This is a genomic window from Rhizobium sp. 01N48 (assembly GCF_056399145.1).
This window is the reverse complement of sequence record NZ_JBFTQT010000001.1, coordinates 615,016-671,807: the sequence shown is the minus strand read 5'-3', so window position 1 is coordinate 671,807 and position 56,792 is coordinate 615,016. Positions and strand designations below refer to the sequence as shown.

57 protein-coding genes (2 of these 57 only partly in view) are annotated in these 56,792 nt (G+C 62.0%); 14 read left to right on the top strand and 43 right to left on the bottom strand.

What is annotated here, in order from left to right; translation table 11 throughout:
* From AC1DOG_RS03435 to AC1DOG_RS03400, 8 genes are all read right to left on the bottom strand, one after another.
* Nucleotides 1–649, bottom strand: partial view of an ABC transporter ATP-binding protein gene (locus AC1DOG_RS03435; protein ID WP_477926828.1) — the 5' portion only. 278 nt of this gene lie to the left of the window's left edge; only the first 649 of its 927 coding nucleotides appear in the window; the start codon lies at nt 647–649; the stop codon falls past the left edge of the window.
* A gap of 163 nt (nt 650–812) precedes the next feature.
* The gene (locus tag AC1DOG_RS03430; protein WP_018900603.1) at nt 813–1,061 is read right to left on the bottom strand and encodes a hypothetical protein; all 249 of its coding nucleotides are present in this window, start codon (nt 1,059–1,061) and stop codon (nt 813–815) included.
* A 77-nt stretch (nt 1,062–1,138) separates the two neighbouring features.
* Nucleotides 1,139–2,419: an extensin-like domain-containing protein gene (locus tag AC1DOG_RS03425; RefSeq protein WP_477926827.1), complete on the bottom strand. Its 1,281-nt coding sequence runs from the start codon at nt 2,417–2,419 to the stop codon at nt 1,139–1,141.
* A 287-nt stretch (nt 2,420–2,706) separates the two neighbouring features.
* On the bottom strand, nt 2,707–2,943 hold the full coding sequence (locus tag AC1DOG_RS03420; RefSeq protein WP_026283371.1) for a hypothetical protein: 237 nt from the start codon (nt 2,941–2,943) through the stop codon (nt 2,707–2,709).
* Nucleotides 2,944–3,113: 170 nt separating this feature from the next.
* Complete coding sequence (locus tag AC1DOG_RS03415) at nt 3,114–3,287, bottom strand: hypothetical protein (RefSeq protein ID WP_155947803.1); 174 nt, start codon at nt 3,285–3,287, stop codon at nt 3,114–3,116.
* A gap of 138 nt (nt 3,288–3,425) precedes the next feature.
* A complete protein-coding gene (locus AC1DOG_RS03410) occupies nt 3,426–5,084 on the bottom strand; it encodes an alpha/beta hydrolase (protein WP_477926826.1) in 1,659 nt (552 codons plus the stop codon).
* 73 nt (nt 5,085–5,157) lie between these two features.
* Complete coding sequence (locus AC1DOG_RS03405) at nt 5,158–6,186, bottom strand: linear amide C-N hydrolase (RefSeq protein WP_477926889.1); 1,029 nt, start codon at nt 6,184–6,186, stop codon at nt 5,158–5,160.
* An 88-nt stretch (nt 6,187–6,274) separates the two neighbouring features.
* Nucleotides 6,275–7,099 carry a hypothetical protein gene (locus AC1DOG_RS03400; protein ID WP_477926825.1) on the bottom strand — a complete coding sequence of 275 codons (825 nt, stop codon included), beginning with the start codon at nt 7,097–7,099 and terminating at the stop codon, nt 6,275–6,277.
* A gap of 233 nt (nt 7,100–7,332) precedes the next feature.
* On the opposite strand from AC1DOG_RS03400, the gene AC1DOG_RS03395 reads away from it, so the two are divergent.
* From AC1DOG_RS03395 to AC1DOG_RS03385, 3 genes are all read left to right on the top strand, one after another.
* The gene (locus AC1DOG_RS03395; RefSeq protein ID WP_026283372.1) at nt 7,333–7,719 is read left to right on the top strand and encodes an acyl-CoA thioesterase; all 387 of its coding nucleotides are present in this window, start codon (nt 7,333–7,335) and stop codon (nt 7,717–7,719) included.
* Nucleotides 7,720–7,800: 81 nt separating this feature from the next.
* A complete protein-coding gene (locus AC1DOG_RS03390) occupies nt 7,801–8,247 on the top strand; it encodes an SRPBCC family protein (protein ID WP_477926824.1) in 447 nt (148 codons plus the stop codon).
* A gap of 4 nt (nt 8,248–8,251) precedes the next feature.
* A complete protein-coding gene (locus tag AC1DOG_RS03385; RefSeq protein WP_477926888.1) occupies nt 8,252–8,590 on the top strand; it encodes an ArsR/SmtB family transcription factor in 339 nt (112 codons plus the stop codon).
* A gap of 24 nt (nt 8,591–8,614) precedes the next feature.
* Here the strand turns inward: AC1DOG_RS03385 and AC1DOG_RS03380 are convergent, their stop codons facing one another.
* From AC1DOG_RS03380 to AC1DOG_RS03370, 3 genes are all read right to left on the bottom strand, one after another.
* On the bottom strand, nt 8,615–9,787 hold the full coding sequence (locus AC1DOG_RS03380) for a DUF1501 domain-containing protein (protein WP_477926823.1): 1,173 nt from the start codon (nt 9,785–9,787) through the stop codon (nt 8,615–8,617).
* Nucleotides 9,788–9,797: 10 nt separating this feature from the next.
* On the bottom strand, nt 9,798–11,375 hold the full coding sequence (locus tag AC1DOG_RS03375; protein WP_477926822.1) for a DUF1800 domain-containing protein: 1,578 nt from the start codon (nt 11,373–11,375) through the stop codon (nt 9,798–9,800).
* A gap of 128 nt (nt 11,376–11,503) precedes the next feature.
* Nucleotides 11,504–11,857, bottom strand: a complete 354-nt coding sequence (locus AC1DOG_RS03370) for a DMT family protein (RefSeq protein WP_047512340.1) — start codon at nt 11,855–11,857, stop codon at nt 11,504–11,506.
* 225 nt (nt 11,858–12,082) lie between these two features.
* Here AC1DOG_RS03370 and AC1DOG_RS03365 point away from each other — a divergent pair, with 225 nt between their 5' ends.
* The gene (locus AC1DOG_RS03365; protein WP_477926821.1) at nt 12,083–13,342 is read left to right on the top strand and encodes an MFS transporter; all 1,260 of its coding nucleotides are present in this window, start codon (nt 12,083–12,085) and stop codon (nt 13,340–13,342) included.
* 3 nt (nt 13,343–13,345) lie between these two features.
* Here the strand turns inward: AC1DOG_RS03365 and AC1DOG_RS03360 are convergent, their stop codons facing one another.
* From AC1DOG_RS03360 to AC1DOG_RS03350, 3 genes are all read right to left on the bottom strand, one after another.
* Nucleotides 13,346–13,981, bottom strand: coding sequence for a DUF2272 domain-containing protein (locus AC1DOG_RS03360; RefSeq protein ID WP_477926820.1), 636 nt, complete (start codon nt 13,979–13,981; stop codon nt 13,346–13,348).
* Between the two features lie 185 nt (nt 13,982–14,166).
* The gene (locus AC1DOG_RS03355; protein ID WP_477926819.1) at nt 14,167–15,330 is read right to left on the bottom strand and encodes a GGDEF domain-containing protein; all 1,164 of its coding nucleotides are present in this window, start codon (nt 15,328–15,330) and stop codon (nt 14,167–14,169) included.
* Nucleotides 15,331–15,496: 166 nt separating this feature from the next.
* A complete protein-coding gene (locus AC1DOG_RS03350) occupies nt 15,497–16,747 on the bottom strand; it encodes an MFS transporter (protein WP_047512348.1) in 1,251 nt (416 codons plus the stop codon).
* 524 nt (nt 16,748–17,271) lie between these two features.
* Here AC1DOG_RS03350 and AC1DOG_RS03345 point away from each other — a divergent pair.
* Entirely contained in the window at nt 17,272–18,696 is a 1,425-nt protein-coding gene (locus AC1DOG_RS03345) for a Dyp-type peroxidase (RefSeq protein WP_477926818.1), read from the top strand.
* A 511-nt stretch (nt 18,697–19,207) separates the two neighbouring features.
* On the opposite strand, the gene dusA is transcribed toward AC1DOG_RS03345, so the two are convergent.
* Complete coding sequence (gene dusA / locus AC1DOG_RS03340) at nt 19,208–20,239, bottom strand: tRNA dihydrouridine(20/20a) synthase DusA (protein ID WP_477926817.1); 1,032 nt, start codon at nt 20,237–20,239, stop codon at nt 19,208–19,210.
* Between the two features lie 357 nt (nt 20,240–20,596).
* Here dusA and AC1DOG_RS03335 point away from each other — a divergent pair, with 357 nt between their 5' ends.
* Together AC1DOG_RS03335 and AC1DOG_RS03330 are read left to right on the top strand one after the other, a co-directional pair.
* On the top strand, nt 20,597–21,301 hold the full coding sequence (locus tag AC1DOG_RS03335) for a fumarylacetoacetate hydrolase family protein (protein ID WP_477926816.1): 705 nt from the start codon (nt 20,597–20,599) through the stop codon (nt 21,299–21,301).
* Between the two features lie 112 nt (nt 21,302–21,413).
* The gene (locus AC1DOG_RS03330) at nt 21,414–21,944 is read left to right on the top strand and encodes a gamma carbonic anhydrase family protein (protein WP_477926815.1); all 531 of its coding nucleotides are present in this window, start codon (nt 21,414–21,416) and stop codon (nt 21,942–21,944) included.
* Here the strand turns inward: AC1DOG_RS03330 and AC1DOG_RS03325 are convergent, their stop codons facing one another.
* Genes AC1DOG_RS03325 through AC1DOG_RS03315 form a run of 3 tightly spaced genes read right to left on the bottom strand, consistent with a single transcriptional unit; the run spans nt 21,945 to nt 24,113 of the window.
* Entirely contained in the window at nt 21,945–22,343 is a 399-nt protein-coding gene (locus tag AC1DOG_RS03325) for a Fur family transcriptional regulator (RefSeq protein ID WP_018900623.1), read from the bottom strand.
* Nucleotides 22,340–23,158: a metal ABC transporter permease gene (locus tag AC1DOG_RS03320; protein WP_477926814.1), complete on the bottom strand. Its 819-nt coding sequence runs from the start codon at nt 23,156–23,158 to the stop codon at nt 22,340–22,342. The genes AC1DOG_RS03325 and AC1DOG_RS03320 overlap by 4 nt, the downstream gene beginning before the upstream one ends.
* Entirely contained in the window at nt 23,151–24,113 is a 963-nt protein-coding gene (locus AC1DOG_RS03315) for an ATP-binding cassette domain-containing protein (protein ID WP_477926813.1), read from the bottom strand. Before AC1DOG_RS03315 ends, AC1DOG_RS03320 begins: the two co-directional genes overlap by 8 nt.
* Nucleotides 24,114–24,214: 101 nt before the next feature.
* Between AC1DOG_RS03315 and znuA the strand changes: the two genes are divergently transcribed.
* From znuA to AC1DOG_RS03300, 3 genes are all read left to right on the top strand, one after another.
* Nucleotides 24,215–25,264 carry a zinc ABC transporter substrate-binding protein ZnuA gene (gene znuA / locus AC1DOG_RS03310; protein ID WP_477926812.1) on the top strand — a complete coding sequence of 350 codons (1,050 nt, stop codon included), beginning with the start codon at nt 24,215–24,217 and terminating at the stop codon, nt 25,262–25,264.
* Nucleotides 25,265–25,356: 92 nt separating this feature from the next.
* Nucleotides 25,357–26,562 carry a GTP-binding protein gene (locus AC1DOG_RS03305; RefSeq protein WP_477926811.1) on the top strand — a complete coding sequence of 402 codons (1,206 nt, stop codon included), beginning with the start codon at nt 25,357–25,359 and terminating at the stop codon, nt 26,560–26,562.
* Nucleotides 26,559–26,732: a hypothetical protein gene (locus AC1DOG_RS03300; protein WP_477926810.1), complete on the top strand. Its 174-nt coding sequence runs from the start codon at nt 26,559–26,561 to the stop codon at nt 26,730–26,732. The genes AC1DOG_RS03305 and AC1DOG_RS03300 overlap by 4 nt, the downstream gene beginning before the upstream one ends.
* A gap of 47 nt (nt 26,733–26,779) precedes the next feature.
* Here the strand turns inward: AC1DOG_RS03300 and AC1DOG_RS03295 are convergent, their stop codons facing one another.
* The 10 genes from AC1DOG_RS03295 to AC1DOG_RS03250 form a co-directional block, all read right to left on the bottom strand.
* On the bottom strand, nt 26,780–27,097 hold the full coding sequence (locus AC1DOG_RS03295; protein WP_113199889.1) for an RcnB family protein: 318 nt from the start codon (nt 27,095–27,097) through the stop codon (nt 26,780–26,782).
* A 160-nt stretch (nt 27,098–27,257) separates the two neighbouring features.
* Entirely contained in the window at nt 27,258–28,871 is a 1,614-nt protein-coding gene (locus AC1DOG_RS03290) for a glycoside hydrolase family 43 protein (RefSeq protein ID WP_477926809.1), read from the bottom strand.
* Nucleotides 28,872–29,089: 218 nt separating this feature from the next.
* On the bottom strand, nt 29,090–30,121 hold the full coding sequence (gene mgrA, locus AC1DOG_RS03285) for an L-glyceraldehyde 3-phosphate reductase (RefSeq protein ID WP_477926808.1): 1,032 nt from the start codon (nt 30,119–30,121) through the stop codon (nt 29,090–29,092).
* 107 nt (nt 30,122–30,228) lie between these two features.
* Nucleotides 30,229–31,362 (bottom strand): Gfo/Idh/MocA family protein, encoded by a 1,134-nt coding sequence (locus AC1DOG_RS03280; protein ID WP_113199892.1) that lies wholly within the window; start codon nt 31,360–31,362, stop codon nt 30,229–30,231.
* An 8-nt stretch (nt 31,363–31,370) separates the two neighbouring features.
* Complete coding sequence (locus tag AC1DOG_RS03275) at nt 31,371–32,132, bottom strand: sugar phosphate isomerase/epimerase family protein (RefSeq protein WP_477926807.1); 762 nt, start codon at nt 32,130–32,132, stop codon at nt 31,371–31,373.
* A gap of 41 nt (nt 32,133–32,173) precedes the next feature.
* The gene (locus AC1DOG_RS03270) at nt 32,174–34,639 is read right to left on the bottom strand and encodes a beta-mannosidase (protein ID WP_477926806.1); all 2,466 of its coding nucleotides are present in this window, start codon (nt 34,637–34,639) and stop codon (nt 32,174–32,176) included.
* Between the two features lie 114 nt (nt 34,640–34,753).
* The gene (locus tag AC1DOG_RS03265; RefSeq protein ID WP_477926805.1) at nt 34,754–35,839 is read right to left on the bottom strand and encodes an ABC transporter ATP-binding protein; all 1,086 of its coding nucleotides are present in this window, start codon (nt 35,837–35,839) and stop codon (nt 34,754–34,756) included.
* 3 nt (nt 35,840–35,842) lie between these two features.
* Nucleotides 35,843–36,769, bottom strand: coding sequence for a carbohydrate ABC transporter permease (locus tag AC1DOG_RS03260; protein ID WP_047512438.1), 927 nt, complete (start codon nt 36,767–36,769; stop codon nt 35,843–35,845).
* A gap of 4 nt (nt 36,770–36,773) precedes the next feature.
* Nucleotides 36,774–37,679: a carbohydrate ABC transporter permease gene (locus AC1DOG_RS03255; RefSeq protein WP_477926804.1), complete on the bottom strand. Its 906-nt coding sequence runs from the start codon at nt 37,677–37,679 to the stop codon at nt 36,774–36,776.
* 219 nt (nt 37,680–37,898) lie between these two features.
* Nucleotides 37,899–39,134, bottom strand: coding sequence for an ABC transporter substrate-binding protein (locus AC1DOG_RS03250; RefSeq protein WP_113199897.1), 1,236 nt, complete (start codon nt 39,132–39,134; stop codon nt 37,899–37,901).
* Between the two features lie 453 nt (nt 39,135–39,587).
* On the opposite strand from AC1DOG_RS03250, the gene AC1DOG_RS03245 reads away from it, so the two are divergent.
* Together AC1DOG_RS03245 and AC1DOG_RS03240 are read left to right on the top strand one after the other, a co-directional pair.
* Nucleotides 39,588–40,619, top strand: a complete 1,032-nt coding sequence (locus AC1DOG_RS03245) for a LacI family transcriptional regulator (protein ID WP_477926803.1) — start codon at nt 39,588–39,590, stop codon at nt 40,617–40,619.
* 123 nt (nt 40,620–40,742) lie between these two features.
* Nucleotides 40,743–41,246 (top strand): P-loop nucleotide/nucleoside kinase family protein, encoded by a 504-nt coding sequence (locus AC1DOG_RS03240; protein ID WP_477926802.1) that lies wholly within the window; start codon nt 40,743–40,745, stop codon nt 41,244–41,246.
* Between the two features lie 112 nt (nt 41,247–41,358).
* Here the strand turns inward: AC1DOG_RS03240 and gndA are convergent, their stop codons facing one another.
* Nucleotides 41,359–42,789 carry an NADP-dependent phosphogluconate dehydrogenase gene (gndA, locus tag AC1DOG_RS03235; RefSeq protein WP_477926801.1) on the bottom strand — a complete coding sequence of 477 codons (1,431 nt, stop codon included), beginning with the start codon at nt 42,787–42,789 and terminating at the stop codon, nt 41,359–41,361.
* A 333-nt stretch (nt 42,790–43,122) separates the two neighbouring features.
* On the opposite strand from gndA, the gene AC1DOG_RS03230 reads away from it, so the two are divergent.
* Nucleotides 43,123–43,521, top strand: coding sequence for an SRPBCC family protein (locus AC1DOG_RS03230; RefSeq protein ID WP_477926800.1), 399 nt, complete (start codon nt 43,123–43,125; stop codon nt 43,519–43,521).
* Between the two features lie 11 nt (nt 43,522–43,532).
* Nucleotides 43,533–43,886: a VOC family protein gene (locus AC1DOG_RS03225; protein WP_477926799.1), complete on the top strand. Its 354-nt coding sequence runs from the start codon at nt 43,533–43,535 to the stop codon at nt 43,884–43,886.
* Here AC1DOG_RS03225 and AC1DOG_RS03220 read toward each other — a convergent pair whose 3' ends face one another.
* The 14 genes from AC1DOG_RS03220 to AC1DOG_RS03155 all read right to left on the bottom strand — a co-directional run.
* Nucleotides 43,887–44,633, bottom strand: coding sequence for a PAS domain-containing protein (locus AC1DOG_RS03220; RefSeq protein WP_113199901.1), 747 nt, complete (start codon nt 44,631–44,633; stop codon nt 43,887–43,889). It lies immediately after the preceding gene.
* 159 nt (nt 44,634–44,792) lie between these two features.
* Entirely contained in the window at nt 44,793–45,725 is a 933-nt protein-coding gene (locus AC1DOG_RS03215; RefSeq protein WP_477926798.1) for a lipid A biosynthesis lauroyl acyltransferase, read from the bottom strand.
* Between the two features lie 4 nt (nt 45,726–45,729).
* A complete protein-coding gene (locus AC1DOG_RS03210; RefSeq protein WP_477926797.1) occupies nt 45,730–46,758 on the bottom strand; it encodes a zinc-binding dehydrogenase in 1,029 nt (342 codons plus the stop codon).
* 186 nt (nt 46,759–46,944) lie between these two features.
* Nucleotides 46,945–48,231, bottom strand: coding sequence for a beta-ketoacyl-ACP synthase (locus AC1DOG_RS03205; RefSeq protein WP_047505454.1), 1,287 nt, complete (start codon nt 48,229–48,231; stop codon nt 46,945–46,947).
* A gap of 11 nt (nt 48,232–48,242) precedes the next feature.
* Entirely contained in the window at nt 48,243–49,439 is a 1,197-nt protein-coding gene (locus AC1DOG_RS03200) for a beta-ketoacyl-ACP synthase (protein WP_113199904.1), read from the bottom strand.
* Entirely contained in the window at nt 49,436–49,918 is a 483-nt protein-coding gene (locus AC1DOG_RS03195) for a 3-hydroxyacyl-ACP dehydratase FabZ family protein (protein WP_026283376.1), read from the bottom strand. Before AC1DOG_RS03195 ends, AC1DOG_RS03200 begins: the two co-directional genes overlap by 4 nt.
* Before the next feature lie 222 nt (nt 49,919–50,140).
* Nucleotides 50,141–50,419, bottom strand: coding sequence for an acyl carrier protein (locus AC1DOG_RS03190; protein ID WP_018900650.1), 279 nt, complete (start codon nt 50,417–50,419; stop codon nt 50,141–50,143).
* 162 nt (nt 50,420–50,581) lie between these two features.
* Nucleotides 50,582–51,010 carry a L,D-transpeptidase gene (locus tag AC1DOG_RS03185; protein WP_026283377.1) on the bottom strand — a complete coding sequence of 143 codons (429 nt, stop codon included), beginning with the start codon at nt 51,008–51,010 and terminating at the stop codon, nt 50,582–50,584.
* 108 nt (nt 51,011–51,118) lie between these two features.
* Entirely contained in the window at nt 51,119–52,099 is a 981-nt protein-coding gene (gene cbiB / locus AC1DOG_RS03180) for an adenosylcobinamide-phosphate synthase CbiB (RefSeq protein WP_477926796.1), read from the bottom strand.
* On the bottom strand, nt 52,096–53,097 hold the full coding sequence (cobD, locus tag AC1DOG_RS03175) for a threonine-phosphate decarboxylase CobD (protein ID WP_477926795.1): 1,002 nt from the start codon (nt 53,095–53,097) through the stop codon (nt 52,096–52,098). Before cobD ends, cbiB begins: the two co-directional genes overlap by 4 nt.
* Complete coding sequence (locus AC1DOG_RS03170) at nt 53,094–54,434, bottom strand: cobyrinate a,c-diamide synthase (RefSeq protein WP_477926794.1); 1,341 nt, start codon at nt 54,432–54,434, stop codon at nt 53,094–53,096. The genes cobD and AC1DOG_RS03170 overlap by 4 nt, the downstream gene beginning before the upstream one ends.
* Complete coding sequence (cobA, locus tag AC1DOG_RS03165) at nt 54,431–55,273, bottom strand: uroporphyrinogen-III C-methyltransferase (RefSeq protein ID WP_477926793.1); 843 nt, start codon at nt 55,271–55,273, stop codon at nt 54,431–54,433. Before cobA ends, AC1DOG_RS03170 begins: the two co-directional genes overlap by 4 nt.
* A 177-nt stretch (nt 55,274–55,450) precedes the next feature.
* On the bottom strand, nt 55,451–56,401 hold the full coding sequence (locus AC1DOG_RS03160) for a nucleoside hydrolase (protein WP_113199909.1): 951 nt from the start codon (nt 56,399–56,401) through the stop codon (nt 55,451–55,453).
* A gap of 74 nt (nt 56,402–56,475) precedes the next feature.
* Nucleotides 56,476–56,792 carry the 3' portion of a cobalamin biosynthesis protein gene (locus tag AC1DOG_RS03155; RefSeq protein WP_477926887.1) on the bottom strand. 118 nt of this gene lie beyond the right edge of the window, so 317 of the gene's 435 nt are visible here — the last part of the coding sequence; its start codon lies beyond the right edge, outside the window — the gene reads right to left on this strand; the stop codon is at nt 56,476–56,478.

Sequence of the window (56,792 nt, the reverse complement as noted above, 5' to 3'; positions counted from 1 at the left end):
CCTCGACGAGCAGCAGCTCGCCGCCATTGATCACGCCGACGCGGTCGGCGATCTCCTCGGCCTCTTCGATATAGTGCGTCGTCAGGATGATGGTGACGCCCGCCTCGCGCAGTTTCTCGACGACGTGCCACATGTCCTTGCGCAGCGCGACATCGACGCCGGCCGTCGGTTCGTCGAGGAACAGGATTTCAGGCTCGTGGCTCAGAGCCTTGGCGATCAGGACGCGCCGCTTCATGCCGCCGGAAAGCTGGCGCAGCGTATTGTCCTTCTTGTCCCACAGCGACAGGTCGCGCAGCACCTTTTCGATATGCGCGGGATCGGCCTTCTTGCCGTGCAGGCCGCGCGAGAAGCTGACTGTGTTCCACACCGTCTCGAACTGATCGGTGGTCAGCTCCTGTGGCACAAGCCCGATCATCGACCGTGTCGCCCGGAAGTCCTTGACCACGTCGTGGCCACCGACAAGCACGGTTCCCCCGCTCGGATTGGCAATGCCGCAGACGATCGAGATCATTGTCGTTTTCCCTGCGCCATTCGGGCCGAGAAGCGCGAGGATCTCGCCCTTCTCCACATCGAGATCGATGCCCTTTAGCGCCTGAAAGCCGTTACCGTAGATTTTCGTGAGATTGCGGATAGAAATGATGGGGGCCATGAAGGGCTCTTGAAGACGAAAGGAAGGATTTCGCCGCTATATAGCCGCTCCGCGACAGTTTTACATCCCATTGACTGCGAACAGAGTATTCATTTGCTCGAAAACGATGCAATTGAAAACACGGTTCCCCGATCATCAGGACTTCAAGACCCCCACGACCTTGCTACCAGGCGCCGTTCACGCTGCAGCCAGCCGGCGGCAACGTCTTGCCTTCGAAGCGCGCCTTCAGCATCTCGCAGCCTTTGACGCGAATGAAATCGGGCATCTTCATGTTGAGGCTGATCCCCACTTCATCGAACGGATCGCTCGCATAGGCCACATAGGCATACCAACGGCCGCCGAACACCGCGACGGCGGCGATCACGACGATCGCGATGAAAAACAGAATGTTCGGACGCTTCTTCTCGGCCACAACGATCTCCTCTTACTGATAGGGAGCCCGTTTAGAGCGATTCCCGCAGCCACGTCGATGCCGGGCCGGGAATGCCGTCAGTCGCAATAGACCTTGCCGCTCTTGCGCTCGCGCAGATCGAAATGGAAGTGGTTCCAGTGCTCCGGATTGCTGCCGGGGCCGAGCACCGTGTTGAAATACTTGCAGCTATCAGTCCGCACGGCCTTCAGCAGCTTGCCCTCGCGGAAGGAGAACAGCCCCTTCTTGCGCACGTCGATCTCGTGGCCACTCTTCAACACGAACTTGCCGACATCGATCGCGTTGCCGTGCGCATGTTCGGACATCGGATTGTAGCGCTGGCGACTGTTGTTCATCCGGCGGCAGCTATAGCCGCCAAGCGGCTGGATCGTCTTGATGCCGGACCAGTAGCGAAACCGTGCCGATGGCGCGAGCTCGTTCTTCACCCACTTGGCGAAGGCAAGCGTCACCTGGCAGTTCAAAGTCACAGCCGGGCGAACGCCGATATTGCCGGACAGACCCTGTAGCGAGATCGGGTAAGGCACCTGGCACGCCGGCCCGTTGGAGATCGGCGGCTTGTCGGTGAAGACGACGCCCATACGTTTCAGCTCGCGCCGGCAGGAGAGCTCCGAACTCGGCATGACGCCGGGCACCACCGGCGCCGGCTGGCTCATTTGGGGCTCGCTGTCCATCGGGTTGTTCGGCCGCAGCATCGCCACTTCCTGCGGCTCGCTCTCTTCAGGCACGCGCGCCGGCGCCACGACAGCGCTGCCGTCGCCCCAGACCTGCTGCTGTTGCCCCATCGCAGCCTGGCTCGCTGGCCGTGGCGCGCGCATGCGGTTCATCTGGGTTGGATTGTCCGTGCCGATGCCATCGACGACAGGCTGGTCCGATTGCCCCTCGGCGATCTGCTGCTGCTCTTCCTGCGCAAGACCGGTGACCGGCTCAGCCCCGAGCTCGGCATCCATGTTGACGCCCTCGGGCGGCACTGAAAGCGACTGCGTCCCGCCCCCGGTGGCCGGCTGACCGCTGAACTGACCGGCAGCACCGCGCGCACCGGCCGACGCCTGATCGTTGGTCATCGGAGGTGCCGCGCTCGCCTGTCCGCGCCCCGCAAGATTGGGCGTATTCATATAATCGACGGAGCCCTGGACGGGCTGACTGCCGGCGGGATAGGCCTGATCGATGGCGCTGGAGGGCATGTTGACCGGCGCCTGGCGCCGGGGCGGCGAAATGGAACCGACCTTCGTGCCGCTATCCACACTGCCGGGCGGAACGAGCGCATCCGTCGAGCACGTCGTCAGCGCTGTCGACAGCAGCACGGGCAGCACATAACGCCGCATGATGGAAACAAACGCCATACTCTCATCGCTTCCGAAGATCGGCAGTGACCAAAAAACTTCGGTCCAAATTTAATAAAAAGCGGTGAACGAAACCTTACCCCAAGCCCGAACAAGCCCGGACAAGGCCAGCGTGGCCGATCACGATTGCGGAAGCGTTTGAAACAAAAGCCCTAATCCGGACGAAAAATCCGGGATCGGCGCGCAATGATCACCGATCGGCGACGAGTGCGCAGGTTTGTCTGTCAGGCTGGAAAGAGGTGCTGCGAACAGCAAGACGGGAACTGCAGAGCGGACGAGCCGCAGCGTCAACTGACGTAACGCAGATCCTTGTCGTCGGACAAGTTGATCGCGGCGCGACGAACCGGGCGGCCGCTTCCATAGATCTCGTTCATGATCTTGGCGACCTCGACAGCATGGCCTTCGGTCAATCCGTTGAGGATCTGGCCGCCAAAGCATGCGGGCTCTTCTGCCTGATGGTCCCAGACCATCCACATGTCGAGCGGATCGCAAATTACATCGTAACGAGGTGTGGAGCTATTCATCGGGTAACGCCTTCAATACCCCACTCTCTTAGGTTGCCGTAAATTAATCGTTTACTTGCGCCACCCATGAAAACAAATGAGTGATTTATTGTAGTGGAGCCATATCCGGCAGAGTCAGTCTTGCTGAATTGGCAAAGCCGCCCAAAGCGGCTTCGCCGGATCGCAGAGAATTACCGCGCCGGCACACTTCCGGTGACGATGCGATCGGTCTTCGTCAGTTCCATCTGCGGCCAGTTGGACGCGGTCTCGGATGCAGGACGGCTGCCGATCGCAAGGATCGTGATCAGGCCGGCAACGACGGCGGAAAGAAGCAACCCGCTATAGGTCATCAGTTTGAACCTCAAAGATGTGGTTTCCCAGCCACTCCGGCGCAAACTGCTACGGGAGCCTAAACGAACCCATAATGAACGTGGTTAATCACGATCATATTCCCGCTTATGAACAGTCGAAACCGGACAGGCAATCATCGCAGGTGTGCTATTTCAGTCATTACCGCCTTGAGCGGCTGCTTGCGCGAAGCGTGTCTTCAGCGCCGCCACCTCGCCGGGATCGACCGTCAATCCGGCAACGGCGATCCAGGCGTCGACATAATGTTCGGGCGCGTAGACATGGCCATAGCCCATCGGCGACGTCGTGGCGATCATCAGATCGAACAGCAACTGGAACATCGTCAGCACGGGAAACCATCTGAGGCTCGGCGAAACATCCGGCCCGCGCGGCGCCTGCATCCACGCCGGCTCGCGATAGAAGGAGTGCGGATCGAAGAACGTCACCGCGTCGCTTGCATATTGCAGATAGACGATCCGCATCGGCCCCCATTGCGCCGCACCCGGAAGGTCGAGATGGTTCTCCTGGTTGGTGAAGCGGATCATCGAGCCGTCGCGGAATGTCGGCAGCCAGGCCGGCGATTGTGGATTGCGCCCTGCCGTCACCGCATTCCACATCCGGCTCTCGAAAGGCGGGCCGCTCCACAGAGCGCCCTGGAACGGATCGGCGATCACATCGAAGATATCGGCCGAGAGCTGCGAGTTCAGCGCGCCTAGGCTCAAGCCATGCAGGTAGAGCTTCGGCCGCTTGTCGTGCGGCAATGTCGTCCAGTAGCCGTAGACCTCGCGAAACAGCGCCTTGGCCGACTGCGCGCCATACTCGGATTCAACCAGCAGCGACAGCCAGCTCGAGAGATAGGAATATTGTAGCGCCACGCTCRCGACATCGCCTTGCTTCAGATATTCCAGCGTGTCCATCGCCGCAGGATCGACCCAGCCGGTGCCCGTCGGCGCGATAATCACGAGCATCGACCGCTCGAACGCACCGTCCCGCTTCAACTCCTCGAGCGCAAGCTTGGCGCGCGCCTCGATCGTGTCGGCATTGTTGAGGCCGACATAGACGCGAATGGGCTCGCGCGCCTCGCCCTTCCAGAAGCCGCCGATATCGGAAGCGCTCGGCCCCGACGCCACGAAATGCCGCCCCTGCCGCCCAAGCCCGTCCCAGGCGACCAGAGACGCCTTGCTTCCCGTCTTGGCCGGATCGGCGGGCATCGGCACATTATCCTCGATCAGCGCATCCAGCCGCTGCATCGAGGAATCGATCGCATGCAGCGCCCCGCGCATCAACACCCCTTCGGCCACCGACCAGAATAGCGCCACCGCGATCGCAAAGCCGATGACATTGGAAACGCGTCGCGGCACGAAGCGATCGAGCCACCGCGATATCCACCGGAAGGTCAGCAGGAACAGGCGTCCCAGCAGCACCGCAACGAGAAAGACGACGAAAGCAAGCGCTCCGAGCTTGAACGGCTCGGCGCTTTCGAGCGGCTCCATATGCCAGAGCTCGCGGATCGAATTCTGCCAGCCGGCCGCCTGCCAGAGGAAGACCACGGCCACGATCAACCCGCAGATCAGCACGGCTATCCTCTGCGACAGAAGCGGTCCACGATAAGGCAGTTCGAGATATTTCCACAGGCTGACGGCGGCAACCCCGATAAGATAACCGACGGCCGCGCAAATACCCGACAGCGCCCCCTGCACGATATAGGATCGCGGCATCAGCGTCGGCGTCAGCGACGCGGCGAAGAAGGCGAAGGCGAGCACCAGCCCGATCACCGACAGCGAGCGAAAAAGACCACCGAGCAGACGCCTCATGCAACTCCCCAACCTTTAGCCGCAACGACCGACGGCGATCTCAGACGAAGATAATCCCTGCGCTGCCCGCCTTCTACTCACCCAGGCCAAGAAAGACGAAGGGCTTGGCATCTTTGAATTCCGATGTCGCGTTTCCGGAATAGGTATGGTCCTGGCTCTCGCCGAGGTCGAGCCGTTTCACTTTGCCTGTATCCTTGGCGAAGTCGATCGTCTTCAGATCGACCCAGAAGGTGTTGGGTGTGAGCGCCGACTCGAAGAAGTAGAGCTTGCGCTTGTGATCGAACACGGTGCGCCAGCGCGTCGACGAGATATTGGGCTCCTCCGGCGTGTTGAGGCCATAGGGCACCGAGACATTGCGGATGACGCTGAAGACGCTTGCGAGCGCCCTATTGGGGCTCTCGTCCTTGGGGATCGCGTTGACATAGAAGGAGGCGCGCGCGAAGCGGTCGGCCGCCCGGTTGGTGCCCGGCAGCATGACGGTTCCGCCGATCTGCTGCCAATAGGAGTTCAAGGAGAGCTGCTGTTCGAAGATCGGCGAATTGGTCATCACCTGATATTTGCGATCGTGATGGATGACCTGCTTGCCGCCGATATATTCGACGATGGCGCTATCCCCTGTCGCATCCGACATCGACAGATGCAGCGTCGTCAGCCGGTTCTCGCCGGGCACATTGTCGGTGACGACGGTGAATGGCTCCTGGCTGAGCGCCGCCACCGCGTCATCGACCGTGGCGAAATTATCGAGCACATATTGCGCCCAGGCCGCGATGGTGAGGCCGGGCTTGCTCGACTTGTCGAAGGGCGGATATTCGGATTCGACCAGCCACAAGAGGTTGGCGTTCAGCCCCGCCTCGTTCACCCCATCGGTGGTCGACACATCATACCCGGTCGCGACGACGCTCCCGTATTTCGAGGTCCAGTGGATGGAGTTCGGCCCGGCCTTGCCGCTGCGCTCAGCGCCGCGTGGAAGGATATAGAGATTGGTGGTGATATCGCTCTTCCAGTCCATCGACCGTGCGGTGATGACGTTCGCATCCGGGCCGAGATAGACCAGGCGAGTGCAGGCATCGGCGACATCGGCGAAAAGCAGCGCGGACGCGATGACGGCGGTCGCGACCGTGCGAGCGCGTGAACGAGATGGACGGCGGTTCGAAGACACGGGGCTTCTCCAATATCGGTGATCGCGGAAGCTAGAAGCGCATGGAAAACCCGATCGCAGGGCCGTGCTGGCTGACGTCCCATTTGAACTTGTTCGCGCCGGTGAAATCGTCGTTTTCGTAATCCTGGTAGAGAAGCCTATACCCTGCCCTGAGCACGGTCGGATGACCGAGCATCATGGTGCGATAGCCGAGATAGGCCTGTGCGTTGACGCTCACCTTCGACCCCACGCCGAAGCCACCGACATCGGCCTCGGCAAACAGGTTCCAGCGCTCGTTGAGATCGGCATTCAGCCGCAGGCCGACGAAGGGATCGGTCCAGTCGGAACTCTTTGACGCGCGAAGGCCGAAAGCCTCGACATCGGCCTCGAGCTTCGTCCAGCGCACACCGGCGGTCGGCTCGATCGACAGCGTTCGCGGCTTGCCGAACACCGTGTCGCCGCCGAGAACCGCCTCATATGCCTTGAAGAAGGCACCCGCCGCCAGGGTGGTCGTGGTGATGTCGAGCCCGATCGTGTGCGCGAACACCTGCTCGTCCTGGCTGGTCTTTACATGCTGACCGTCGAAATAGACGCCCCATTGGCCATTGGTGATCTCGATATTGCCCATGAGAGCAAAATCGAGATGGTCGAAGATATCGGAGAAAGGAACGTCCACATCTGTATCGAAGCCGGCCAGCGATCCGCTGCCATTCAGCGATGCGGCCCACACGTAAGGGCTGACGGTCACCGCCCACTCGGGCTCCGGCGCGATCCGGCTGTTGTCGAAATCGGCAGCGACGGCCCGTCCTGAATTGAATGAGAGAGCGGAAAACAGCGCGAGGCCCACGGTCGCCACACCCATCGCCAAAAGCCGCATCGAAAGCCCCCATTTTCAATGTCCCACCGCGACCTTACTACCAGAGGGCGAAAACTCAAGCGAGATCAGCAGGATTGCTCGCTGACGGCGATCGAATGACGATTGCCGAACCGCGAGCCCCTTGCGGCAGTGGCACGCGCACACTTTGTCGATCAGCTCCGATTTCGGTTTCTCGGCCGATGCGCTAGGGTCCGCAGGAATCGACCAGAAAACCCGCATGCAAAGGAGCGCCAATGACCGAAGCCCCCAAGCCGAGAGGCACACTGACCCTGAGGACCATGGCGATGCCCGCCGATGCCAACCCGGCCGGTGACATCTTCGGCGGATGGGTCATGGCGCAGATGGACCTTGCATCGGGCATCTCGGCGGCCGAGCGCGCCAAGGGCCGCGTCGTGACCGCCGCCGTCAAGGAGATGGCTTTCGCCCTGCCCGTCAAGATCGGCGATACGCTGTCCATCTATACCGAGATCGAGCGCGTAGGCCGCACCTCGATCACCCTCTGTATCGAGGCCTGGGCGACCCGGGCCCGCTACAACAAGATGGAAAAAGTCACCGCCGGAACCTTCATCATGGTGGCGCTCGACGAGAACGGCCAGCCCAAGCCGGTTCCGGCCGAATAGACCAAAATCCGAGAAAGGCAACTTTTCGGTTGCCTTTCTCAACGAACCGAGCGATAAAAAGGCAACCAGGAGGTTGCCAATATGTCCGATCGCATCGAAAAGACCATTGAACTCAATGCCCCTGTTGCCCGCGTGTGGCAGGCCATCAGCGATTATCACGAATTCGGCGAATGGTTCCGCGTCAAGATCGACGCGCCCTTCGTCGCCGGAGAGGAAGCCACCGGCAAGATCCTCTATCCCGGCTACGAGCATCTCCGCTGGACGGTCACCGTCAAGCGCATCGAGGAACCAACGCTGTTTTCGTTCACCTGGCTCCCTTATGCGGTCGATCCGGATACAGACTATTCCGCCGAAATCCCGACGCTGGTCGAATTCCGTCTGGAGCCGATAGCCAAGGGCACCCGGCTGACCATTACCGAGTCCGGCTTCGACAAGGTGCCCGAATACCGCCGCGCCGAGGCCTTCCGCATGAACGACGGCGGATGGGCCGAGCAGATCAAGAACGTAAAGGCCCATGTCGAACGCTGAGCAAATGCCGAACCTTGGCGCCATCACGGCCGGACGAGACGCCGCCGCACTTTTCGCGGCGCTAGGCGACCCCACCCGCCTGTCCTTGCTGACCGCGCTGAGCGACGGCCGCCCGTCCTCGATCGCCGGCCTCTCCGGCGGCACGGAACTGACACGCCAGGCGGTCACCAAGCACCTGACTGTCCTTGAAAAAGCCGGCCTCGTCGAAAGCATCAAGGTCGGTCGCGAAAGCCACTACAGTTTCCGCCGTGACCGCATCGACATCATGCGCGCCTATCTCGACGGCGTCTCCCGGCAGTGGGACGACGCGCTGGAACGCCTGCGCGCCTTCGTCGAGCGTTGAGCCCGGCGAAACCAGCCAACCGGCTCAAGCCCGCAGGAACTGCGATCCCTTGTCGAAGGTGACACCCGGAAATATCTTGGCCGTCAGATCATCGACCGTCACGTCGAACTGCCGGTAAAGCATGGCTGCGGCAATCTCCCGCACATCGGCGGTCGGCGCCAGATCGCGCTCATCGAGAAGCTGCTGATCGCCAAGCCCCGGCCAGCGGCCGAGGATGCGACCGCCATTGATCGCGCCACCCGCCAGAACGGCACAGCCGCCTGTGCCATGGTCTGTCCCTCCGGACCCATTCTCCCGAACCGTCCGGCCGAATTCGGTCATCGCGAGCACCACGGTCTTCGACCAGATGTCCGGGCCCAGCGTCGACTTCAGCGTGGAGATCGCCTCCGTCAAATCCTGCACCGGACGCTTGAACTGTCCGATCTGGCCGACATGCGTATCCCAGCCGGTAATGGAGAAGCTGGCGATCCGGTAGTCGCCCTTCAGCATGTTGCCGGCAAGGGCCGCCACATCCGCCACCTTCTGTCCGTGCGGCCCGCCGGGCTCGGCCACCATGGAGGCGCTGTTGGCGCGCGTCGCCTCCTCCATCGCCTTCGCAAAGGCCGGGTCGCCGGCGTAAAGCCGCTGAAGGAACTGCGTCTCGTCGCGGGCCGGCCCGAGATTGGAATCCGACGCCCAGACATCGACATTGTTCGGCCCGGTCAGGATCAGCTCCGTCGAGGTATTCACATCGATCGCCTTGCGCGCATCCGATCGCGGGATGACGGCAAGCGCGCGATTGAGCCACCCTGTCTTTTCCTCCGAGACATGCTCGCCGCCCGATTCCAGCATGTCCTGGCCGTCGAAATGACTGCGCTGGTCCCGATAGGGCGTCGACACAGCATGCACGAAGGCGAGCTCGCGGCTTCGCCACAGCGGCATCAGATCGGCCGCCGAGGGATGCAGGCCGAAATGCCCGTCGAGATCGATGAGTCCGGTCTCAGGCGTCAGCGCCAGTGTCGGCCGGAACGCCGCGAAACCGGCATCGCCAAAAGGCTGCACCAGCGCCAGCCCATCCATCGCCCCGCGCAGCACGATGGTGACGAAGCGCTTGTCTCCTGGCATCGACGCGAAGGTGACGGGGGTAAGAATCGGGGCCGCAGCTAGACAGCAGGCGGAAGCAAGGAAGCCGCGGCGCGATAGCGTGAAATCGGTCATTTCGAAGCTCCTATCGACGGTTGAATTCGGGCGACGCAAGCGCAAGCATCAGGCCGGTTGTCTTGTTAGGTGCCTGGCTGACGACGCGGATCGTGTCGTCGCGCGCGGCATCGCCAAGCGTTGCCTTCAGGAATTCACGGGGATCGAGCCCCTGCCCGAACTGCGCGGTCGCCCGCCGCGCCCAGCCGAGCCGCTCGGCAAGCTGGCTGGCCGTGATCCAGGCCGAAAAGCTCTCCTCGAAACCGGCGGGGCTCGGCGGCAACCAGATCGGCTGCCCCATGCGCCTCAAGGCGCCCTGCCCGAGCGCCCTCGCCGTCTGCATCGCCTTGCGGCGCTTCACCCTGTCCTCGTCGCCGGGATCGATCATCGGCGGACCACCGCCAGCGGCGGTGTCTCCGCCCTTCATATCGCCCGTGGCGCCACCATTCATCGCGCCGCCCATATCAGGAGCGCCCGGAGCCATGGCTCCCTGCGCGCCCATGGCCTGCGCGTCATCATCCTGCTCGTTGTCGTTGAAGAAGGAAACAACCGTGCCATCGCCAGAACCCGCATTCAGCGCCCGGAGCCCTGCCACGACGAAATCGAAGGGCTGGCGCGCCTTCGCGCCCTCGTTCGCCCAGGCGGCGGGATGGTCGAGCATGGCGCCGTAGACGGCCTTGAGCTCGCCGTCGGTCTTTTTCCAGGTGCCGGTCATCGCGGCGATCAGCCCGTCATCCGGTTGATCGGAAACGAAATGCACCGCGAGCTTGCGACAGATATGCGCCGCTGTCTTCGGATTGGCGGCGAGATCGTCGAGCATGGCGAGATAATCGCCCGGTCGCCGCCTGTCGCCACCATAGCTGACACCGAGAACTTCGTGACGGCCGGGCTCGGCGATGTTTGGGCGAAACGCCATGTCCATCTCCTGCCGGTCGATGGTCAGCCCGGTCAAAACCATGGCGGCAGCCCGCACATCGGCCTGCGTATAGCCGCTGCCGGCCCCAAGCGTGTGCAGTTCCAGCAATTCGCGCCCGAGGTTCTCGTTGAGCCCCTTCTTCTGCCGCATGCCGCCCTTGGAATCCGGCCCGAGCGATTCCGCCTGATCGAGATAGATCAGCATCGCCGGATGCTCGGTGGCGCTGCGCAACAGGTCAGCGAAGCGCCCGCCGATACGCGGCCGGATCGCTTCTGCTTCGTAGAGCGGCACGAGCAGCCGCATCGGCAAGCTCTTGTTGGCGCTGGTGGAGAAATGATTGGTCCAGAAAGTTGAAAGCCGCTCGTAAAAGCCATCAGGCGACATCACCGCCTGCAGCAGCCGCGCATTCGCATCCTGCTGGAACGCCCGCTGCGCCTGCTTCTGCAACACCTTGCGCCGCTCGCGACGCGTCTGGTCATCGTCGCCGCTTTGCCTGAGATCGCGCAGGTTGGCCTGCAGGTCGGCGATCACCTGATGCCGCTGCTCGATACCGCCGACGGGAAACGCAACCGGTGCCCGCGCATCCGCGTTCACCTGTTTCAACAGGCCGTCCTTGTTTTGCGGCGCCGCTTCGCCCGGCCGAAAGCCATAGCCGAATCGGATCGCCGCCATCGTTGGAAAGGAAAGACTCATGACCTGTCACCTCCATATCCCTGAACGGTGACAGGCTGCGGTCAAAACCGTCGGAAATTGAGGCAGAGCCGTGACATGGACAATTTGTAATTCAAGGACTTACCCGGTCCCATCAGGCGGAATCGCTATCATCCGCGGAAGATGAAGGACGCGCCGACCGCGATCAGCGCAAATCCGATCGCATGGTTCCAGGTGAGGCTTTCGCCCAGCCAGAACACCGAGAAGCCGGAGAACACCAGAAGCGTGATCACCTCCTGCATGGTCTTCAGCTGCGCCGTCGAATAGACCGCCGAGCCGATACGGTTGGCCGGCACCGCCAGGCAGTATTCGAAGAAGGCGATCGCCCAGCTGACGATGATCGCGACGAAAATCGCCGTCCCCTTGTGCTTGAGATGCCCATACCAGGCAAATGTCATGAAGACGTTGGAGGCAAGCAGCATGACGATCGGCCAGATGGCCGCGGGGCTGAGGGCAAAGGGCATGTGTGATTCCCGAGAGTTGAAGTTGGCGGCAGCATGTACCGCTGAACCGAAAGGCTTCAAGAGGTCCGGCCGCCTCCGCGAAATATATCGTCGCCGCGGCGGCAGAACGCCACGCAAACCGGAACATTTCACCGGACAGGCCGTTTGAGGCAGCACCGGAAGCCAGGCAGCCCGAATGATGTCTCTGGCAATCGCGGTCCACAGGCCCTTTGGCGGAGACATGGCGTGAACTCAGTTTCGAACAGTGGTCTGTCCGGTCGCTCGCTGGTGGCGCTCGCGGTTCTGAATTTCTTCCTCGCCGACGCCCGCGATGGCCTCGGCCCCTTTCTCGATGGCTTCCTGGCGACCCACGGCTGGAGCCCGATGACATTGGGTATCGTGGCAACCCTTGGCGGCGTTCTCGGCCTGATCGCCACGCCGCTGTTCGGCGCCCTTGTCGATGCCTCGCCGCACAAGCGCCTGCTCATCGTGATCCCGGTTACGCTGGTCACGGCGGCGGCGCTTTGGACGCTGGCCAGCCCCGGAAATGCCTCGGTTTTCGGCGGCCAGTCGATGACCGCAATCGTCGGAGCGGTGATTGGCCCAGCGCTGATGGGACTGACGCTCGGCCTCGTCGGCGAAAGCGCCTTCTCTGCACAGGTCGCTCGCAACGAATTCTGGAACCATGCCGGCAACGTCTTCTCGCTCGCCTGCGTCTATGCCGCGACCATAGTCTGGGGGCTGAACGGCGTGATCGGCCTGATGCTCGTCACCGCGTTCGCCGCGATCATCGCGACGCTGGCGATCCGCCCTGATGACATCGACAACGACGTCGCCCGCGGCCTTACAGCGGATAAGAGCCCAGACGATGGATCGGCCGCAACAGCCCGCCCCTCCGGCTACTCTGTCCTCGCGAACTCGCGTGGCCTCGTCCTGCTCGCGCTGACCTTGCTGGTCTTCCACTTCGGCAACGCACCGATGAGCCGGCTCATCGCCCAGAACTTCTCCATCCAGCTCGGCACGCCCTTTCGCACCACCGCGATCGTCACCGGCGTGTCGCAGCTGTCGATGATCGCAATGGCGCTGCTCGCTCCCGTCCTCATCAGGCGCTTCGGCCTGGCATCGGTCTTCGTCATCGCGCTCTGCGCACTCCCCCTGCGCGGCGCTATCGCCGGCAGCGTGCCGAGCTTCGGCTCGATCTATCCGGTGCAGTTTCTCGATGGGGTCGGCGCCGGCCTGATCGGCATCGCAACGCCCATCGCGGCCGAACGAATTCTCGCCGGCACTGGCCGCTTCAACGTCGGCCTCGGCGCGGTGATGACCGTACAGGGCATCGGCGCATCGCTGAGCAATGTGGTCGCCGGATGGCTGACCGACCGGGGCGGCTATGGCCTCGCCTACTGGGTGCACGGCGGTGTCGCGCTCCTGGCATTGGCGCTTTTCATGCTTGGCCGAGAGGCAATCGCGCCGCGGGCATCGGCGACGCCCCACATCTCCGCTGCCTGACCGCTAGATCAAACATTCGAGAACCGCGATCCAGGGGATGTCCCGCCCGGAACTGTTCACGCGGTCCCTGAGAAAACCGTTGCTCGTCAGCTTCAACCGCTTCTGCGTGACGCTGTCGCTGACATTGCCTCCGATCGTCAGTGCGAAGTCATCGGTGATGGTGTGGATGATGTCCCCGTGCGACAGATAGAAGCTGTCGGCCTCATAGACCAGTTCGGCCTTGTCGTAATCGAAGGTCAGGGCATACTCCCGCCCGCCGACAGCGATGTCGCCGGGCTTCGGCTTGTAGTCTTCGGGCTTCCGCGCGCGATAGCCATAACCGCTGATCGCGCCGCTCGCCTGCTGCATGGCCTTGTGAACATAATGGCAATGGGCCTCTGTGTAGAAGAACCGCGTTCCCGCGCCGGCCTTCTTCATGCAGAAGGACACGAAGGCGGACGACCATGCAGGCTTTATGCCGCCGACGATGGTGCGCCCGTCGAGCCTGTTGTTTCCGACGGCTTGCCAGTATTCCTTGACGAAGAGGTAATAGTCTTTGGCATGCTGCGGCGTGCCCCAGGTCTCCCGTCCCTCGCCATTGTCCCAGCGGGCGTATTCCCCCTTGCACACGCGCACGAGTTCGTCGGTGAACTGTGTCATCTTGCTCCCCCATGAGGACGGATTTTCTCACCGTCCTCATGAAGACGCAGTCCAATAGGCGCRTCAATAAATTAAACCATATAATTGCAATTATGAAATCAATCACAACCAAAGATAATTCGAAGCCATCGAGAAGGCTGCAAAAATACCATCAAATGTTTGGTTTGGAGTGACGGAAGGTCCGCCTAGGACGCCACATGAATGGCGGGGGCTTCCCGCGCAGGCGTGCCTTCCAGCATCACCCGGTTGCGCCCGGCATCCTTGGCCGCGTAGAGGGCTGCGTCCGCGCGGCCGATCGTTTCCGTCAGCGACGCGTCGCCTGATGCCACGCAGGCGACGCCGAAGCTTGCAGTGATCTTGCCGACACCGGCGACATCGGGCTGTCCGGCCGCCGAAAAGGCAAGCCGGATCGCATTCGCGACCTTTCCGCCATCGGCGAGCTCCGCGCCCGGCAGGAACGCTACGAACTCCTCGCCGCCGAAACGCGCGGCAAAGGCTCCCTCAGGCAGGCGCGCCTTCAGGAGTTCGGCGAGACCCGCGATCACGCTGTCGCCGGCGGCGTGGCCGAACGTATCGTTGATCCGCTTGAAATGGTCGATGTCGCACAGGAGAATGGCCCCGTTCAGCGCGCCCCGCGCCTTCAGCCGCCTTGCCGTTTCTTCAAAGCCGCGCCGGTTGAGCAGGCCCGTGAGAGAATCGCTCTCGGCCGCATCGCGGTAGCGCTCGATCGTGTCGAGCGTCGTCGCAGCCAGCGCCGAGAGCGCAAAGAGCAGCGCGATGACGGAAGCGCCCGCCTGCATGACGAACGCGTAAGTGGAGGTGCCGAAGCTCTCCAAATCGCCCCCAGGTGAGAATATCACCAGCAGGATGGCATTGCGGACGATCGCTTCGAGCACGATCAGCGAGGTGACGCCGAGCAGGACGCGGTCGATCGCCCGGCGCGTGCTGCGCAAAGAGGAGCCGATCGCGAAGATCAGCAAGGCCGAGCAGGCGACATCGCTGATGAGGAGCTCGGCCGGCAGGCTTTCGAGCACCAGCACCGCATAGGCGAGTGTCGCATAGGCAACGACGCAGACGCCCAGGCGCAAGGCGGTACGCGATGGCCGGCGAAAGCGCTTCAGGAGCGCGCCACTGTAGAAATAGAAGGCGGAGAGAAAGAGCGCGTCGGCGCTGAGCGCCTGAACGGGGATCGGCAGCGAGGAGAAAAACATCGGCACAGAGAAGGCGACGGCAGCGGAGAGAAAACCCGCCGCCCACAGCCCGGCTTCGCGCGATCCGAACCTTGAAACGACGAGGAAGGTGCAGCCGAAGGTCAACATCATGACCGGTAGCATAAAGGCAAAATTCACTGCGGCACCCATCGAACGATGATGACGAGGCCCGGTGTGCAAACACCGCCTCGATGAAAAGCGCTAGCCACTCAACGTTAACAAAAGCCTACCTGAAGTAGACTACATATCGATCGATACGGGTGCAAGGGGCAGCCCCAGATTGTCAGAGGCCGCCCCTTGCCGCTCACGCGCGCAGGGCGCGGTGCGGCTCTCCGGCATCCTCCGAGCCGAAGCGCACATCTTTTTTCTCGTAGCCGAACGCTGCCAGCACGGCCACGACGACAGCCACGATGCCGGCGACGATCAAGAGCGCATAGGCGTAATCGCCGTTCCAATGGGCCGCGAGGCCGGACTGGATCGTGGCATTGCCCGATGCCAGTAGATTGCCAAGCTGATAGGCAAACCCCGGAAACGTGCTGCGAACCTCATCCGGCGAAAGCTCGTTGAGATGCACGGGCACGATGCCCCAGGCACCTTGCACGAAGAACTGCATCAGGAAGGCGCCGATCGCAAGCAGCACCGGGCCCGGCGCATAGACCCACAGCGGCGCCACCGGCACCGCGATCAACGCCGCGATGACGATCGCCTTCTTGCGGCCGATCCGCTGCGAAAGCGCCCCGAAGAACAGCCCGCCGCAGATCGCGCCGATATTGTAGACGATGGCGATCGCACCCGTGGTGTAGCTGTCGTAGTTGCGCTGTGTCTCGAGGAAGGTCGGATAGAGATCCTGCGTACCGTGACTGAAGAAGTTGAACGCCGTCATCAACAGCACCGACCAGATGAACAGCGGAATATTCTCCCTGAGCACCGTCAGGAACGGCCGGCGTCCCCGCTCCTGCTGCTTCAGGAAGGCCGGGCTCTCCTCGACGCTGCGGCGGATGTAGAGCACCAGCAGCGCCGGTGCGGCGCCGACAAAGAACATGCCGCGCCAGCCGATGATGGGAAAAAGCAGGAAAAACACGATCGAGGCCAGGAGATAACCCGAGGGGTAACCGGCCTGCAGGATGCCGGAAACGATGCCGCGGCTCTCCTCCGGCACGGTCTCCATCACCAGCGACGCACCCACACCCCACTCGCCGCCCATGGCGATGCCATAGAGCGCGCGCAGCACGATGAACATGGTGAGCCCGGTGGAGAAGCCGGTGAGGAATTCGAAGATCGAATAGAGCAACACGTTGACCATCAGCGTGATCCGCCGCCCGTATTTGTCGGACGCCAGCCCGAAGAGCAGCGCGCCGACCGGCCGCATGGCGAGCGTCAGCAGGATCGCCACCGAGACGGCGGGAACGTCGGTTTTGAATTCTGCGGCGATATACTTGAGAACGAAGACGAGTATGAAGAAATCGAAGGCATCGAGCGTCCAGCCGAGATAGCTGGCGATAACTGTATTGCGCTGCTGCGGCGTCAGCCGGCGCAGGCTTTCCAATGCGGACATAACGGATCCTCCGTCCGAAAGCGGCGGCGAAGCGGGGCAAATCCGGATGCCGTCGAAGAGAGGGATCGCCCTGATATGGGCGGGGTGGAGCGTGACAGGCAGCGTTTTTGAAACGTCAGCAACGCTGCCCTTGTTCCATCACATTTGTCGTGATCGCGCCTTGCTCGTTGACGACCCTACGGTCGCCACACGCAACCTCTCGCTAAGCGACCACCAAAGGGCGAGCGTTTCATTCTGGCGCAAAAATTTCCGCCAAGTACCTGCTTCTAAATAGCTATTGCGATTATTAGCAAAATGTGAGATATAAATGTCAGGTTGCATATGCAACCATAAAAAGCAAGCACAGATAGATTGCATCCATACCGGCAATGCGCCCGCCAGTCTCTGGCGGCGATGATACCGCTTGCGAAAAATCGATGATTTTAGACCTGAGCAAGACAACAGCAGATCAACCGTCGGTCTGAGCAGTTCCAGCCATGCGCATGAAAACATCCTAGGCCGACCAGCCCCGAGGAGGAGGAGCCATGCCTTTCGATCTGACCCAACCGCTTTCATGGGAGAGCGCTGCGGGAGACGCCGCCGTGATGCTCGACGAACTTCAACCGAACATCGTCAAGGCGCACACCCGCGAATTCCTGACCATCCTGCTCCTGAAATTCTCAGACCCCGCCGGCGGCCGCGCGCTATTGAAGGCGCTGTCGCAGCCACCGACAGGCACGCCGCTCCTGAAATCGGCGAAGACCCACCTGCAGGAGGTCAAGGCCTTCAAGGCGACTGGCACCAAGGGCACGCCCTATGTCAGCGTCGGCCTCACCGGCGATGGCTACACGGCGCTGCAAATCCCCGCTCCGAAGATCCCGCCGGACACCTCGTTCCGCTCCGGCATGAAGAACGCCGGCCTGAACGATCCGGCGCCTGGCACCTGGGAACCGCATTTCCGCGACGCCATCCACGCCGTCATCCTCGTCGGCGACCAGATGTCCGGCCCACGCAACAAGGCGCTGACGGCGGTGCGCCACCTGATCCAGGCATGCCACGGCGTCCATATTCTCGGCGAGGAAAAGGGCCACGGCCTGCACAACAGCAATGGCGACGGCATCGAGCACTTCGGCTATGTCGACGGCCGCAGCCAGCCACTGTTCCTGACCGAGGATATCGACGACGAACGCCTGACGGCCGACGGCGCCACCAACTGGGACCCCGCCTTCGCGCTCAGCCGCGTCATCGTGCCCGATACCGCCGCCCCCAATCCGGCAAAGCATTTCGGCAGCTACTTCGTCTTCCGCAAGCTCGAGCAGAACGTCAAGCAGTTCAAGAAGCAGGAAAAGGCCTTGGCCAAACGACTGCACCTGAAGGGCGACGATGCAGAACGGGCGGGCGCCATGCTGGTCGGCCGCTTCGAGGACGGCACGCCGCTCACCACCCAGTTCGCAGACGGCAACCACCACCCGGTGCCCAACGACTTCGACTATGACAGCGATCCCAACGGCGCCAAATGTCCGTTCTTCGCCCATATCCGCAAGGTCAACCCGCGCGGCTCCGGCGGCTTCGAGCCCGTCGATGGCGAACGCCTGCACATCATGGCGCGGCGCGGCCAGACCTATGGCGTGCGCACCGACCAGCCCAATGACGGCCGCATCGAAAACAAGCCGAGCAAGGATGTCGGCCTGCTGTTCATGGCCTTCAACGCCGACATCGCCGAGCAGTTCGAGTTCGCGCAATCGACCTGGGCCAACAACCCCGGCTTCCCCCGCGTCCCCCCGGGCGCCGGCGCCCCGGGCCTCGACCTCGTGATCGGCCAAAGCCCCAACCCGCGCCCTGACATCCACTGTCCGGTCGAATGGGGCGGCACGACCACCGCGACCACGACCGCGACACCGCAGACGGTGACCATGAAGGGCGGTGAGTATTTCTTCATGCCGTCGTTGGCGTTTTGTCGGAGCTTGTAGGGGCGGTCAAGGGCGGCGGCGTGACCGCCGCTCTGTCGGCATGATGTAGGTTTCACATCAGCAATTCACGAAAAATCATCACCACAATTTTCCCCGTGCCGAAACCCCGCCCTACACTGTCGGCGTCCCGTCATTGGATACACCGGCAGGCGTGCCGGCGAGGCGGGATCGGCGCGGAGCGTGAGGGTAGGACGCAAAACCTCCCGTTCCGGGTTCGCGGAAAATGATCTCCCTCCGGTGACGGCGGGTTCCATCGCGAGATGGTGCCTGAGTTGAGCCCGGACGTGTCTGTGAGGCACACATGGTCTCGCCGCGAAGTTGGGCGAGAAGGCAGAGAGATCGAAGTCGCGGATAAAAACCGCCGAACGGGGCGCTGGGAAGCGCCATATCTTACTTACTCAATCGAGGTGATTTCCAGCGCCCCGTCCGAGCGAAGTTTGGAATGGTGGAAACACGCGCTTTCGGGCGGCGTGGGTTTTTGGTGTGCCGTGGAGACCTTGTGCCTACCCCCTCAAGCGCTGACCGCATCCTCCACCACACCCGAAAAATCCACCGCCGCGAAAGCCGCCGCAATCACCTCCGGCCCGGCCCCAGCCTTCACCGCATCGGTGGACAGAATCTGCCGATAGCGCCGCGCCCCGGGCAGGCCGGTAAACAGCCCCACCATATGCCGCGCCACCTGCTGCAGCCGGCCGCCATCCGCGATATGCCGCGCCGCGTAATCCATCATCCGGTCGCGCAGAAGCTCCCAGTCGAAGGCTTCCGCCTCCGCCCCAAAGAAGCGATGATCGACATCGGCAAGCACGCCGGCATTCTGATAGGCCGCCCGCCCGAGCATCACGCCATCGACATGCCGCAGATGTTCTTCGGCCTGATCCAGCGTCTGGATGCCGCCATTGATGCCGATGAACACATCCGGCCGCGCCTGCTTGGTGCGGTAGACGATGTCGTAATCGAGCGGCGGGATCTCGCGGTTCTCCTTCGGCGACAAGCCCTTCAGCCAGGCCTTGCGCGCATGGATCCAAATCGCGTCGGCGCCGGCATCGAGCACCCGGTCGAGGAGTTCCGGCAGCGCCTTCTCCGGCTCCTGCTCGTCCACCCCGATCCGGCACTTCACGGTAACCGGCACCGAGGACACCTTCTTCATCGCCCGGATGCAATCCGCCACGACCTCAGGCGTCAGCATCAGGCAGGCCCCGAAGGTACCGGATTGCACCCGATCCGAGGGACAGCCGACATTGAGGTTGATCTCGTCGTAGCCGTAAGGCGCCGCGATCTCCACCGCCTTCACAAGCTTCTCCGGATCGGACCCGCCAAGCTGCAAAGCCACCGGATGCTCGGCGGCGTCGAAGGACAGCAACCGCTCGCGCGGCCCATGGGTGATCGCGTCGGCCACGACCATTTCCGTGTAGAGCAGCGCGCTGCGGCTGATCTGCCGGTGGAAATAACGGCAATGCCTATCCGTCCAGTCGATCATAGGTGCGACGGCGAAGACCGGCCGCCCCGTTTCGAGCGCCTGTTTGTAGAAATGCGATGTTGTCATGCCGCGCTCATAGCGCAAAGCGCGCGAAAACGCCAGTTTCCCCACGCAGGGCAGCAATGCCGTAACGCGATGCACAATCGCATATGCCGAAGATCCCCTCCCCACCCTCCCCACAAGGGGGAGGGCTTAACCCGGCCGCGCTGTCGAACCTCAATTGAGGCAGGCGGTTGCCACGGGTCCTCTCCCCACTTGTGGGGGCGCAAAGCGCGGGTCGAGACCGTTGGCTCGGCCCCGGCAGGCCGGCAGGCCAGAGAGGGTTTTGGCTCACAAGCGATTGAGGTCTTCCCCGCTTCCCCCGGCTTCGCTTTTGCGGCTAAGATGCCCGGACTCACGAAAACAGCAAGAGCATCCCCGTCCATGTCCACCTCCTCTTCCGCCGGCACCGTCATTCCGCTTCCCGCGCCCGTCCTCCTCCCCGTCGAAGGCACCACCGATCGATTTCCGGTGCGTCGCGTCTATTGCGTCGGCCGCAACTATGCCGACCATGCCATCGAGATGGGCCACGACCCAAGCCGCGAGCCGCCCTTCTTCTTCCAGAAGAACGCCGACAATCTCTTGTCCGATGGCAAGGACTTCCCCTACCCGCCGCTGTCTAACGACGTCCATTTCGAGGTCGAATGCGTGCTGGCGCTGAAGGCGGGCGGCAAGGATATCACGCTCGAAAACGCGCTCGACTGCGTCTACGGCTACGCCGTCGGCATCGATTTCACACGCCGCGACCTGCAGGCCGAAGCCAAGAAGCTCGGCCGCCCGTGGGAACTGGCGAAAGCCTTCGAACACTCCGCTCCCGTCTCGGCGATCGTGCCGGCCGCACAGCTCGGCCACCCCGATGCCGGTCGCGTCTGGCTCGATCTCAATGGCAAGCGCGTGCAGGATGGCGATCTCAACCAGATGATCTGGAAGGTGCCTGAAATCATCGCCGAGCTCTCGAAGCTCTTCGAGGTCGCCCCCGGCGACGTGATCATGACCGGCACGCCTGCGGGGGTCGGCGCCGTCAAGCGCGGCGACCATATCGATTGCGGCATCGACGGCATCGCCAAGCTGTCGATCGACGTCGCCTAGAGCAATTCCAGCAAAAGTGCAGCGCGGTTTTGCGTCCGGAATTGCGTAACAAAGAGATAGAGCATTTTTGCCTTTCGAAGAAAGGCGGAAACGCTCTTAGGGAGGAATGACCATGCCGATCTATGCGCTCTCGGGTGACGCCCCGCATCTGCCGCCATCCGGCACATACTGGATCGCGCCCGATGCGCATGTGATCGGCAAGGTGACGCTCGGCAGTGACGTCGGCGTCTGGTTCGGCGCGGTGCTGCGTGGGGACAACGAGCCGATCACGGTCGGCGCGGCGACGAATATCCAGGAAGGCGCCATGCTGCACACCGATCCCGGTTATCCCGTCACGATCGGCGAAGGCTGCACCATCGGTCATCATGCGATTGTCCATGGCTGCTCAATCGGAAACAATTCGCTTGTTGGCATGGGCGCCACAGTGCTGAACGGCGCGAAGATCGGCAACAACTGCCTCGTCGGCGCTAATGCGCTGGTGACTGAGGGCAAGGAATTCCCCGACAACTCCCTGATCGTCGGCTCCCCCGCCCGCGCCATCCGCACCCTCGACGACAAGGCGGTCGAAGGCCTCAAGCGCTCGGCGGAGAAATACGTCGGGAACTGGCAGCGTTTCGCGCGCGATTTGAAGCGGCTCGACTAGTTACGCCGCGCAAGCCTCGCAAAGCCCGCGAATCTCGATCGTCGTCTTCTCGGCCTTGAACTTCTTGGATTTGGTCCAGTCCATCAGGCGATGGTCGACCTCGTGGTCGTGGAATTCCATTACCTGGCCGCAGCTTTCGCAGATGGCGAAGGCGACGATGCCGTGGCTGTGGCAGTTCTCGCCGGGATGCGCGCAGGCGACGAAGGAGTTGATGCTCTCAAGCCGGTGCACGACGCCATATTCGAGCAGCTTCTCCAGCGCCCGGTACACCTGCAGCGGCGCGCGAAAGCCGTGGTCGCGTAGCTTATCGAGGATCGTGTAGGCGCTGAGCGGGCCGTCGGCCTTTTCCAGAACGTCGAAGACAAGCGCCTGGTTCTTGGTCAGTGCGGGTGCGCTCATGAGCCTTGTCCTTCCGTGGCGGCCTGGCCCCGCCCGAATTTGGGCAGCAGGCTGAGAATGAAGAGAATGAGAGCCGCGACCACGATCGACGGGCCCGACGGCGTGTCGTAGGTGAGCGAACCGAACAGCCCGCCGACCACGGCAACCGCCCCGATCAGCGAGGCGAGCACCGCCATGATCTCGGGCGTCGACGAAAAGCGCCGGGCAGCGGCGGCCGGAATGATCAGCAGCGAGGTGATCAGCATGATGCCGACGATCTTCATGRCAATCGCGATGACGACGGCCATCAGCAGCATGAAGAACAGCCGCGCCCGCTCCGGCTTCAGCCCCTCGGCCTCGGCCAGTTCGGGATTGACGGTCGAGGCAAGCAGCGGCCGCCACAGCCAGGCGATCGCACCAAGCACCAGAATGCCGCCGCCCCAGATGAAGGCGATATCGGCCTTGGAAACCGCGAGGATATCGCCGAACAGGAAGGCGATGAGGTCGATGCGCACCCAGGTCATGAAGGCGACCATGACCAGCCCGATCGCCAGCGTCGCATGTGAGAGAATGCCGAGCAGCGCATCGGCCGAGAGAGCCTGCCGCTTCTGTAGCAAGAGCAGCAGGATCGAGACGGCAGCCGCAACGACGAAGACCGAGAGCGTCAGGTTGAACTGCATGAGCAGCGACAGTGCCACGCCGAGCAGCGCCGAATGCGAGATCGTATCGCCGAAATAGGCCATGCGCCGCCAGATGATGAAGCAGCCGAGCGGCCCCGTGGTCAGCGCCAGGCCGACTCCCGCGATGATGGCGCGAACGAAGAAATCGTCAAACATGGCGCTCTCCCGCCGGATGCTTGTGCCCGTGCCCGTCATCGGCCGTATGATGGTGGGCGTGGTCATGATGAGCATGCCCGTGATCATGGCTCGCATGTCCGTGGTCATGAGAGTGCGCGGAATGACCGTGGCCCGCATGGTCATGACCATGGTGGTGGCCATCCTCAGGGTGGCAATGGTCTGTCACCGAACCATCCGCATGCAGAACGCGGCCATCAGGGAGATGCGTATGATCGTGATCGTGACTGTAGACGGCAAGCGACTGCGCCGCGCGGCTGCCGAACAGGCGCACATATTCCGCACTCTGCGTCACCGCCTGCGGCGTGCCGCGGCAGCAGACATGGCCGTTGAGGCAGATGACGGTATCGGTCGCCGCCATGACAACATGCAGGTCGTGCGAAATCAGCAGGATGCCGCACCCCGTCGTGTTGCGGATCGTCTTGATCAGCTCGTAGATCGCGATTTCTCCGGAGAAATCGACGCCCTGCACCGGCTCATCAAGGACGAGCAGATCGGGCTTGCGGGCAATGGCGCGCGCCATCAGCGCCCGCTGGAATTCGCCGCCGGAAAGATGCTGCACCTCGGCATTGATCATATGCGAGAGACCGACGGCATCGAGCGCCTCGTTCATGTCGCTTGCCGAAAGCGGCCCCGTCAGCGTCATCAGCCGGCGCACGGTGAGCGGCAGCGTCCAGTCGATGGCGAGCTTCTGCGGCACATAGCCGACCTTGAGACCGGAGGCGCGCGTCACCTTGCCCTCGTCGGCCTTCATAACGCCGATCGCCGTCTTTACCGTCGTCGATTTGCCGGAACCGTTAGGGCCGATCAGCGTCACGATCTCGCCGCGCGAGACGGAAAAATCGACGCCGCGAACCAGCCAGCGGCCGTTTCTGCGGACACCGACATTTGAAAGCGAAACGAGCGGCCTCGCCTCGGAATTTGCGGGTAATGGCATCATTTTTCCGAAAGTGCTGTTGCGCCCTGCTATCGCACACGTTATAGCATAACGCAATTGATGTAATAACATTACCTATGCAATTCAAGCGGAGCATGCACATGAAACTCGCGACCGGCCTTTCCCTGGCGCTACAAGGCCTCGCACTCCCGGCCCTCCTCCCCGCCCTCCTCATTGCCGGCACGGCCCACGGCGCCGACGCCCCCGTCGTCGTCACCTCGATCAAGCCGGTGCATTCGCTGGTCTCCGCCATCATGCAGGGCGTCGGCACGCCGGAGTTGATCGTCGATGGCGCCGCCTCCCCACACACCTATTCGATGAAGCCCTCCAACGCCAAGGCGCTGCAGGACGCCAAGGTGGTCTTCTGGGTCGGCCCGGGCATGGAAGCCTTTCTGGAAAAGCCGCTGGAAGCGCTCGGAGAGGATGCCAGCGTCGCCGAACTCGACAAGGCGCCGGGCCTGACCAAGTTAAAGTTCCGCGAAGGCGGCGCCTTCGAAGCGCACGACCATGGTGACCATGATGGCGACGCGCACGAAGCCGGCCACGACCATGCCAAGGAAGCGGCCGGTCATGATCACGATCACACCGCCGAGGCACATGACGACCACGACCATGACCACGGGCATGGCGCCTTCGACACCCATCTCTGGCTCGACCCCGAAAACGCCAAGGCCATGGCCGCCGAGATCACCACCACGCTGGTGGCCGCCGACCCCGCCAACGCCCTTGCCTACCAGGCCAATGCCGAGACGCTGAACGCCAAGCTCGACGCGCTCGACAAGGAAATCTCCGGCATCGTTTCACCAGTCAAGGACAAGCCCTTCATCGTCTTCCACGACGCCTACCAGTATTTCGAAAACCGGTACAAGGTGCGCGTCGCCGGCTCCATCACCGTCAGCCCGGAAACCATTCCCGGCGCCGAGCGGATCGCCGAGATCCACAAGAAGGTGGCGGACCTTGGCGCAACCTGCGTCTTCGCCGAGCCGCAGTTCCAGCCGCGTCTGGTCGATGTCGTGCTCGAGGGCACCAAGGCCAAGGCCGGAGTACTCGATCCCGAAGCAGCAACGCTCGATGCCGGCCCGGATCTCTATTTCAAGCTGATGCGCGGGATCGCCAATAATCTCAAGGACTGCCTGTCGCGCGAAAGCTGAGACCGGCCCCACCGCATGTCGAAAAGGCGGGCACACAGTCCGCCTTTTTCAGATCAATCAATGTAATATTGTAACATTAACTGGAGATCGCAATGAACAGGAAACTGCCGGTCACCGTCCTCTCCGGCTTCCTCGGCRCCGGCAAGACGACGCTTCTGAACCACATACTGGCCAACCGCGATGGCCTGCGCGTCGCCGTCATCGTCAACGACATGAGCGAGGTCAATATCGACGCAGCACTGGTGCGCGACGGCGGCGCCAACCTGTCGCGCACGGATGAGGCTTTGGTCGAGATGACCAACGGCTGCATCTGCTGCACGCTGCGCGACGACCTCTTGAAGGAAGTCCGCCAACTGGCGGAACAGAACCGCTTCGACTACCTGCTGATCGAATCCACGGGGATCGCCGAGCCCCTGCCCGTCGCTACCACTTTCGAGTTCCGCGACGAGGACGGCATGAGCCTGTCCGATGTCGCCGAGCTCGATACCATGGTCACGGTGGTCGACGCCGCCGGACTGCTCGCCGATTACGCCTCCACCGATTTCCTCGGCGATCGCGGCGAGACGGCCGGCAATGGCGACAATCGCACAGTGATCGACCTCCTGGTCGAGCAGATCGAGTTCGCAGACGTCGTGATCCTCAACAAGGTCGGCACCGCCACCAGAGAACAGCTGCAGGCCGCCCGCCAGATCGTCGTCGGCCTGAACCCGGATGCCCGGCTGATCGAGGCCGATTTCGGCAAGGTTCGGCCGCAGGAGGTCCTCGGCACCGGCCTCTTCGACATCGACAAGGCCGAGACCCACCCGCTCTGGTACAAGGAGATGCACGGCTTCAACGACCATGTGCCGGAAACCGAGGAATACGGCATCCGCTCCTTCGTGTATCGCGAGAAGCGCCCCTTCGATCCGGCGAAACTGCAGCGGTTCTTCGACACCGCCTGGCCGGGCGTCGTGCGCGCCAAGGGCTTCTTCTGGCTCGCGACCCGGCCGCATCATGTCGGCGAGGTCAGCCAGGCCGGCGCCATCCTGCGCACAAGCCGCATGGGTACATGGTGGTCGGCGGTGCCGAGGGAGCGCTGGCCGGAAGATCCGCGCTTCATGACCGCAATCGGTCCCTATCTACACCCCGTCTGGGGCGACCGCCGCCAGGAGATCGTCTTCATCGGCGCCGACCCGATGGACGAAGCCTGGATCCGCGAGCGTCTCGATGCATGTCTTGTCAGCGCCGAGGACTTCACGCCGGAGAAATGGCGCGACATGCCCGATCCCTTCGCCCGCTGGGGAGAACAGGCCGCATGAAGGCGCAAGCGATCAGGAGATATCAATGCGTCTGCGAGGAATGCGACCCGCTGCCGCCCATCGAAGGGCTGGCAGCGCCGCCCGATGCCGAAGAGCGTAAGCCCAGCACCGGCGTTCTCGGCAAACTGGCGGCGCGGCTGAGGCTCAATACGCCCGAAAGACAGACATGAAAAAGGGCGGCCGAAGCCGCCCTTTCCGCACAAATCACATCGGCCGATCAGCGGCCGGTAATGATGTTGGAGATCACATTGCTGGCAATGTTGATCATCAGGTAGTCGTTGTTGACCTGCACCCAGCGATAGCCGCGCGGCGGAGGCGCCAGGCGGTAGCGACGATAATCGCGCACTTCGCGCATGTTGCGGCGCTCGGCAGGGCTCATGCGATGTCCGCGGCTCCACTTGTACTTTGTGACATGCACTTCACGCTCGACGTGAACGGGGCGGCGATGATGTTCTTGGGCGCTTGCTTCGGTTGCAGCAACCAGCGGCGCGGCCAGGAAAGAAGCGGAGAGAAGAACGGCAAACATCTTTTTCATCGGGGTTTCCTCGTGTTGAACACGCCCCATACCTAGCCCCGAAATGATGAACCGAATCTGAAAGTTTGATTAAATTTGAGTAATGAAAACACATATTTAAAAGCATATATTAAATTAGAAAGATCGACATCACCCAGCAAAAGAGCGATGTCGCTCCCTCTCACAGCTCGTCGTAATTGAACCAGTCGAAATCGGCCACCTTCACCCGACCCGACGTATCGAAGGCAAAGACGCCGGCGAATGCGCCGGTAAACGAGCCATGCTCACCGCGCCCGCCTTCGTCTGAAACCACGCCGGCGTCGAGCACCGGCCCGATCGCCCGCCAAGCGCCCATGCCCTCGGTCTGCCAGAAGAACTGCAGGTCGTTGTCGCGGATCTCCATCGAAAGCTGAACGCGACCGCTGGCCGGAAGCGCCTCGCCGCTGCCGACGGGAAAGCTCAGCCGGCCGTTCGGATAATCGCCGTTGCACGACAGGATGGTGACACAACGCCCGAGCTTTTCGTGCAGCGTCACCACCACCGCGTGGAACTTGTGGCGGTTGTAGTAGTGCGTCAGCCCGGCCACCTGCTGGTAGGTATCCGGATCGAACTCGACGACCGTCTCGGCCCGGAAACTGTGATGCTCCTGCCGCCGCGCCACCAGCGCCTGCTCGAACCATGAGCCGATACTCTCGCGGGCAATCAGCCTGAGGTGACCGGGCCGCTCCGTGAGATTGAAGATCCGTTCCGGCTTCGGCGTACGCAGCCATTGGAAATCGGCGGGCAGCGTGCCGCCATCGAAGCCGTATTCGCTGCGCATGGGCTTCTCGGCCTGCACGGCACCATCAAGTCCCGGCACGGTGACGTCGGGCACCGTGGTGCCATTTTCGAGATAGAGCCAGCCGTCGTCCTTCCAGACGCATTTCTGCAGGCTGGTTTCGCGGCCGAGCGTGCAACGCCGCTTCGGCGGCATAGGCCGGCCGCAGAGGTGCGTATGATAGACCTGGCCGTCGGGTGTCTCGACATACTGCCCATGCCCTGCCCGCTGCAAAATGGCTTCCGGGTGGTCCTTCGAGGTGATGAGGTGCTTGTTCGGGTGCATCTCATAGGGGCCGGCGATGTCGCGCGACCGCGCCATCGTCACCGCATGGTCGTAGCCCGTCCCGCCCTCGGCGGTGGTCAGATAATAATAGCCGTTGCGCTTGAAGAGATGCGGCCCCTCGACCAGCCCGAGCGAGCTGCCCGCGAAGATGTTGCGGATCGGGCCCTTCAGCGATTTCGTCTCCGCATCCCACTCCTGCAGCAGGATACCGTCGAAAGCCGGCGATTTCGGCGCACCACCGAAACTCTCGGTGCGGTGGTTCCACTGCATGTTGAGGAACCACTTGCGACCGTCATCGTCATGAAACAGCGACGGGTCGAAGCCCGACGAGTTCACATAGATGGGCTCTGACCATTCGCCCTCTATCGTTGGCGAGGTCACGATGTAATTATGCGCATCCTTGAAGTTGCCGTCGAAGCGCTTGACGTCTGTATAGACAAGCCAGAACAGCCCGTCGGCATAGGAGAGACAGGGCGCCCAGACGCCGCAGCTATCGGGATTGCCGCGCATGTCGAGCTGCGACGCCCGCTCCAGCGGCCGCCGCACCAGCGTCCAGTTCACCAGATCGCGCGAGTGATGGATCTGCACACCAGGATACCACTCGAAGGTCGAGGTCGCGATGTAGTAATCCTCGCCGACACGGCAGATCGACGGGTCCGGATTGAAGCCCGGCAGGATTGGATTGCGGATCATCAGGGCCACCTCCTCCGAATGGCGATTTTGGTCTGCTGTGAGCTGCCAGGAAGGCCACCTCTCAGGCCCTCATCCCTGTGCTCGTCACAGGGATCCAGCCACCGCGCGTCGGCGCGGTGAAGGGACTCTTTCCAGCCCAAGGACTTGGGCTGGCTGGATTCCTGTGACAAGCACAGGAATGAGGGAGCAAATAAAGTTCCCTCCCTCATTGCATCAGCTTATTCGCGTTCCGCGGACTTCGCCCAGAGATTGATATCCGCCTCGCGGGCGTAACCATCGATCTCCTTGAGCTCCTCGGCAGTGAACTGCAGATTGTCGAGCGCCTTGACGCAGTCGACGATCTGCGACGAGCGGCTGGCGCCGATCAGCGCCGACGTCACGCGGTCGCCGCGCAGCACCCAGGCGATTGCCATCTGCGCCAGCGTCTGGCCGCGGCGTTCCGCGATCTCGTTGAGCTTGCGGATGTTGTCGATGATCTGAGGACGGATGAAGTCCTTCTTGAGGAAGTGGTTCTGCGCAGCGCGGCTATCCTGAGGAATGCCGCCGAGATACTTCGTCGTCAGCATGCCCTGCGCCAGCGGCGAGAACACGATCGAGCCCATGCCGACCTCGTCGAGCGTATCGAGCAGCTTGTCGTCTTCGACCCAGCGGTTGAGCATGGAATAGCTCGGCTGGTGGATCAGGCACGGTGTACCGAGATCCTTGAGGATGGCGGCGGCTTCGCGGGTGCGCTGCGCGTTGTAGGACGAGATGCCGACATAGAGCGCGCGGCCGGACCGCACGATATGGTCCAGCGCGCCACAGGTCTCTTCCAGCGGCGTATCCGGATCGAAACGGTGCGAGTAGAAGATATCGACATAGTCGAGACCCATGCGCTTCAGGCTCTGGTCGCATGAGGCGATCATGTACTTGCGGCTGCCCCACTCGCCGTAAGGACCCGGCCACATGTCGTAGCCGGCCTTGGACGAAATGATCAGCTCGTCGCGCAGGCCGGCAAATTCGGTGCGCATGATCTCGCCGAAGGCTGTCTCGGCGCTGCCCGGAGGCGGGCCGTAATTGTTGGCGAGGTCGAAATGGGTGATGCCGACATCGAAGGCCGTGCGGCACATGTCGATCTTGCGGTCATGCGGCGTGTCGCCGCCGAAATTGTGCCAGAGGCCGAGCGAAACGGCCGGCAGCTTCAGGCCGGAACGGCCCGTGCGGTTATACTTCATCTTCGAATAGCGGTCGGAAGCCGGTTGCCAGCTCATATGTCCTCATCCCTCGTATATACAAACGGCGCGGGTTCGTCGCCCGCGCCGGACCATAGACCTTTAGGCACGTACTTCAAGAGCGCCTGCCCCTTCAGAACTGCCAATCACTTCAGAAGTGCCTGCGCCTCTTCGATGCCGAGTGCGGCCGGCTGCGTGCAGGTCGTCGTCAGCTCGATGAAGCGGCCTTCCTCGCCCGACTTCAGGATCGAGGTCATGACGTCGACGCCATGCAGCGTGCGATCGAGCGAGCAACGCGCATCGCGCCCCTCGATGATCGCCATCGCCATGTCGGCGAGACCGGCCGTACGATAGTTGGCGCGCGGTCCCTGCGGGCTCTCCTGGTTGGAGATGCCGAAGGGGTGCTCCCAGCCATCGAGCGGCTTGATGTCCTTGTCGCGACCGCTCGCCTCGACCACCCCACCGAAGAAGTTCGGATCCGGCACGTAGAGCGAACCGTCGGTGCCGTAGAGCTCCATGTTGGCATGGCGGTGGGACCAGACGTCCCAGCTCGCGGTCAGCGTCACGGTCGCGCCGTTGACGAATTCCAGGATCGCCTGGATCGTCGTCGGCGTCTTCACCGGGATCGTCTCGCCGTTGCGCGGCTCGCTGGTGATCGTGCGGGTCGGCGACGCCATGGAGGTCATCGCGCCAACACGCTTCACCGGACCGATCAGGTTGATCAGGTTGGCGATGTAGTAAGGGCCGAGATCGAGGATCGGGCCGCCGCCGGGCAGGAAGAAGAAATCCGGGTTCGGATGCCACATCTCCATGCCGGGGCTCATGACATAGCACGCGCCCGAGGTGACGCGACCGATGCCGCCCTCGTCGATATACTTGCGGGCGAGCTGATGCGCGCCGCCGAGGAAGGTGTCGGGCGCGCAACCGACGGAGAGGTTCTTCTCCTTGGCGATGCGGCGCAGCTCCTCACCCTGCTCAAGGGTGAGAACCAGCGGCTTTTCCGAATAGACGTGCTTGCCGGAGAGCAGAATCGCCTTCGACACGGGAAAGTGTGCGTCCGGGATCGTCAGGTTGACGACGACGTCGACCTCGTCATTGGTGAGCAGGTCCTCGATCGTCTGCGCCTTGACGCCATATTCGGCGGCGCGGGCTTCGGCGGCCTGCATGTTGAGGTCGGCGCAAGCGACGACCTTGAGGCCCTTGAACAGCGGGGCCAGCGAAAAATAGGTGGTGGAGATGTTGCCGCATCCGATGATGCCGACGCCAAGTTCCTTGGTCATGATGGTCCTCAGTAGGTCTTGAAGGATGCGATCGAGCGGGTGATCAGGCGATCGATATCAGCAGGATTGTCATGCTCGACGACGTAGTGCTTGGTCTTGGTGCCCTTCAGCGCCGCGACGAGCTTCGACCAATCAAGCGTGCCGTGACCGACATCGGCCCAGCCGTCTTCGTTCTTGTTCTCGCCAGCCGGCGCAATGTCCTTGACGTGCGCCGAGGTGATGCGCGAGCCCAGCTTCTCGATCCATGCGAAGGGATCAGCACCGCCGCGAACGACCCAGGCGATATCCGCTTCCCAGGAAATATCAGGCGCGCCCTCGAAGATGCGCTCGATCGGCAGCGAGCCGTCGGCGAGCTTCACGAATTCGAAGTCGTGGTTGTGCCAGCCGAACTCGTAGCCTGCGTCCTTGTAGGGCTTGCTCATTTCCTGCAGGCGCTTGCCGAAGGCCAGCCAACCGGCACCGTCGGTCGGACGCTCATCGGCCGCCAGATGCGGTGCATAGATGGAATCCATGCCGAGGATCTTGGCAATGTTCAGCGACTTCTGCACTTCGCCGTCGAGGAAATCGGGGCTGAAATGGCCGCTCGCCATCGTGAGGCCGTTCTTGTCGAGTTCGGCGCGCAGGCCCTTGAGGCCGAAATCGTCGAGATCGGCGTAAATGCCGCCGAAGCCTTCGACTTCCTGATAGCCGGCCTTGCCAAGCTTTTCGAAGATCGCCGAATAAGGCTGGAAGTTGCGGGCGCTATAAAGCTGGAAACTCAGTTTCGTCATAATATCCTCCTCGGGCCTCGTGCCCATTCATTTAATCAGGATCAATCCACGGACTGACAGGATTGCAGGTCGTAGAAACGGAAGTCCGGCAGGGCACCGCCCTCAAGCGGCGTGGCCGGGGTGAAGGTGATGCGGCGCGTCTCGCCCGCCGCCAGATCGAAGGCATTGTCGGAATACTTGCCGTCGGTCTCGGTCTCGATCATCACGAAGAGCGCAAGTCCCTTCGCAGTGACATTGAGGCAGACGGAGCCGTCCTCCTCGACATATTCGTGCGTGACCATCAGGCCCGCGGGCTCGAGCTCCAAAGCCTTGTAGGTGCCGTGCACGTAATGCCCCTCGCCGCCCATGCCGTTCGATGCCGTGAAGCGCCAGGCAAGTAGCGTGCCCGCGGGGATCTCGGAGACGTCGATGCTGGCAGCCGTTACCGCAGCGTCGGGCGTGCAGACCGCCTGCACATCCTTCAGGTGCCTGCGCTCCCCCTTAATGTCGATGACTGAGATCGACAGGTCGACGCTGACGTCATCGAGCGTGTCATTGACCAGCGAGAAGCGGATCTGCTTGCCGTCGTCGGATGGGATGGCGGCGACCGCCACAGGCTGGAAGAAGCGCTTGACCAGATAGTGCATCGCCTTCCAGCGACCGCCGTAATCAAGGCTCGACCACGAGGCCACCGGCCAGGTGTCGTTGAGCTGCCAGTAGATCGTCCCCATGCAATGCGGCTTCAGCGACCGCCAGTATTCCACCGCCGTCTTGATCGCGAGACCCTGCTGGATCTGGCTGAGATAGACGAAATTCGGGAAATCCTTCGGGAAGCGGAAATAGCGGAACATCGTGCCGGCAATGCGCTCGTTGCCTCCGGCGTTCTTCTGGTGCAGCTCCATGACCGGCGACGCGACGTTCATGTCCTTGGCCTCGGCATAGGTCTTGATGACGGGCAGCGAGGTGTAGGACTGGAAGCCGAATTCCGAGCAGAAGCGCGGGCGAACGGAACGGTAATTGTCGAACGACTTGTTCTCGTGCCAGACCGACCAATAGTGCATGTCGCCGGAGCCATCGGCATGCCAGGCATCGCCGAAATCGAGATAGCCCGAGGCCGGGCTCGACGGCCACCAGATCGCATCCGGCGCAGCCTTCTTCATCGCCTGTTCGATCACCCGGTTGAGGCGGTCGTAGGAGACGAGATAGCGGTCGCGGTCCTTGCGCGATTCCTCGAACCAGGTGAGCGCGCCCACCAGTTCGTTGTCGCCGCACCAGAGCGCGATCGACGGATGCGAGTTCAGGCGGCGAACCTGGTAATCGACCTCGAGCGCGACATTGTCGAGGAAGTCCTCGGTCGAGGGATAGAGGTTGCAGGCGAACATGAAGTCCTGCCAGACCATGAGGCCGAGCCGGTCACAGAGATCGTAGAAATGATTATGCTCGTAGAACCCGCCGCCCCAGACGCGGATCATGTTCATGTTGGCCGACTTGGCCGATTGCAGCAGATCCTCGGTCTTCTCGGGCGACGACAGCGAAAACAGCGCGTCGGCGGGAATCCAGTTGGCGCCACGGCAGAAGATCTCGCGACCATTGACCTTCAGCGCGAAACGGGCGCCGGCAGCATCAGGCGTGGTGATGAGCTCGACGGTGCGCAGACCGATCTGCTTGGTAACGGCATCGGAAGGCAGGTCGACGGTCAGCGCATAAAGCGCCTGCTCGCCGCTTCCCGCAGGCCACCAGAGGCGCGGCTTGTCGATCTCAAACACATGATTGACGACAGTCTCGCCGGCGCCGACGCCGACATCGAGCCGCACCCGCTCGCCATCGAGCGAGAAATGCACCGGCACGATGCCTGGGTTCTTGGAGAACAGCGTCGCAGTGACCTTCAGATCAACGGAGCCGTCGAGATTATGCACCTGCTGCGTCGTCACATGCTCGATGCGCGCGGTGTCGAGACGGCGCAGCGCGATCGTGCCGTAAAGCCCGAGCGGCGCGATCGCGATGTTCCAGTCCCAGCCGAAATGGCACTGCGGCTTGCGCAGCATGTTGCCGTTGGGGATCGGCGAGTTACCGGTCGAATAGGGAATATAGAAGGGCTGCTTGCCCTGGCGATCGGCACCCGCCGCGATGCTCGAATGCAGCACGATGCGGATGGTGTTCTCGCCGGACTTCAGATGGCTGCTGACATCCGGGCGATAGCGGCGGAAGCTGTTGTCGGCGACGAGCGCCGGCGAGCCGTTGATGAAGACGGCCGCCACCGTGTCGAGATAGTCGATATCGAGATACCAGTCGCCATCCGGCTCCGACACCGTGAAGCTGCGCTCGATCGACCAGTCGCGATGCGCCACCCACTGCACGACCTCTTCGTTACGGCCGAAATAGGGGTCGGGGATAAGCTTGGCGGCATGGAGCGCCGAATGTACGTCGCCGGGAAGCGTGACCGGCGCGGTGATTTCACCATCCGTGGAGGTGAGCTTCCACGAACCTGAGAGGTCGAGGTTGAACCCGTTGGTGGGCAAGGATGTCATAGCACTGTCCGATCAGGCCGCTCTTGGGAGAACCCGTCACCGGGCTGCGACCGAATGTGGTATTGGAAGAACGGGCGGAACCGCTTGGGACGGCCCCGCCCGCAGCGTAGTCGTCTAAAGGCGCAGTTCCGTCTCGGCGTCGAAGATCGACGCCAGCGACATGTCGAAGCCGAGCTTGACCTGTGAACCCGGGCTGAAGCGGCGGGCACCGTTGATACGCACCGACATCGTGTGTCCGGCATGCTTCAGCCAGAGCAGGTTGTCGGCGCCCATCGGCTCCTCGATATCGACGGTCGCGTCATGAACCTCCGCGCCGAGGTTCTCGTTGACCTTGATATGCTCCGGCCGCACGCCGAGCGTCACCTTCCGGCCCGCCTGCAGCGGCCCGCTCGCCTCATAGACATCGACGTTGAAATCGACTCCATTGGCGGTGAACACGGTGGCGTCGCCCCGCTTGGCGATCTCGCCGCGCAGGAAGTTCATCGACGGAGAACCGATGAAGCCCGCCACGAACAGGCTGCGCGGCTTGTTGTAGATCGTCGTCGGATCGGCAAGCTGCTGGATCTCGCCGTTCTTCATGATCGCGATGCGGTCTGCGAGCGTCAGCGCCTCGATCTGGTCGTGGGTGACGTAGATCATCGTGTTCTTCAGCGACTGGTGCAGCCGCTTGATCTCGACGCGCAGCTCCGAACGCAGCTTGGCGTCGAGGTTGGAGAGCGGCTCGTCGAACAGGAACACGTCGACATCGCGCACCAGCGCACGGCCGATCGCCACGCGCTGGCGCTGGCCGCCCGAAAGCTCCGCCGGCTTGCGCTTCAGGAGCGGCTGGATCTGCAGGATCTCCGAAGCGCGTGCCACGCGCTTGTCGATATCGGATTGCGGGATCTTGGCGACCTGCAGGCCGAAGGAGAGATTCTTCTCAACCGTCATCTGCGGATAGAGCGCGTAGGACTGGAACACCATGCCGATGCCGCGGTCCTTGGGCTCTTCCCAGGTAACGTTGCGGCCCTTGATGTGGATCTGTCCCTCGCTGATATCCAGCAGGCCGGCGATGCAGTTGAGCAAGGTCGACTTGCCGCAGCCGGACGAGCCGAGCAGCACCAGGAACTCGCCGTCATTGATCTCGAGGTTCAGATCCTTGAGCACGCTGACGGCGCCGAAGTTCAGCGAAAGGTCTTTGATGGAAACGCTTGAATTCATGGATCAGCCTTTCACTGCGCCGGCGGCGATACCGCGGACGAACAGACGTCCGGACACGAAATACACGATGAGCGGCACCAGACCCGTAAGGATGGTTGCGGCCATGTTGACGTTGTATTCCTTCACGCCCTGGACGGAATTGACGATGTTGTTGAGCTGCACGGTCATCGGATAGTATTCCGGCCGGGTGAAGACGACGCCGAACAGGAAGTCGTTCCATATGCCGGTGACCTGCAGGATCATGGCGACGACGAAGATCGGCAGCGACATCGGCACCATGATCTTCAGGAAGATCTGCCAGAAACCGGCGCCATCGACGCGGGCGGCCTTGAAAAGCTCCTGCGGCAGCGATGCGAAATAGTTGCGGAAGAGCAAAGTCAGGATCGGCATGCCGAAGATCGAATGCACGATGATCAGGCCCGTCAGCGTCCCGTAGATCCCCATTTCACGCAACACGATGACGATCGGATAGATCATCACCTGGTAGGGAATGAACGCGCCGATGACGAGGATCGAGAAGAACAGTTCCGATCCCTTGAAGCGCCAGTTGGCGAGCGCATAGCCGTTGACCGAGGCAATCGCGATCGAGACGATCACGGATGGCACGGTGATCCGCACCGAGTTCCAGAAACCGCGCGAGAGACCGTCGCAGTTGAGGCCCGTGCAGGCCGTGGCCCAGGCCTTCACCCACGGCTCGAAGGTGATTTCCATCGGCGGCGAGAAGATGTTGCCCATGCGAATTTCGGGCATCCCCTTCAGCGACGTGACGATCATCACGTAGAGCGGCAGCAGGTAGTAGGCGGCGGCGACGAACAGCGTGCCGTAGAGCATGATGTTGCGCGGCGAGAGCACCCGCTTCGGCTTCTTGCCGTTCGGTCCGTCGAAGGACTTGACCGGTGCCAGTGCGACCTCGGCCGTCTTGAGAGCGATGGTATCAGGCACGTTTACGCCCTCCCCCGAATTCCAGATAAGCCCATGGAATGATGATGATCGCAACCGTGATCAGCATCATGGTCGAGGCGGCGAAGCCCTGCCCCAGGTTCTGCGCCTGGAACATGTAGTCGTAGACATACTTGGCCGGCACTTCCGACGAGATGCCGGGTCCACCCGACGTCTGCGCCACCACGAGGTCGTAGACCTTGACGATGCCCGACGCGATGATGACGAGCGTGGTGATGAAGACGGGGCGCATCATCGGGATGACGATGAAGAGATAGGTCTTCCACATCGGAATGCCGTCGACGCGCGAGGCCTTCCAGATGTCCTCGTCGATCCCGCGCAGGCCGGCGAGCATCAGGCACATCACAAGGCCCGTTCCCTGCCAGAGTGCCGCGATCAGCACGCCGTAGATGACAATGCTCGGCGTATAGAGCGGATCGAAGGTGAAGCTCGTCCAGCCAAGCGAACGCACCACCGACTGCACGCCGAATTCGGGATTGAGCACCCACTGCCAGACAAGGCCGGTGACGATGAAGGACAGCGCGAAGGGGTAGAGGAAGATCGTCCGGAACGCATTCTCGAACCGGATCTTCTGATCCATCAGGGCAGCCAGCGTAAAGCCGATCACCAGGCTGAAGATCAGGGAAAAGATGCCGTAAAGGGCGAGGTTCTCGATGGACACGATCCATCGCGGTGCGGCCCAGAGCCGCTTGTATTGGTCGAAACCAACGAAACTCATCCTTGGCAGGAGCTTCGAGTTGGTGAAGGAATAGAACACCGTCCAGACCGTTCCGCCGAGAAAGATGACCACGGCGGTAAGGATCATCGGGATGGATGCAATTTTGGAATTCAGATTGCGCAGCAACTGATTTGGCCGGCCGGCTTTCGCTGGACCCGTCATTGTGTTTCCTCCTGACACGCACTTGCTTTTTTGACCGAGAGCAGCGGCCTATGCCGGACACCGCTCCCGTCTCTTGCCCCGGATGGTTCCGGCCGCATCCTCCGCAGCCGGAAATCACCGGGAAAGCACTGCCACGAGCCCGCCGCCACTGGCGGTTAGGGCAAATCCGGCTCCCCGTTCCTGGGCGGAAAGCCGAATCGCGGCAGTACGAGCAGACGATCAGTCGGCGGAGCCGATGATTTCGGCAAAGCGCTTCTGTGCGTCTTCAGGCGTCATCGAGGCATTGGCGAAGAACTCCGAGAAGAGGTCTTCCTTCTGCTTCTGGCTGTCGGCCGAAAGCAGCTGGTCGGTGCCTTCGACGATGTTGCCCTTCTTCAGAATCTCGAGACCCTTCTTCATGCAGTCGTTGGCAGCCTCGAGATCGACGTCACCGCGAACCGGCAGCGAGCCTTTCTTGAGGTTGAAGGCGACCTGGGTCTTCGGATCGAGCAGCGTCTTGGCGAGAACATCCTGCGCCTTCGACTTTGCTTCGTCCTTGAGCAGCGGGAAGTAGAAGGCATCACCACCGGTGGAGATGATTTCGTTCACGCCGAGGCCCGGAAGGCAGGTGTAATCGGTACCGGCCTTCTGGCCGGCGAGAGCGAATTCGCCCTGCGCCCAGTCGCCCATGATCTGGCCGCCGGCCTTGCCGGTGATGACCAGATTGGTTGCCTGGTTCCAATCCTGGACGTTGCTGCCCTTGGACATCTTGCGGGCGTCGTCAGCGGCCTTGAAGACCTTGGCGATCTCGGGACCGGCAGCCACGTCAGCGTCCTTGTCCTTGAACACCTTGTTGAACGTGTCCTTGCCGGCGATCGCCACCATCAGCGTGTCGAAAGCGCCTGCAGCCTGCCACGGCTGACCGCCGACGGCGAGCGGCACGATACCGGCCTTTTCGAGGGCCGGAGCGGCAGCGACGAATTCATCCCAGTTCTTCGGCACTTCGACGCCAGCCTTCTTGAAGGCGGCGTTCGAGAGCCACAGCCACTGCCAGGAGTGGATGTTGACGGGCGCGCAATAGATCTTGCCGTCGATCGTGCAGCTGTCGAGCAGGCTTGCCGGACGGATGATGTCCTTCCAGTGCTCGGCGGTCGCGACATCGGTCAGGTCACGCATCAGGCCGGCCTGAACGAGCTCCTCCGCCTGACGGCCATGGTTGAACTGCGTGGCGCCCATCGGATCGCCGCCGGTGATGCGGCTGACCATGATCGGACGCGCCGTGCCGCCGGATCCGGCGATGGCACCATCAACCCACTTGTTGCCGGTCGCGTCGAATGCCTTGGCGAGTTCGGCCACGGCAGCGGCTTCGCCGCCCGAGGTCCACCAGTGCGTGACTTCGAGATCGGTAGCGTGTGCCGCACCAAGCGGCAAGGCGACGGATGCGCACAGCGCTGCCGCCATCAAACGAATATTCATGAGTTCTCCTCCCTCACTGAAACGTTGCCGGAAAAACTTAGTTCAATCGATATTGCCGTGCAACAGCCACCCCTTAAAATTTTCTTTCAGCCCATGCTTTGCTACCTTTGCCTGCTGAAACAACGCCATTCCCGCAAGCCTTTGCAAAGGCGTGGCGCCCGCATGTGCAAGTGCACATTGCTTTTATATGTCTGTTTTTGTGTGTTTTATTCAACTGGTATCATGACGTAATTTCTCACTATCGTTCGCAAGTGCAAAAAATTCGCATAAAAACCACAGATTCAACCATTGAGCGTATACGCGCAAAAACCATCGCAAAAATCGCTCGACAATTTCACTGTAACGTTACAGATTTTAAGGCCCGTGGGAGGGAACGGCATTTGTGTATTCGGGCTTACAGTGCTGCGAAAAGCATCTATAAGCGAACCAAATCGCGTAGGACGGCCTAGAGGGATGAAAAACAAAGCGAATTTCGGGACGACGGTGACCGAGGCTTCTCGGGAGAGACCGACACTGAAGACGATTGCCTTCATGACCGGCCTCGGTATCACCACGGTTTCTCGCGCATTGAAGGATGCACCCGACATCGGCGCGGAGACCAAGGAACGCGTGCGGATGGTGGCAAGCCAGCTCGGCTATCAGCCGAACCGCGCCGGCGTGCGCCTCAGAACCGGTAAGACCAACGTCATCGCGCTCGTTCTGAGCATCGACGAAGAGATTATGGGTTTCTCGAGCCAGCTGGTCTTCGGCATCTCCGAGGTCCTGACCGGCACCCCCTATCACATCGTCGTCACGCCGCATTCGCACAGCAAGGATCCGATGCTGCCGGTCCGCTACATCCTGGAGACAGGCTCGGCCGACGGCGTCATCATCTCCCGCATCGAGCCCGACGATCCCCGTGTGCGCCTGCTCAGCGAGCGCAACATGCCATTCGCCACGCATGGACGAACCGATGCCGGGCTGATGCACCCGTTCCACGACTTCGATAACGAAGCCTTCGCCCACCAGGCAGTCGAAAAGCTGGTCGCGCGCGGCCGCAAGCGCATCGCCCTCCTCCAGCCCCCTAGCAAGCTCACCTATTACACGCACACGCGTATCGGCTTCCAGACCGGCCTGCATGACTACGGCGCCGAGGAAGTGCCGCTGCGTGTCACCATCGACACGCCGCTGGACGATATCCGCAACGCCGTCGAGACCATGATGCGCTCCAGCAACGCACCTGACGGCATCGTCTGTCTCGCCGGCAGCGCCGCCATCGCCGTCAACGCCGGCATCGAAGCCGCCGGCAAGCGCCTCGGCTACGATGTCGACATGGCCTCGAAGGAATCGGCGCCGATCCTCAACTGGATCCGCCCGGAGATCATCACCGCCTATGAAGACGTCCGCCACGCCGGCCGCGAAATGGCCAAGGCCGTCATCGCCCGCATCGACGGCGTCGAGCCGGAACTGCTGCAGAGCGTCAGTCAGCCGGTGTGGAAGGCCTGAGCGATGATGAGTTGGGCTGCCAAAGAAGGCGGTCGAGCCACCTCCTCACAATCGAGTATTTCGTCGCAAACACCATATCTCCTGTAGGCTCCTCAAACAATGTAAGCAGCGGAAGATCAAAAGATGCTCATTATTTTTGGCGGCTTGCCGGGTTCTGGAAAGACGACGATTGCCCGTCACCTAGCGCAAGAGATTAGTGGCGTCTACGTCCGCGTCGATACAATCGAGCAAAGTATCCGTGAATATCATGGCGTCGATTTCGAGGTCGGTCCCGCCGGTTATGTGGCAGCTTATAGAGTTGCCGAAGACAATCTGGCGCTAGGTCATACGGTCATCGCGGATTCCGTAAATGGCCTGCGTGTCACCAGAGACGCATGGCTTCTCGTTGCACGGCGCGCTTGCGTCTCAGCCGTGGAAATCGAAGTCGTATGCTCAGACCAAACTGAACATCGTCGCCGGGTGGAGACCAGAGTTACAGATGTCGCGGGACTGATAAAACCGAGTTGGAAGGCTATTATCGAGCGACACTACGAGGACTGGGGGCAAACCCCTATCGCTGTAGACACAGCAACGATGAACGCGAATGAGATCGTTGCTGATTTGATATCGAAACTCAAGCTAGCGTAAAGTGATAACGCTGCGACTGTATGGCGCATTGATGCAACTTCAATGCGGAAGCTCTTACCCAAGACGCAAAAAAGCCCGATCGAAACCGGGCCTTTCGTTATCCAATCGAGCCTTAGAAGGTCGCCGCACCGCTGCCCCATGGGCCGTGGTGGAAGTCCTTGCCGTCGAGGCGATCGAAGCCGTGGGCGCCGAAGAAGTCGCGCTGTGCCTGGATCAGGTTGGCGGTGCCGCGGCCCTGGCGGTAGGCGTCGAAGTAGGTGAGCGCCGAGGTGAGCGCCGGAACCGGCAGGCCGGCCTGAAGCGCTGCGCCGACAACGCGGCGAAGCGCCGGCAGCGATTCCTTGACCATGTCCGCGAAGGCCGGCGTCACGATCAGGTTGGCAACGTCAGGCGCCTTGGTGAAGGCCGAGGTGATCTCGTCGAGGAACTGCGAGCGGATGATGCAGCCGTCACGCCAGATCTTGGCAATGGTTGGCATCGGCAGCGACCACTTGAACTCGCGCGAGGCTTCCGCCATCACAGCGAAGCCCTGAGCGTAGGCGCCGATCTTGGCGGCGAACAGAGCCAGTTCCAGATCCTTGACGAGCTCGGGACCGTAGGCGACTTGGAAGTTGTATTCCGGCTTGCCGAAGATCTTCTCGGCGGCTTCGCGCTCGGTCTTCATCGACGACAGGCTGCGGGCAGCAACGGCCGCTTCGATCGCCGTTGCCGGAATGCCCATGTTCTGCGCTTCGATCGCCGACCACTTGCCGGTGCCCTTCTGGCCGGCCTTGTCGAGGATCATGTCGACCATCGCACCGCCGGAGATCGGGTCGGTGGCTGCCAGAACCTTCTCGGAGATCTCGATCAGGTAGGAGTTCAGGCGGCCCTTGTTCCAGTCGCCGAAGATGCCGGAGATGTCCTTGGCGCTCTTGCCGAGACCGTCGCGCAGGATGCCGTAGATTTCGGCGATCATCTGCATGTCGGCATATTCGATGCCGTTGTGGATCGTCTTGACGAAGTGACCGGCGCCGTCATTGCCGAGCCAGGCAACGCACGGGTCGCCCTTGTACTTGGCGGCGATCGAGGTCAACACCGGCTCGACGCGCTTCCACGAGTCTTCCGTGCCGCCGACCATGATCGACGGGCCGTGACGCGCACCTTCCTCGCCACCCGAAACACCCATGCCGATGAAGGTCAGGTCGGTGTCCTTGAGGCGGTCGAAGCGGGCGATCGTGTCGCGGAAGTTGGCGTTGCCGGCATCGATCATGATGTCGCCCTTGGAGAGATGCGGACGCAGCAGCTCCATCTGCTGATCAACAGGCTCGCCGGCCTTGATCATGATGATGATCGGGCGCGGCGGGCGGATCGCCTCGACGAATTCCTCGATCGTCTTGCACGGAATGATCTGCTTCTTCAGATCGCCGGCGCTCTCGTAGAACTCGTCCGTCTTGTCGGGCGTGCGGTTGAAGACCGCAATCTTGTTGCCCTTTTCAGCAATGTTCAGAGCGAGGTTGGAACCCATGACCGCAAGGCCGATCAGCCCGATTTCTGCCTTTTCCACGATATCTCTCCGGTTAGAGCATGTCGCGCAAAAGTGTGAAGCGGTTTTGCGATAACGACATGCGGTAAAACAAAGATCTAAAGCGCAACGAGTGAATCTGAAAGATCGCGAGGCGCTTTAGTCAAATTGGACGGGTGTTGTGGCACTCTCTGGCTCGTACGGCAAGTTCGATTCGCCTCGGATCGGTCTCGTATTGCGTCCGGCGCGAAGTGAACCATATTGCCAACGAGGCCCTGATGTCGGCGGTTTTGGCGTCGGCGGCATTCGAGCGGCAACGATGCGCGGTAGATATGCGACGTTAAGCCGCCCATGAAAATGAAGGAGGAGCAAGCGATGGCGACAATGCCGGCAAGAATCATTCACCGGTCCATCGAGCGGAACTTGCGCGACGTCTGGGCTTTTGCCGGCGCGCCTGAAAACATGCCGCTCTGGGCATCAGGCCTTGCATCCGGCCTGGAGAGAAGCGACGACGACTGGATCGCCAAGGGCGTCCTCGGCACCGTTCGCGTGAGCTTCGCGCCCCACAACGAATTCGGCGTTCTCGACCATACCGTCACGATCGCCAACGGCTTGCGGGTCTATAACGCGCTGAGGATCATCCCGAATGGCGACGGCTGCGAGGTGATGTTCACATTGCTGCGGCTGCCGGATATGACGGACGAGCAGTTCGAAGCCGACGCGGCGCATGTCGCGCGCGATCTGGAAGCGCTGAAGAAGCTGATGGAAATCTAGGAAGCACACCGATGACATCTACGAAAACCGAGCTTCGCATCGACTATGTCGAGTTCAACGTCGCCGACATCGAGCGCCCAAAGGCGTTCTACGGCAAGGCCTTCGGCTGGCGCTTCACCGACTACGGCCCCAACTATTGCGAGTTCGACGATGGGCGGCTGAAGGGCGGCTTCACCAATCTTGAGGCTCCCCGCCTAGGCGGCCCGCTCGTCATCCTCTACGCCGACGACCTGCCGGCGGCGCTCAAGTCAGTCGAAGACGCGGGCGGCACGATCGTCCGTCCGATTTTCGGCTTCCCAGGCGGCAACCGCTTTCACTTCGCCGATCCCGATGGATATGAACTGGCGGTGTGGACGAAGGCGTGATCAGGCGGCCAGATCGGCCGCCGACGATGACGCCCCTGCATCCTGCGAGACGATAAGCGCCCCGATGATATAGCCGGACGAATCGCGTAGCGGCGACATGCGGTACCGTGTTCTATGCACGGCGTTTTCCTCAGGTCGTTCATAGGTCTGATCGCATGTTCCACCCGCGAAACACGAGTCGAGCATTCCCTTGATGCAGTCCACGAAGCGCGCTTCGCCGAGAACCTCCTTGATATGCCGTCCCACCATCTCGAACGGTTTGCGCTTGGCGTAGGCGGCACTCGCGGCATTGGCGTAGAGGTAGCGGTAATCCTTGGTGACGACCGCAACCCGATCCGGCAAGGATTCGAGGATCGCCGAGTTCAGGAAGTTGCCGTTGTCGGTATTGGGCACATAGGCGGCAGGCGCGGATACGCGTTCCCGGTCCATGCGCTCCAGCGGCGGCATCTGCCAGCGCGGAACGGTCGAACCGAGATACTGCTCCATCATGTAGGCGAGCAGCTTCACATGCTCGCGCACGGATTCGCTGTCTTCGGCATACTGATCGATCAGGCAGCCGACAAACTGCATCTGCATGTGCGCGTAGAACAGATTGGTAGCGCGATAGCCGAGGATGGTTTCGATAAGCGCGTCGATCGAGCCGTCGAGGCTGCTTACGCGCGCATCATCACCAAGCCTTATGGCCTCGTCAATCTGCGAACACCGCAACGAGAATGCCTGAAAAAGCCCGAGCACGACACCTCCCATGCCGATTTCCGTGAGGGAATGGATTCGATCTAAAGGATTAAAACGGCGTATTTACCGTTCATAACCCTTCTTGTCAGAAATCGGTAACATGACGCCGTTTCATGTTCAATGACGAAGACACCTTGTTTTTCAATGACAAGATGTGAGAGGAGCGCCCGTCTACATGATCTGGCGCTTGATTTCCCACCGGTCGTGATACCAGAGCCACTGCTCGGGATACTCGCGAACCCAGCTTTCGACCTTGTCGTTCAAAAGCTGCGCCGTACCGGTCATATCGAGGTTGCCGTTCGCATCGCGCGGCAACTCGACCTTAGGCTCGATTTCCAGCCGATAGCGATTGCCGGGAAGGCGGATGCAGCGGGCCGGATAGACTTCACAGTTGAACTGGCGCACCAGCTTACCAAGCAACGGATTGGTCTTGACCGGCAGGCCGAAGAATTCCGTCTTCAGGCCACGGCCGAACTTCTGGTCGACAAGCACGCCGACCCCCTGCTCCGCTTCCAGCTGACGGGCGAGCGCAAAGGACGATCCGGCATGCGACGGAACGAGCTTGCCCATGCGGGCGCTGCGGAAATCGAACACCTTCTGCGCCACGTAAGGATTGTTCGGCGGCCGGAAGAGAACGCTGACATAGAGCCCGAAGGCGGCACCGGCCACCGGCAGCAGCTCGAAATTGCCGGTATGGCCGGTAAAGACGATGAACGGACGCGGATTTTCCAGGAGATCGAGGAAGATCGGGATACCCGATACCTCCACCCTGCCAGGCTCGCTCTTTTCGGGATCGAAATCGAACAGACGGTCGAGAAACACGTACTCCGCCGCAAGCCGGCCCATATTGGCCCAGCTGCCAAGCGCGATCTGGTTGATCTCCTCATCGCTCTTTTCGGGAAAGGCGTTGCGGAGATTGGCCAGAATCAGCTTGTGGCGCTTCATCTTCGGGCCGATCTTGCGCATCAGCCAGTCGATGAAGTTGATCGCCCCGTCGGCCGGGAAGATCTTCAGGAAGTTCAGGAAGCCGAACATCACCTGCGCGATCAGCCACTGGCGAAAATGGTCCAGTTTCAGGACGATCCGGGTGATGAACAGCTCCAAGGGATCAATCCATCTTCAGGATGATCTTGCCGAAGATCTGGCGCGATTCCATGCGCTCCAGCGCCCGGTCGATGTCGTCGAAACTGACTTCGGTGTCGATGACGGGGTGCACGAGGCCGCGGCCCATCTTCTGCATGGCGTCGGCCATGTTTTCAATGCGGCAGCCGAAGGAGCCGAGCAGCTTCAGCTGCTGCTGGAACAGCATCATCAGGTTCATGTCGGTGGAGACGCCCGATGTCGAGCCGCAGGTTACGAGACGTCCGCCGCGCTTGAGGCAGAGCATCGAACCAGCCCAGGTATCCTTGCCCACATGTTCGAAGACGACGTCGACGCCCTTCTTCTTGGTGAGCTTGCGCACCACGCCCTCGAAGCGATCCGTGCGGTAGTTGATGACGTGATCGGCGCCGAGCGCCTTGGCCTTCTCGATCTTGTCGTCGGAGCCAACGGTGGTGATGACGGTGCAGCCGATCTTCTTGGCAAGTTGGATTGCTGCCGTGCCGATGCCGGACCCGCCGGCATGGACGAGAATGGTTTCGCCCGGCTCCAGCTTGGCGTTGTCGAACAGCATGTGCTCGACGGTACCGAAGGTAACCGGTGCAACGGCAGCGCCAACGGCATCGACGCCGGGAGGTGCAGGCACCAGCAGGCGCGCCGGAAGGTTGACCTTCTCCTGCGCGAAACCGTCGAGATGGAAGCCGTGCACGCCCGAGACGTGTTCGCAAAGATTGTCGCGCCCTTCGCGGCACGGACGGCAGAGGCCGCAGGTGCGCGCGCCATAGACGGCGACCAGCTGGCCCGGAAGCACATTGGAGACGCCCGGCCCGATCGCCTCGACGACACCGGATGCCTCGGCGCCGATGACGAGCGGCATCTTGCGCTTGGCAAACGCCATGCCGCGCCAGCCCCAGACGTCGATATGGTTTAGCGCAACCGCCTTGACGCGCAGCGTCACTTCGCCGGCGCCGGGCGCATCGGGTTCAGGCAGATCGGTGATCTCAAGCTTGCGGTCGTCGATCAGTTGCAGAGCGCGCATAGTTTCAGTCTTCCTTATCGTAATTTCCCTCATTCCTGTGCTTGTCACAGGAATCCAGCCAGCCCAAGTCCTTGGGCTGGAAAGACTCCTTCGCGCCGCAGACGCGGCGCAGCTGGATCCCTGTGACTTCGCCCGGACGAGTCTGGGCACAGGGATGAGGGCCGCTTATTCAGATGGCAAGGGTCTCTAAGCCGGTTCCAGCGCCATGACAAGGCTGGCGTTCTGGCCGCCGAAGCCGAAGGAGTTGGAAAGCACGGCGTTGACCTGCGCGTCCCGCTTCACATTCGGCACCACGTCGAGAACGATCGCCGGATCAGGGTTGGTGTAGTTGATGGTCGGCGGCAGCGTGCCGGTGCGCATCGTCTGCAGCGAGAACACGGCTTCCACGGCACCAGCCGCCGTAAGCGTATGGCCGATCATCGACTTGTTCGACGACAGCGGGATGGAGGCCATGCGGTCGCCGAAGACAGCGAGCATAGACCCATATTCCATCTTGTCGTTCTCAGGCGTCGAGGTGCCGTGCGCGTTGATGTAGCCGATATCGCCTTCATCCATGCCGGCATCGGCAAGAGCCGCGCGGATCGTCGCGATCGCCGGGCCGCCATCCGGCGAAGACCGTGTGCGGTGGAAGCTGTCGGCCTTTTCGCCGGCGCCCTTCATGATGCCGAGAACCTTTGCGCCGCGCGCGATCGCCGACTCCAGCGATTCCAGCACCAGCGTCGCCGCACCTTCCGCGATGACGAAGCCGTCGCGGTCCTTGCTGAACGGCTTGGAGGCCTTGGTCGGATTGTCGTTCTGCGTCGACAGCGCCGAGAGCAGCGAGAAGCGGATCAGCGCCTCAGCACTCACCGAGCCGTCGGTCGCAACAGCAAGCGCGCGGTTCGTGCGGCCCTGGCGGATCGCCTCGATGCCGAGCTGGATCGCGGTCGCGCCCGAAGCACAGGCCGTCGACAGCGTCACCGGAAGACCGCGCGTACCGAAACGATCGGCCAGGCGCTCCGAAATGGCGCCGAACAGCGCCGCCTCATGGAAGGCCGGATCGGGACGCTGGCGCATGGCCGTCAGGAAACGGTCATAGGCATCGCCCGGCTGCGAGGGCGGCGGCGAACGATCGCCGAGTTCGAAGCGGGCAATCCACTCCGGCTCGATCGGCGGTGCTGCGAGAAACAGCGGTCCGTTGAAGTCGCCTGATATATCGGCATCGGCCAGTGCCTCGATCGTCGTCTCCCGCGCGAACGCGTAGGAGCGCTCGACGGCGTTCGGCGCCGGAACGTCGATGAAATCGACCGTGCCGGCGATGCGCGTCGAAAGACCGTCCGTCGGAAAGCGGTTGATATCGTGGATACCCGACTTGCCCGATATCAGCGCCGACCAGTTGTCCTTGAGGCCCTGCCCCAGCGAGGTCATGATGCCGACGCCGGTAACAGCCACGATCGGGCGGCCGAGATGATCCTTGTAAGCTTGATCCGTCATGTGCCTGCTCCTCACGCGTCCGCCGACAGAACGGCGACGCCTTCGCCACGCTGATGCCCGACCGTCGTGACGACCGCAGCCTTCGTGCCTGAACTCATGGATTTTTCATGGGCGCCGTCGAATGCCGGCACCTTGGCCTCGCCGTCGATGGCAAGGGCAGCCAGCGCCAGCCCGAGGGTGAAGTGCGCCTCCAGCCCATGGCCGGTCACGCCGCCGAAGCCACGGATGGCCGCGCCCGGCAGCTGATGCTCCAGAACCGCCTTCTCGCGCGACGCGAGCTCGGGCATGCCGGAGGAACCGGAAAAGATCGCCGTGCTCTCGGCAGGCAGGCCCCTGGCCGGCTCGAGCAGCCGCTCAAGGCGCTTTTCGAGATTGCCGGCACCGCGATTGCCGCGATCACCTTCGATGGACGAGATCGTCGAATAGATATGGGCACCACGCGCTTCGGCATGCGCCCGCGATTCGAGCACCAGGAACGCGCCGAGCGAACCGCTGGTGATGCCGCCGTCGTTGCGCGACCACAAAGGCTGCCATTCGCCGCGCGAATGCGAGCCGATCGCTTCGAACAGCAGAACCATGTCGAGACGCTCGGCCGAAAACGCGCCGCCAACCAGCGCATGCGAGGATTCGCCCGACTTGATACGGTAGAACGCGGTCTCTACGGCGGAGATACCGGCCGATTCCTCACCCATGAAGGTGCGCGAGGAGCCGGTGACCTTGTGAACGATCGAGATATTGCCGGCAAGCAGGTTGGAGAGCTGAGCCAGGAAGAGCGTCGGACGAAGCTCGGTCGTGAGCTTCTCGTTGAGCAGCACTTCGCGGTCGTTGCGCTTCAGGCCTTCGTCGACGATCAGCGTATCGACATTGATGTCGCGCTCGCCGCCGCCGGCCGCCACGATCATGTCCATCGTGCCGCAGGCTTCGACATTGTCCTTGAGACCGGCGTCGTCGAGCGCAAGGCCCGCCGCGAACACGCCAATGCGCTGCCAGTTTTCCATCTGCCGCTGATCACCGCGCTTGGCGATCTGCAGAGACCAGTCCACCTCGGGCAGCGGATGGATCGGATAGGGCTTGAACTTCTCGGTCTCGACAACCGTCTTCGGCGCTTCGGCGGCGTTGAGCAGCGCGATATGCGGCTCCTTGCCGACGCCCTGACAGGTTACGATACCGACGCCCGTGATGACGACATCATTCTGAGCCTTGCTCATCCATTTACTCCCTGCGCAGCGATTGCATCCATCAGGCCGATTTCACTGGCGCGTTTCTTGACGATGTCACCGAGCGGTATTTCGCTGAAAGGCATGGTGCGCAGCTTCAGCTGCGCGTCGCAAACCTTCTTGCCGCCGCTGGTGATCTTGGCCTTGGTGACAGCGAAGCCCGATCCGTCGTGCTCCAGAAACGCCTCGATATCGAGGACCGCCTCCGGCTCGACGAAAGTGCGCATCTTCGCGCCGTCGACCGACATCAGGAACGGCATGGCCGCGAAATCGGTCGCCGCCAGCACCAGCATGCCGGATGCCTGCGCCATGGTTTCAATGAGAAGCACGCCCGGGACAAGGGGCATGCCGGGAAAATGACCTTCGAACACCGGGCTCTTGGCCGGCACGACGGAGCGTGCCTTGAGTGTCTTGGTCTGAAGGTCGACCGCCTCGACGCGATCGATCATCTGGAAGTATTCCAGGAGCATCGGATCCTCCGGCCGCACAGGCAACATGCCGTCGGCTAGAGCGCCGTGCATCCGAATGGACGCACAATGGACGCTCTATCATTTTTTAATCGACAGAACCGAGCCTTGCGAAAATCGGAGCCGATTTCGCAAAGCGCGACCCTGTGGGCCTACTTAGTAACAAAACCGCCCGGCCGCCATGGTGAATGGCGACAGGGCGGAGAAAAAAATTGTGCGTATCGATCAGGCCTTGGCGGCGCGCAGTTCGTCGATCTTGGCGCAGAGGTTCTTCAGCACGAAGTACTCCGACGTGGAGACCTTGCCCTCGTTGACTTCCTGCGTCCACTTTTCGAGCGGGATCTTGATGCCGAATTCCTTGTCGATGGCGAAAACGATATCGAGGAAGTCGAGGCTGTCGATACCGAGGTCGTCGATCGTATGGCTTTCCGGCGTGATCGTATCACGATCGATCTCGCTGGTTTCTGCAATGATGTCGGCAACTTTATCGAATGTAGCGGTCACGCCTGTACCTCTTGGAAATGATAGTTTTCCCCCTCATAGGCAAATCCATTTCAAAAGCCAATGCTTTCGTCCAACCCGAGGCGCAATTTGCGCAGGCACTGTTGCTTAAACAGCATGCACCGAAAGGCAGCCGGCAACCGTTTCCGCGACGTTTCGCCTCGCTTAGTTAGTGACGACAACCCGCGTATTGGCCAGTCCCGCCTGCCGCGTCATGTCGAAAAACTGCGCCGCATTATTGGGATGCAGGCGAATGCACCCATGGGATGCCGGGCGCCCGAGACGCTTGAGATCGAAGGTCGCATGCACGGCATAACCGCCATTGAAGAACACGGCGTATGGCATCGGCGCATCGTCATACTTCTTCGAGCGATGATCGCGCGACAGCCACTTGGCGCTCCACGAACCGACTGGCGTCCTATAACCGGAGCGCGCCGTGGAAACCTTCCAGCGATATTTGACGAAGCCGTTTTCGGTGACCGTCATCGTTTGCGAGCTGATGCTGATCTTCGCGATCAGGGTCGAGGCCTCGGCAGCAACGGCCGATAACTGCAGCAATACGATCGCCGCAGCTCCTGCAAGTATAGTTCTCATCGTCCCCTCGTTCATTCTGCATGAATACAGTTGAACAAGACTACGCCGGGAGACGTTACATCCGCTTAAGGAGCATGGTAATCAATATGATAACAGTATCGCGATGATCTATAGAAGAAACAGGAAGATCACTAGCGCGACAAAGGCGAGAACCGAGCAGCTGGCATAGAAGACGGAGACCGCGCTGTCGATATCCTCGATGACGGCGGTCTCTCTTCCGCCGCCGTTGATCATCGGCTCCATCACCACGACGCCGGAATAGACCCGCGGCCCCGCGAGCTGCACGTTGAGCGCGCCAGCCATCGCCGCTTCCGGGCGTCCGGAGTTCGGCGAGCGATGCATGCCGCCGTCGCGCATCGCGATCTTGAACGCCTCGCGGCAGGCATCGCCGCCGCGTCTCAGCCACGCACCCGCCGCGATCAGCGCGATCGACAGCCGCGCCGCTGGCCAGTTTGCGAGATCATCGAGCCTCGCCGACGCCCAACCGAAATCGACATAGCGTTCCGACTTGTGGCCGATCATCGAATCCGCCGTGTTGAGCATCTTGTAGGCCAGCAGCCCCGGCAGGCCGAACACCAGATACCACAGCGCCGGCGCGACGACGCCGTCGGAAAAGTTCTCAGCAAGGCTTTCGATCGCCGCCCGGCAGACGGCCGGCTCATCCAGCGTTTCCGGGTCGCGGCCGACGATCATCGACACGGCCTTTCGCCCACCATCGAGGCCACCCTGGCGAAGACCGGTGGCAACCGCCTCGACATGATCGGCAAGGCTCTTCTGCGCCAGGAACACCGTGACGCAGAGAACCTCGAGCAGGATGCCCGCAAGTCCGAACAGCGCGAAGAAGAGATGCAGCGCGACGCCCGCGACGATCGCGATCAAAAGCAGGGCCGCGATGACGAGCATACCGTTACGACGACGGCTCTTGCCCGGCAATTCCGTCCGGTTGAACAGTGTCTCCGTCCGCGAGATCGCCTTGCCGAAGAGCACGATCGGGTGCGGCAGCCGCGCCCACAGCACATCCGGATCGCCAACGATCCTGTCGAGCATCAGAGCAAGCACCAGCACGAGAAGATTCAGTTCAAAAATCATCGATTGAAGCTCATCAGGGCATCGGCGAGCCTGAGGTCGCCAGTGGTATCCGCGGTCACGCCGAAGCGCAGCCAGGAAGGGGCATAATCGAACTTGCGGACCAGAATGTGGTGCACGCACAGATGTGCCTGCAACGCATCCGCCGCCTCGTCTTCGACCAGCGAAAAAAGCGCGGTGCCGCCACGAACACGAAGCCCGCCTTTGGTCAGAACGTCACGCATCGCTTCGCTGCGCTCAGCGATCGCGCGTCGGAGCGGCTCGGTATCGGTGCGCAGCAGGGAAGCGGCGATCGACAGTGCAGGGCCGGAAACAGCCCAGGGGCCGAGCAGGCTCTCGAACCGATCGAGAAGCTCCCTTACTGCGATGACGAATCCAAGCCGCAGTCCGGCAAGGCCGAAGAACTTGCCGAAGGAGCGAAAGACGATGAGGTTGGCATGATCCACGACATGGCCGGCGACACTGGCCTCGGGCACAGTATCGCCGAACGCTTCATCGACCACGAGAAGCCCTCCCCGCGCCGCCAACCGGCGTGAAAGATTTACGAGCACGTCGGGCTGATAGATCCTGCCATCGGGATTGTTCGGATTGACGATGACGACAAACGCGTGATTGTCGCCGACCTGGTCGATCCCATCAAGCCGGTCTACAGCCGCTCCGGCCATCACGAAGGCCCGCTCATATTCACCGTAAGTCGGCCCAAGAATCGCGACCCGCCCACCCGCCGCAATCAAGCGCGGCAGAAGCTGAATGACCGATTGGGTGCCGGGCACCGGCAACGGCAGGCTGTCGCCGCTCCCATAATATTCCCGCGCCGCCTCGCGCGCCTCGTGGACGAGATGCTGATCCGGCAACCGATGCCAGGCGCGCATGGGGATCTCAGGCAGGACGGCTGGAAAGGGGCTGATACCGGTGGAAAGGTCGAGCCAATCCTCCGGCTTGCCGCCATAAAGGGCTGCGGCGGCCGTTACGCCGCCGCCATGGATGATGGGCGCATTCATCGTGCCGGTCCGCCTGCGCTACCCGCCGGTCCGCTCACTTGCGCCGCCACATCGATCAGATGCATGTAGGACCCGGCCACCTGCCAGCGCTGCAGGCCGGCCGTGCCGAGATCGTTGTTCAATGCGTCGGTTACCTTGAAAAGCCGGTCCGCCTCGCCTTCCGAAACCACCGACGAATAGTGAAACTCGTGCGCCGTCATCGGCTGCGTGAAGAACGAGCCGTTGATGGGATGGACCCGCCGATAGCCGAGATGGCGCCTGCGCTCCTCATAGCTGGTGACCAGCGGCAGCAGCCCGAGCATCTCGTGGCGCTCGCCGCTGGCATCCACCAGCCCGTCGCCCATCACCATGTAGCCGCCGCACTCCCCATAAATCCGCACCCCGCCCTCGGCCGCCTGGCGCATGCTCTCGCGAAAGGTTGAAGCAGCCGCGATCCGTCCGGCATGCAGTTCCGGGTAGCCGCCGGGGAGATAGATGGCGTCGGCGGTGCGTTCCGGCGGCTCGTCGGCAAGCGGCGAGAAAAACGAGATATCGGCGCCGCGACGCCGCCAGCCGAGCAGCATGTGCTCGTAGCAGAAGGCAAAGGCGATATCGCGCGCCACGGCGATCCGGCTGCCGAGCGGCGGCAAACGGTCGATATTGGCGGTCGAGGGCCGAGCGAAACCCTGTCTGGCGACACGCATCAGGAAGTCGAAATTGCAGTTCTGCGAGACCGCCTGCGCCGCGTGCTCGACGAATTTCTCCAGCGCCTCATGCTCGCCGGCCTGCACCAGGCCAAGATGCCGCTCCGGCAGCGCGATCTCGGCGTCGCGGCGCACGACCGCGATCACCGGCATGCGGCTCGCCTCGAGCGCCTGGCGCAGCATCATCTCATGCCGATCGCCGCCAACCTTGTTCAAGATGACGCCGGCGATGCGGACATCGGCGCGGAACCCGGCAAAGCCGGCCACAAGTGCCGCGACGGACTGCGACATATGGGAAGCGTCGACCACGAGAACGACCGAAAGTCCAAGCATCGCCGCCAGATCCGCCGCCGTCCCCTTGCCGTCGGCCGCACCGTCGAAGAGGCCCATCATCGCCTCGATAACAAGCAGCCGGTCGCCGGAGCGATGCAGCGTCGCGTTGGCGGCAATCAGCTCGGGGCGCATCGCCCAGGGATCGAAATTGAGACAGGCGACGCCGCTTGCCGCAGCATGAAAGGCCGGATCGATATAATCAGGCCCCGCCTTGCCAGGCGCGACCTCCACCCCGCGCTTGCGAAGCGCCCTGAGGAGCCCAAGCGTCACCGTCGTCTTTCCCGACCCGGAGGACGGGGCTGCAATCAACAGACCACTCATGCCGTCTCCTTACTGCCGGACCTCCGGAACGGATCGGGATGCAACCGTCGTCCGGCCAGCGCACCCAGCCAATCGAGAGAACCACGCAACCGCACCACTTCGCCGACCACCACGATCGCCGGCGGCTCGATGCCCGACGTCAGCGCCGCCGCCGGCGCCTCGCCGAGCGTCGTTTCCAGCACCTGCTGCACGCTCGTCGACGCGTTACAGACGAAGGCGACCGGCTCATCGCGCGAGCGCCCCGCGGCAATCAGGTTGGCACTGATCTCGGCAATATGCTTCATCGCCATATACATGACGATGACGGGCGAGCCCTTGCCTATAGCATCCCAGTTTATCGCGTCCGGCACCAGCCCCGATGAATTGTGGCCGGTCAAAAACGTCACCGCATGATTGATGTCGCGGTGGGTCACGGGGATACCCGCATAGGCAAGCCCGCCGATTCCCGCCGATATCCCCGGCACGATGCGAAACGGAACGTTAAATTCGACCAGCGTCAGCGCCTCTTCACCGCCACGCCCGAAGACGAAGGGGTCGCCGCCCTTCAGCCGGAGAACACGATTGCCCGCCTGCGCGAGCTCGACGAGGCGAAGCGAAATGTCGCGCTGTTTGGCGGAAGGCTTGCCGCCGCGTTTTCCCGCATATTCGAGAACGGCGCCCGCCCGCGCCAGCTTCAGGCATTCGGCATCAACCAACGCATCATGCACGATGACATCGGCTTCCATCAGCCCCTTGACCGCAAGCAGCGTCAAAAGGCCCGGATCGCCGGGCCCCGCGCCCACGAGCCAGACACTGCCGGGATCCATCGCCGGGAGGTGAGAAAGTACCGTTTCGATCATGACGATGATCTATGCCCGGCGGCCGACGACGTCAACGCCGCAAACGCGGCGAAGATGCAGGTCACGATCACGCGGATTGCAGCGCCCAAAGCGGACTCAAATTATGAGGATATCGGCGCAAGCGGCTGAATGGATTCGCCAATGCGCTTGCGCCGAAATACCGATGATGATTGCCGACTAAGCGTTGAGCAACGTGTCGCGGATCAGGTCGATGACTTCTTGCGACTGGATGCCGGTGCAGGCGATCTGGCTCGGCAGGCCGTCCCAATCGCCCGGCGGGAAACGACGGCCGTCCTGCTTGATGATCGTCTGGCCATCGGCGATACCGCCGCAGGCTACGCGCATGGCTCCTGAGATCGTGGTGAACAGCTCCGGCGCCACGACATAGACGCAGGCGCAGCTGTCATGCACCATCATCCCGTCCTCGACGGCATGCTTGTAGAAATCGATGTAGAACTGCGAGAGCTTGTCGAGCAGCTGCACGGCCTTGTCGCCCTTGGCAGCCATCTCGCCGAGATAGCCACGGCTCATCGTGGTGATGGCGGTGACATCGAGACCGATGACGACAACCTGCCACGGCGCGGTGAGCACGATATCGGCGGCCTCGGGATCGCCATGGATATTGGCTTCGGCCACAGGTGTCACGTTGCCAGGCACATAGAAATTGCCGCCCATGATGACGACCTGCTTCACAAGGCCGGCAATCTCAGGGTCTTCCTTCAGCGCCAGTGCAAGGTTGGTCATCCGCCCGACGGCCACCAGCGTCACCTCACCCGGATTGGCGCGCACGGTATCGATGATGAACTTGTAGGCCGGACGCGGATCGAGCGGCACGTCGACGACCTCGGGAACGTTGATGTTGCCGAGCCCGTCATCGCCATGCACGAAGGTCGGCCAGGCGCCTTCCTTGCGCGACGGATCGATCGTGACACTCGCTCCCTTGGCGACGGGCGCCGGGATGTTCCATTCGCGCTTGAGGAACAACGCATTGCGCGTCGTCGTCTCGATAGAGGCGTTGCCGAACACGGTCGTGATGCCGATCAGATCGATGTCGGCATGACGGTGCAGGAAAAGCAGCGCCATCGCATCGTCAACACCCGGATCCGTATCGTAAATCACCTTATGCATAATCGTCCCTCTTGCATGTTTTCATGTCATACCTTGACAGCCGCGCGACAGAACCGCTGCGGCGGCATCGGCGGTCACCATAGCGAGCGCTGTTCTTTCCGCAACAGGGCGCGTGCGATCGCGGCCGTCGCATGCGCTGATTTGATTTTTGGCAGCACAAGCTCGGCATCGGGCCCGATCGCAGCCAATGCCGCGGATTCCGCAACCCCATGGCAGCCCACCCGCGCAAAGACGACATCGGAAGGGTTCTTGATCCTCGGCGTCTCCCGCTCGAGCGTTTCGGCATCGAAGAACACCACGGGAACCGCAAGGCGCGCGGCGACCACCACCATCGCCGGCTCGTCGCGGCGAGAATCGATCGAAGCCAGCCCGGCAACCTGACCGGGCTCGG

Coding starts and splice junctions, on each gene's coding strand:
- AC1DOG_RS03425 (WP_477926827.1), bottom strand. CDS start 2,419: ATGGCGTTTGTTTCCATCATGCGGCGTTATGTGCTGCCCGTGCTGCTG.
- AC1DOG_RS03420 (WP_026283371.1), bottom strand. CDS start 2,943: ATGAATAGCTCCACACCTCGTTACGATGTAATTTGCGATCCGCTCGAC.
- AC1DOG_RS03400 (WP_477926825.1), bottom strand. CDS start 7,099: ATGCGGCTTTTGGCGATGGGTGTGGCGACCGTGGGCCTCGCGCTGTTT.
- AC1DOG_RS03395 (WP_026283372.1), top strand. CDS start 7,333: ATGACCGAAGCCCCCAAGCCGAGAGGCACACTGACCCTGAGGACCATG.
- AC1DOG_RS03390 (WP_477926824.1), top strand. CDS start 7,801: ATGTCCGATCGCATCGAAAAGACCATTGAACTCAATGCCCCTGTTGCC.
- AC1DOG_RS03385 (WP_477926888.1), top strand. CDS start 8,252: ATGCCGAACCTTGGCGCCATCACGGCCGGACGAGACGCCGCCGCACTT.
- AC1DOG_RS03380 (WP_477926823.1), bottom strand. CDS start 9,787: ATGACCGATTTCACGCTATCGCGCCGCGGCTTCCTTGCTTCCGCCTGC.
- AC1DOG_RS03375 (WP_477926822.1), bottom strand. CDS start 11,375: ATGAGTCTTTCCTTTCCAACGATGGCGGCGATCCGATTCGGCTATGGC.
- AC1DOG_RS03370 (WP_047512340.1), bottom strand. CDS start 11,857: ATGCCCTTTGCCCTCAGCCCCGCGGCCATCTGGCCGATCGTCATGCTG.
- AC1DOG_RS03360 (WP_477926820.1), bottom strand. CDS start 13,981: ATGACACAGTTCACCGACGAACTCGTGCGCGTGTGCAAGGGGGAATAC.
- AC1DOG_RS03350 (WP_047512348.1), bottom strand. CDS start 16,747: ATGTCCGCATTGGAAAGCCTGCGCCGGCTGACGCCGCAGCAGCGCAAT.
- AC1DOG_RS03345 (WP_477926818.1), top strand. CDS start 17,272: ATGCCTTTCGATCTGACCCAACCGCTTTCATGGGAGAGCGCTGCGGGA.
- dusA (WP_477926817.1), bottom strand. CDS start 20,239: ATGACAACATCGCATTTCTACAAACAGGCGCTCGAAACGGGGCGGCCG.
- AC1DOG_RS03335 (WP_477926816.1), top strand. CDS start 20,597: ATGTCCACCTCCTCTTCCGCCGGCACCGTCATTCCGCTTCCCGCGCCC.
- AC1DOG_RS03330 (WP_477926815.1), top strand. CDS start 21,414: ATGCCGATCTATGCGCTCTCGGGTGACGCCCCGCATCTGCCGCCATCC.
- AC1DOG_RS03325 (WP_018900623.1), bottom strand. CDS start 22,343: ATGAGCGCACCCGCACTGACCAAGAACCAGGCGCTTGTCTTCGACGTT.
- AC1DOG_RS03315 (WP_477926813.1), bottom strand. CDS start 24,113: ATGCCATTACCCGCAAATTCCGAGGCGAGGCCGCTCGTTTCGCTTTCA.
- znuA (WP_477926812.1), top strand. CDS start 24,215: ATGAAACTCGCGACCGGCCTTTCCCTGGCGCTACAAGGCCTCGCACTC.
- AC1DOG_RS03300 (WP_477926810.1), top strand. CDS start 26,559: ATGAAGGCGCAAGCGATCAGGAGATATCAATGCGTCTGCGAGGAATGC.
- AC1DOG_RS03295 (WP_113199889.1), bottom strand. CDS start 27,097: ATGAAAAAGATGTTTGCCGTTCTTCTCTCCGCTTCTTTCCTGGCCGCG.
- AC1DOG_RS03290 (WP_477926809.1), bottom strand. CDS start 28,871: ATGATCCGCAATCCAATCCTGCCGGGCTTCAATCCGGACCCGTCGATC.
- mgrA (WP_477926808.1), bottom strand. CDS start 30,121: ATGAGCTGGCAACCGGCTTCCGACCGCTATTCGAAGATGAAGTATAAC.
- AC1DOG_RS03280 (WP_113199892.1), bottom strand. CDS start 31,362: ATGACCAAGGAACTTGGCGTCGGCATCATCGGATGCGGCAACATCTCC.
- AC1DOG_RS03275 (WP_477926807.1), bottom strand. CDS start 32,132: ATGACGAAACTGAGTTTCCAGCTTTATAGCGCCCGCAACTTCCAGCCT.
- AC1DOG_RS03270 (WP_477926806.1), bottom strand. CDS start 34,639: ATGACATCCTTGCCCACCAACGGGTTCAACCTCGACCTCTCAGGTTCG.
- AC1DOG_RS03265 (WP_477926805.1), bottom strand. CDS start 35,839: ATGAATTCAAGCGTTTCCATCAAAGACCTTTCGCTGAACTTCGGCGCC.
- AC1DOG_RS03255 (WP_477926804.1), bottom strand. CDS start 37,679: ATGACGGGTCCAGCGAAAGCCGGCCGGCCAAATCAGTTGCTGCGCAAT.
- AC1DOG_RS03250 (WP_113199897.1), bottom strand. CDS start 39,134: ATGAATATTCGTTTGATGGCGGCAGCGCTGTGCGCATCCGTCGCCTTG.
- AC1DOG_RS03245 (WP_477926803.1), top strand. CDS start 39,588: ATGAAAAACAAAGCGAATTTCGGGACGACGGTGACCGAGGCTTCTCGG.
- AC1DOG_RS03240 (WP_477926802.1), top strand. CDS start 40,743: ATGCTCATTATTTTTGGCGGCTTGCCGGGTTCTGGAAAGACGACGATT.
- AC1DOG_RS03230 (WP_477926800.1), top strand. CDS start 43,123: ATGGCGACAATGCCGGCAAGAATCATTCACCGGTCCATCGAGCGGAAC.
- AC1DOG_RS03225 (WP_477926799.1), top strand. CDS start 43,533: ATGACATCTACGAAAACCGAGCTTCGCATCGACTATGTCGAGTTCAAC.
- AC1DOG_RS03220 (WP_113199901.1), bottom strand. CDS start 44,633: ATGGGAGGTGTCGTGCTCGGGCTTTTTCAGGCATTCTCGTTGCGGTGT.
- AC1DOG_RS03210 (WP_477926797.1), bottom strand. CDS start 46,758: ATGCGCGCTCTGCAACTGATCGACGACCGCAAGCTTGAGATCACCGAT.
- AC1DOG_RS03205 (WP_047505454.1), bottom strand. CDS start 48,231: ATGACGGATCAAGCTTACAAGGATCATCTCGGCCGCCCGATCGTGGCT.
- AC1DOG_RS03200 (WP_113199904.1), bottom strand. CDS start 49,439: ATGAGCAAGGCTCAGAATGATGTCGTCATCACGGGCGTCGGTATCGTA.
- AC1DOG_RS03195 (WP_026283376.1), bottom strand. CDS start 49,918: ATGCTCCTGGAATACTTCCAGATGATCGATCGCGTCGAGGCGGTCGAC.
- AC1DOG_RS03185 (WP_026283377.1), bottom strand. CDS start 51,010: ATGAGAACTATACTTGCAGGAGCTGCGGCGATCGTATTGCTGCAGTTA.
- cbiB (WP_477926796.1), bottom strand. CDS start 52,099: ATGATTTTTGAACTGAATCTTCTCGTGCTGGTGCTTGCTCTGATGCTC.
- cobD (WP_477926795.1), bottom strand. CDS start 53,097: ATGAATGCGCCCATCATCCATGGCGGCGGCGTAACGGCCGCCGCAGCC.
- AC1DOG_RS03170 (WP_477926794.1), bottom strand. CDS start 54,434: ATGAGTGGTCTGTTGATTGCAGCCCCGTCCTCCGGGTCGGGAAAGACG.
- cobA (WP_477926793.1), bottom strand. CDS start 55,273: ATGATCGAAACGGTACTTTCTCACCTCCCGGCGATGGATCCCGGCAGT.
- AC1DOG_RS03160 (WP_113199909.1), bottom strand. CDS start 56,401: ATGCATAAGGTGATTTACGATACGGATCCGGGTGTTGACGATGCGATG.